At 46.5% G+C, this 57,671-nt stretch carries 55 protein-coding genes, 1 tRNA gene and 1 pseudogene (2 of these 57 cut by a window edge); 33 read left to right on the top strand and 24 right to left on the bottom strand.

Features of this window, described 5'->3' with window-relative positions; all coding sequences use genetic code 11:
- On the top strand, window positions 1–671 hold the 3' portion of the coding sequence (locus KEF85_RS13800; RefSeq protein WP_215581522.1) for a YebC/PmpR family DNA-binding transcriptional regulator. Its footprint begins 55 nt before the window's first position; the window shows 671 of its 726 coding nt (coding positions 56–726); its start codon lies off the left edge, out of view; the stop codon is at window positions 669–671.
- Here KEF85_RS13800 and KEF85_RS13795 read toward each other — a convergent pair.
- Entirely contained in the window at window positions 668–3,751 is a 3,084-nt protein-coding gene (locus KEF85_RS13795; RefSeq protein WP_215581521.1) for an efflux RND transporter permease subunit, read from the bottom strand. The two genes, KEF85_RS13800 and KEF85_RS13795, sit on opposite strands and share 4 nt — an antisense overlap.
- A 194-nt stretch (window positions 3,752–3,945) precedes the next feature.
- On the opposite strand from KEF85_RS13795, the gene KEF85_RS13790 reads away from it, so the two are divergent.
- The 4 genes from KEF85_RS13790 (at window position 3,946) to KEF85_RS13775 (ending at window position 7,653) form a co-directional block, all read left to right on the top strand.
- Window positions 3,946–4,587: a uracil-DNA glycosylase gene (locus KEF85_RS13790; protein ID WP_215581520.1), complete on the top strand. Its 642-nt coding sequence runs from the start codon at window positions 3,946–3,948 to the stop codon at window positions 4,585–4,587.
- Window positions 4,588–4,589: 2 nt separating this feature from the next.
- On the top strand, window positions 4,590–6,428 hold the full coding sequence (uvrC, locus tag KEF85_RS13785) for an excinuclease ABC subunit UvrC (RefSeq protein WP_215581519.1): 1,839 nt from the start codon (window positions 4,590–4,592) through the stop codon (window positions 6,426–6,428).
- Window positions 6,418–6,978, top strand: coding sequence for a CDP-diacylglycerol--glycerol-3-phosphate 3-phosphatidyltransferase (pgsA, locus tag KEF85_RS13780; RefSeq protein ID WP_215581511.1), 561 nt, complete (start codon window positions 6,418–6,420; stop codon window positions 6,976–6,978). The genes uvrC and pgsA overlap by 11 nt, the downstream gene beginning before the upstream one ends.
- 75 nt (window positions 6,979–7,053) lie before the next feature.
- Entirely contained in the window at window positions 7,054–7,653 is a 600-nt protein-coding gene (locus KEF85_RS13775) for a TetR/AcrR family transcriptional regulator (protein WP_215581510.1), read from the top strand.
- 37 nt (window positions 7,654–7,690) lie between these two features.
- On the opposite strand, the gene KEF85_RS13770 is transcribed toward KEF85_RS13775, so the two are convergent.
- The 4 genes from KEF85_RS13770 to ygfZ all read right to left on the bottom strand — a co-directional run bounded on the left by KEF85_RS13770 (window position 7,691) and on the right by ygfZ (window position 12,997).
- On the bottom strand, window positions 7,691–8,536 hold the full coding sequence (locus KEF85_RS13770) for a CvfB family protein (protein ID WP_215581506.1): 846 nt from the start codon (window positions 8,534–8,536) through the stop codon (window positions 7,691–7,693).
- Window positions 8,537–9,234: 698 nt separating this feature from the next.
- Complete coding sequence (locus KEF85_RS13765; RefSeq protein WP_215581504.1) at window positions 9,235–10,968, bottom strand: DEAD/DEAH box helicase; 1,734 nt, start codon at window positions 10,966–10,968, stop codon at window positions 9,235–9,237.
- Window positions 10,969–11,090: 122 nt separating this feature from the next.
- A complete protein-coding gene (locus KEF85_RS13760) occupies window positions 11,091–12,065 on the bottom strand; it encodes a COX15/CtaA family protein (protein ID WP_215581502.1) in 975 nt (324 codons plus the stop codon).
- Window positions 12,066–12,106: 41 nt separating this feature from the next.
- Complete coding sequence (gene ygfZ / locus KEF85_RS13755; RefSeq protein WP_215581500.1) at window positions 12,107–12,997, bottom strand: CAF17-like 4Fe-4S cluster assembly/insertion protein YgfZ; 891 nt, start codon at window positions 12,995–12,997, stop codon at window positions 12,107–12,109.
- Between the two features lie 130 nt (window positions 12,998–13,127).
- Here ygfZ and KEF85_RS13750 point away from each other — a divergent pair, with 130 nt between their 5' ends.
- The 3 genes from KEF85_RS13750 (at window position 13,128) to KEF85_RS13740 (ending at window position 14,991) form a co-directional block, all read left to right on the top strand.
- Window positions 13,128–13,568 carry a protein YgfX gene (locus tag KEF85_RS13750; RefSeq protein WP_215581499.1) on the top strand — a complete coding sequence of 147 codons (441 nt, stop codon included), beginning with the start codon at window positions 13,128–13,130 and terminating at the stop codon, window positions 13,566–13,568.
- A gap of 201 nt (window positions 13,569–13,769) precedes the next feature.
- Window positions 13,770–14,861, top strand: a complete 1,092-nt coding sequence (ychF, locus tag KEF85_RS13745; protein ID WP_215581497.1) for a redox-regulated ATPase YchF — start codon at window positions 13,770–13,772, stop codon at window positions 14,859–14,861.
- A gap of 53 nt (window positions 14,862–14,914) precedes the next feature.
- Window positions 14,915–14,991, top strand: a tRNA-Met gene (locus KEF85_RS13740).
- 341 nt (window positions 14,992–15,332) lie between these two features.
- Here KEF85_RS13740 and KEF85_RS13735 read toward each other — a convergent pair.
- Window positions 15,333–15,713 (bottom strand): annotated as a pseudogene (locus tag KEF85_RS13735) (molybdopterin dinucleotide binding domain-containing protein); the annotation flags it as partial.
- Between the two features lie 87 nt (window positions 15,714–15,800).
- Here KEF85_RS13735 and KEF85_RS13730 point away from each other — a divergent pair.
- Together KEF85_RS13730 and KEF85_RS17010 are read left to right on the top strand one after the other, a co-directional pair.
- Window positions 15,801–16,043: an antitoxin gene (locus KEF85_RS13730; protein ID WP_215581495.1), complete on the top strand. Its 243-nt coding sequence runs from the start codon at window positions 15,801–15,803 to the stop codon at window positions 16,041–16,043.
- 151 nt (window positions 16,044–16,194) lie between these two features.
- Window positions 16,195–16,368 (top strand): PIN domain-containing protein, encoded by a 174-nt coding sequence (locus KEF85_RS17010; protein ID WP_343222199.1) that lies wholly within the window; start codon window positions 16,195–16,197, stop codon window positions 16,366–16,368.
- A gap of 97 nt (window positions 16,369–16,465) precedes the next feature.
- Here KEF85_RS17010 and KEF85_RS13725 read toward each other — a convergent pair whose 3' ends face one another.
- Window positions 16,466–17,251 carry a dienelactone hydrolase family protein gene (locus KEF85_RS13725; protein ID WP_215581493.1) on the bottom strand — a complete coding sequence of 262 codons (786 nt, stop codon included), beginning with the start codon at window positions 17,249–17,251 and terminating at the stop codon, window positions 16,466–16,468.
- A gap of 397 nt (window positions 17,252–17,648) precedes the next feature.
- Here KEF85_RS13725 and KEF85_RS13720 point away from each other — a divergent pair, with 397 nt between their 5' ends.
- Entirely contained in the window at window positions 17,649–17,918 is a 270-nt protein-coding gene (locus KEF85_RS13720) for a hypothetical protein (RefSeq protein WP_215581491.1), read from the top strand.
- Window positions 17,905–18,231, top strand: a complete 327-nt coding sequence (locus tag KEF85_RS13715; protein WP_215581489.1) for a hypothetical protein — start codon at window positions 17,905–17,907, stop codon at window positions 18,229–18,231. The genes KEF85_RS13720 and KEF85_RS13715 overlap by 14 nt, the downstream gene beginning before the upstream one ends.
- A gap of 84 nt (window positions 18,232–18,315) precedes the next feature.
- Here KEF85_RS13715 and KEF85_RS13710 read toward each other — a convergent pair whose 3' ends face one another.
- The gene (locus KEF85_RS13710; RefSeq protein WP_215581487.1) at window positions 18,316–18,654 is read right to left on the bottom strand and encodes a helix-turn-helix domain-containing protein; all 339 of its coding nucleotides are present in this window, start codon (window positions 18,652–18,654) and stop codon (window positions 18,316–18,318) included.
- A gap of 442 nt (window positions 18,655–19,096) precedes the next feature.
- On the opposite strand from KEF85_RS13710, the gene KEF85_RS13705 reads away from it, so the two are divergent.
- A complete protein-coding gene (locus tag KEF85_RS13705; protein WP_215581485.1) occupies window positions 19,097–19,528 on the top strand; it encodes a hypothetical protein in 432 nt (143 codons plus the stop codon).
- 232 nt (window positions 19,529–19,760) lie between these two features.
- On the opposite strand, the gene KEF85_RS13700 is transcribed toward KEF85_RS13705, so the two are convergent.
- On the bottom strand, window positions 19,761–21,125 hold the full coding sequence (locus KEF85_RS13700) for an IS1380 family transposase (protein WP_215580104.1): 1,365 nt from the start codon (window positions 21,123–21,125) through the stop codon (window positions 19,761–19,763).
- Window positions 21,126–21,223: 98 nt separating this feature from the next.
- Between KEF85_RS13700 and KEF85_RS13695 the strand changes: the two genes are divergently transcribed.
- From KEF85_RS13695 to KEF85_RS13680, 4 genes are all read left to right on the top strand, one after another.
- Window positions 21,224–21,829, top strand: coding sequence for a hypothetical protein (locus KEF85_RS13695; protein ID WP_215581483.1), 606 nt, complete (start codon window positions 21,224–21,226; stop codon window positions 21,827–21,829).
- A gap of 3 nt (window positions 21,830–21,832) precedes the next feature.
- Window positions 21,833–22,681, top strand: coding sequence for a hypothetical protein (locus tag KEF85_RS13690; protein ID WP_215581480.1), 849 nt, complete (start codon window positions 21,833–21,835; stop codon window positions 22,679–22,681).
- Between the two features lie 195 nt (window positions 22,682–22,876).
- The gene (locus KEF85_RS13685; protein WP_215581478.1) at window positions 22,877–23,998 is read left to right on the top strand and encodes an IS4 family transposase; all 1,122 of its coding nucleotides are present in this window, start codon (window positions 22,877–22,879) and stop codon (window positions 23,996–23,998) included.
- A 267-nt stretch (window positions 23,999–24,265) separates the two neighbouring features.
- The gene (locus KEF85_RS13680) at window positions 24,266–25,585 is read left to right on the top strand and encodes an IS110 family RNA-guided transposase (protein ID WP_215579915.1); all 1,320 of its coding nucleotides are present in this window, start codon (window positions 24,266–24,268) and stop codon (window positions 25,583–25,585) included.
- Between the two features lie 206 nt (window positions 25,586–25,791).
- On the opposite strand, the gene KEF85_RS13675 is transcribed toward KEF85_RS13680, so the two are convergent.
- Window positions 25,792–26,574, bottom strand: a complete 783-nt coding sequence (locus KEF85_RS13675) for an enoyl-ACP reductase FabI (protein ID WP_215581476.1) — start codon at window positions 26,572–26,574, stop codon at window positions 25,792–25,794.
- 238 nt (window positions 26,575–26,812) lie between these two features.
- Between KEF85_RS13675 and KEF85_RS13670 the strand changes: the two genes are divergently transcribed.
- From KEF85_RS13670 to KEF85_RS13655, 4 genes are all read left to right on the top strand, one after another.
- On the top strand, window positions 26,813–28,663 hold the full coding sequence (locus KEF85_RS13670; protein WP_215581474.1) for a peptide-binding protein: 1,851 nt from the start codon (window positions 26,813–26,815) through the stop codon (window positions 28,661–28,663).
- Between the two features lie 175 nt (window positions 28,664–28,838).
- Window positions 28,839–29,915, top strand: coding sequence for an ABC transporter permease (locus KEF85_RS13665; protein WP_215581472.1), 1,077 nt, complete (start codon window positions 28,839–28,841; stop codon window positions 29,913–29,915).
- The gene (locus tag KEF85_RS13660) at window positions 29,908–31,089 is read left to right on the top strand and encodes an ABC transporter permease (RefSeq protein ID WP_215581470.1); all 1,182 of its coding nucleotides are present in this window, start codon (window positions 29,908–29,910) and stop codon (window positions 31,087–31,089) included. Before KEF85_RS13665 ends, KEF85_RS13660 begins: the two co-directional genes overlap by 8 nt.
- Entirely contained in the window at window positions 31,086–32,735 is a 1,650-nt protein-coding gene (locus tag KEF85_RS13655; protein WP_215581467.1) for an ABC transporter ATP-binding protein, read from the top strand. The genes KEF85_RS13660 and KEF85_RS13655 overlap by 4 nt, the downstream gene beginning before the upstream one ends.
- 62 nt (window positions 32,736–32,797) lie before the next feature.
- On the opposite strand, the gene KEF85_RS13650 is transcribed toward KEF85_RS13655, so the two are convergent.
- On the bottom strand, window positions 32,798–34,324 hold the full coding sequence (locus KEF85_RS13650; protein ID WP_343222100.1) for a LysM peptidoglycan-binding domain-containing protein: 1,527 nt from the start codon (window positions 34,322–34,324) through the stop codon (window positions 32,798–32,800).
- A 151-nt stretch (window positions 34,325–34,475) separates the two neighbouring features.
- On the opposite strand from KEF85_RS13650, the gene KEF85_RS13645 reads away from it, so the two are divergent.
- From KEF85_RS13645 to KEF85_RS13635, 3 genes are all read left to right on the top strand, one after another.
- Window positions 34,476–35,198 carry a class I SAM-dependent methyltransferase gene (locus KEF85_RS13645; RefSeq protein WP_215581462.1) on the top strand — a complete coding sequence of 241 codons (723 nt, stop codon included), beginning with the start codon at window positions 34,476–34,478 and terminating at the stop codon, window positions 35,196–35,198.
- The gene (gene rnhA, locus KEF85_RS13640) at window positions 35,191–35,637 is read left to right on the top strand and encodes a ribonuclease HI (RefSeq protein WP_215581460.1); all 447 of its coding nucleotides are present in this window, start codon (window positions 35,191–35,193) and stop codon (window positions 35,635–35,637) included. Before KEF85_RS13645 ends, rnhA begins: the two co-directional genes overlap by 8 nt.
- A gap of 338 nt (window positions 35,638–35,975) precedes the next feature.
- Window positions 35,976–36,269 (top strand): GIY-YIG nuclease family protein, encoded by a 294-nt coding sequence (locus KEF85_RS13635; RefSeq protein WP_215581458.1) that lies wholly within the window; start codon window positions 35,976–35,978, stop codon window positions 36,267–36,269.
- Between the two features lie 19 nt (window positions 36,270–36,288).
- On the opposite strand, the gene KEF85_RS13630 is transcribed toward KEF85_RS13635, so the two are convergent.
- Together KEF85_RS13630 and KEF85_RS13625 are read right to left on the bottom strand one after the other, a co-directional pair.
- Window positions 36,289–38,709 (bottom strand): ABC transporter permease, encoded by a 2,421-nt coding sequence (locus KEF85_RS13630; RefSeq protein WP_215581456.1) that lies wholly within the window; start codon window positions 38,707–38,709, stop codon window positions 36,289–36,291.
- Complete coding sequence (locus KEF85_RS13625) at window positions 38,706–39,416, bottom strand: ABC transporter ATP-binding protein (protein WP_215581454.1); 711 nt, start codon at window positions 39,414–39,416, stop codon at window positions 38,706–38,708. Before KEF85_RS13625 ends, KEF85_RS13630 begins: the two co-directional genes overlap by 4 nt.
- Window positions 39,417–39,789: 373 nt before the next feature.
- Here KEF85_RS13625 and KEF85_RS13620 point away from each other — a divergent pair, with 373 nt between their 5' ends.
- The 4 genes from KEF85_RS13620 to KEF85_RS13605 are packed head-to-tail and all read left to right on the top strand — an operon-like array spanning window position 39,790 to window position 44,609.
- Window positions 39,790–40,728, top strand: coding sequence for an ABC transporter ATP-binding protein (locus KEF85_RS13620; RefSeq protein ID WP_215581452.1), 939 nt, complete (start codon window positions 39,790–39,792; stop codon window positions 40,726–40,728).
- Window positions 40,725–41,459, top strand: coding sequence for an ABC transporter permease subunit (locus KEF85_RS13615; protein WP_215581450.1), 735 nt, complete (start codon window positions 40,725–40,727; stop codon window positions 41,457–41,459). Before KEF85_RS13620 ends, KEF85_RS13615 begins: the two co-directional genes overlap by 4 nt.
- A 9-nt stretch (window positions 41,460–41,468) precedes the next feature.
- Complete coding sequence (locus KEF85_RS13610) at window positions 41,469–43,289, top strand: GldG family protein (RefSeq protein ID WP_246534954.1); 1,821 nt, start codon at window positions 41,469–41,471, stop codon at window positions 43,287–43,289.
- Between the two features lie 18 nt (window positions 43,290–43,307).
- Window positions 43,308–44,609, top strand: coding sequence for a DUF4340 domain-containing protein (locus tag KEF85_RS13605; RefSeq protein WP_215581448.1), 1,302 nt, complete (start codon window positions 43,308–43,310; stop codon window positions 44,607–44,609).
- Window positions 44,610–44,763: 154 nt separating this feature from the next.
- Here KEF85_RS13605 and KEF85_RS13600 read toward each other — a convergent pair whose 3' ends face one another.
- Genes KEF85_RS13600 through nrdR form a run of 8 tightly spaced genes read right to left on the bottom strand, consistent with a single transcriptional unit; the run spans window position 44,764 to window position 50,471 of the window.
- Window positions 44,764–45,261 (bottom strand): phosphatidylglycerophosphatase A family protein, encoded by a 498-nt coding sequence (locus tag KEF85_RS13600; RefSeq protein ID WP_215581446.1) that lies wholly within the window; start codon window positions 45,259–45,261, stop codon window positions 44,764–44,766.
- Window positions 45,245–46,180 (bottom strand): thiamine-phosphate kinase, encoded by a 936-nt coding sequence (gene thiL, locus KEF85_RS13595; RefSeq protein ID WP_215581444.1) that lies wholly within the window; start codon window positions 46,178–46,180, stop codon window positions 45,245–45,247. The genes KEF85_RS13600 and thiL overlap by 17 nt, the downstream gene beginning before the upstream one ends.
- Window positions 46,180–46,623, bottom strand: coding sequence for a transcription antitermination factor NusB (gene nusB, locus KEF85_RS13590; protein ID WP_215581442.1), 444 nt, complete (start codon window positions 46,621–46,623; stop codon window positions 46,180–46,182). Before nusB ends, thiL begins: the two co-directional genes overlap by 1 nt.
- Window positions 46,623–47,099 (bottom strand): 6,7-dimethyl-8-ribityllumazine synthase, encoded by a 477-nt coding sequence (gene ribH / locus KEF85_RS13585; protein WP_215581440.1) that lies wholly within the window; start codon window positions 47,097–47,099, stop codon window positions 46,623–46,625. Before ribH ends, nusB begins: the two co-directional genes overlap by 1 nt.
- A 52-nt stretch (window positions 47,100–47,151) precedes the next feature.
- Window positions 47,152–48,270: a bifunctional 3,4-dihydroxy-2-butanone-4-phosphate synthase/GTP cyclohydrolase II gene (ribBA, locus tag KEF85_RS13580; protein ID WP_215581437.1), complete on the bottom strand. Its 1,119-nt coding sequence runs from the start codon at window positions 48,268–48,270 to the stop codon at window positions 47,152–47,154.
- Window positions 48,267–48,923, bottom strand: a complete 657-nt coding sequence (locus KEF85_RS13575) for a riboflavin synthase (RefSeq protein ID WP_215581435.1) — start codon at window positions 48,921–48,923, stop codon at window positions 48,267–48,269. The genes ribBA and KEF85_RS13575 overlap by 4 nt, the downstream gene beginning before the upstream one ends.
- A gap of 5 nt (window positions 48,924–48,928) precedes the next feature.
- Window positions 48,929–50,023, bottom strand: a complete 1,095-nt coding sequence (gene ribD / locus KEF85_RS13570; RefSeq protein WP_215581433.1) for a bifunctional diaminohydroxyphosphoribosylaminopyrimidine deaminase/5-amino-6-(5-phosphoribosylamino)uracil reductase RibD — start codon at window positions 50,021–50,023, stop codon at window positions 48,929–48,931.
- The gene (gene nrdR, locus KEF85_RS13565) at window positions 50,013–50,471 is read right to left on the bottom strand and encodes a transcriptional regulator NrdR (protein ID WP_215585175.1); all 459 of its coding nucleotides are present in this window, start codon (window positions 50,469–50,471) and stop codon (window positions 50,013–50,015) included. Before nrdR ends, ribD begins: the two co-directional genes overlap by 11 nt.
- A 482-nt stretch (window positions 50,472–50,953) precedes the next feature.
- Here nrdR and KEF85_RS13560 point away from each other — a divergent pair, with 482 nt between their 5' ends.
- Window positions 50,954–51,151, top strand: coding sequence for a hypothetical protein (locus KEF85_RS13560; protein ID WP_215581431.1), 198 nt, complete (start codon window positions 50,954–50,956; stop codon window positions 51,149–51,151).
- Between the two features lie 211 nt (window positions 51,152–51,362).
- The gene (locus KEF85_RS13555; protein WP_215581429.1) at window positions 51,363–53,639 is read left to right on the top strand and encodes a Tex family protein; all 2,277 of its coding nucleotides are present in this window, start codon (window positions 51,363–51,365) and stop codon (window positions 53,637–53,639) included.
- A 96-nt stretch (window positions 53,640–53,735) separates the two neighbouring features.
- Here the strand turns inward: KEF85_RS13555 and KEF85_RS13550 are convergent, their stop codons facing one another.
- On the bottom strand, window positions 53,736–54,440 hold the full coding sequence (locus KEF85_RS13550; protein ID WP_215581427.1) for a hypothetical protein: 705 nt from the start codon (window positions 54,438–54,440) through the stop codon (window positions 53,736–53,738).
- 317 nt (window positions 54,441–54,757) lie between these two features.
- Here KEF85_RS13550 and lexA point away from each other — a divergent pair, with 317 nt between their 5' ends.
- From lexA to KEF85_RS13535, 3 genes are read left to right on the top strand one after another with little or no spacing between them, the layout of a single operon-like run.
- Window positions 54,758–55,384 (top strand): transcriptional repressor LexA, encoded by a 627-nt coding sequence (gene lexA, locus KEF85_RS13545; RefSeq protein ID WP_215581425.1) that lies wholly within the window; start codon window positions 54,758–54,760, stop codon window positions 55,382–55,384.
- Between the two features lie 12 nt (window positions 55,385–55,396).
- Complete coding sequence (locus tag KEF85_RS13540; RefSeq protein WP_215585236.1) at window positions 55,397–55,549, top strand: hypothetical protein; 153 nt, start codon at window positions 55,397–55,399, stop codon at window positions 55,547–55,549.
- A 30-nt stretch (window positions 55,550–55,579) separates the two neighbouring features.
- Window positions 55,580–55,903 (top strand): YqfO family protein, encoded by a 324-nt coding sequence (locus KEF85_RS13535; protein ID WP_215581423.1) that lies wholly within the window; start codon window positions 55,580–55,582, stop codon window positions 55,901–55,903.
- Window positions 55,904–56,023: 120 nt separating this feature from the next.
- Here KEF85_RS13535 and KEF85_RS13530 read toward each other — a convergent pair whose 3' ends face one another.
- Together KEF85_RS13530 and edd are read right to left on the bottom strand one after the other, a co-directional pair.
- Complete coding sequence (locus KEF85_RS13530; RefSeq protein WP_215581421.1) at window positions 56,024–56,653, bottom strand: bifunctional 4-hydroxy-2-oxoglutarate aldolase/2-dehydro-3-deoxy-phosphogluconate aldolase; 630 nt, start codon at window positions 56,651–56,653, stop codon at window positions 56,024–56,026.
- Window positions 56,654–56,671: 18 nt separating this feature from the next.
- On the bottom strand, window positions 56,672–57,671 hold the 3' portion of the coding sequence (edd, locus tag KEF85_RS13525) for a phosphogluconate dehydratase (RefSeq protein WP_215581419.1). Its footprint extends 821 nt past the window's final position; the window shows 1,000 of its 1,821 coding nt (coding positions 822–1,821); the start codon falls outside the window, past its right edge; the stop codon is at window positions 56,672–56,674.

Below are 57,671 nucleotides of genomic sequence, written 5' to 3'. Positions count from 1 at the left end.
AGGCAAAAGTCTACAGCAAATATGGCCGTGAACTCTATGTCTGCGCCAAATCCGGTGGTACTGATCCTTCCGGCAATCTGGCCTTGCGTGGTTTGATCGAACGCGCCAAAAAGGATCAGGTGCCTTCCCATGTCATCGAAAAAGCCATAGATAAAGCCAAGGGCGGGGCAGGTGAGGATTTCGCACCGGCTCGCTATGAGGGTTATGGTCCTGGCGGCAGCATGGTGATTGTCGACTGCCTCACCGACAACCCCAATCGTACCTTTGGTGATGTGCGCTTGTGTTTCACCAAAACCAAATGCAAAATCGGCACCCAGGGCGCGGTCAGTCACATGTTTGACCATTCCGCCATCCTGGCGTTTAAACATGATAACGAAGATGCCGTACTGGAAGCCTTATTGACTGCTGATGTTGATGTCAGCGATGTCGAAAGCGATGCCGGTATCATTACCGTGTTTACCCCGCATACCGACTATTTCAAAGCCCGGCAGGCTCTGGCCGAAGCTTTTGGCGAAATCGATTTTGAAGTCGATGAAATCCAGTTTATTCCCAAAAGCGCCACCGTCATCAGTAATGAGGATGATATAGCCCTATTTGAAAAATTTCTGGATTTGCTCAATGATCTGGATGATGTGCAAAATGTGTTTCATGACGCAGAGCTAGTGGCCTAACTGCGTTCAAAACGGCCAAACTTCAACAAAATCGTTGGTAATAACAACAGATTCAATGCTGTCGAGGAAGCCAGCCCGCCAATAATAATGGCAGCCATTGGCCCCATGATTTCCCGGCCGGGGTTGTCACTGTCAAAGGCTATCGGCAGCATGGCCAGCGCAGTGACCAGAGCCGTCATTAAAATTGACGGCAAACGTTCCTGGGCACCCTGCACTGCGGTGTCCAGAGTCCAGGGCAGGCCATCCTGCTCTACCAGATGCCGGTAGTGAGAAATCAGCATGATACAGTTGCGCACCGTAATGCCAAACAAAGTGATAAAACCCACTACCGAACCCACTGACAAAGTACCGTCAGTTGCTAGTACTGCTGTCACACCGCCCAGCAGGGCAAACGGCAGATTGACCAGCGTTAAAGCCACATGTCTGATACTGCCCAACGCAATATAAATTAATAACAGCACCCCGCTACCCGCCAGCAGCGCATGGATGATCAGGGCTTCACGGGCTTTGGCCTGTTCCAGTGCCGCACCGATAAAGTCCGGATAACTGCCTTGCCGCCAGTCCACCTCTTGTAATACCCGCTGCTTTAATTCGTGCATAAAATCATCCATGTCACGTTCGTCTATATTGCAACTGACCGTCTGTACCCGCTGTGCGCCCTGATGCAAAATATTGTAACGGCCTTCGCTGTGACGAATGTCAGCAACTTGCCCCAGCAGCACCCGCTCACCATCGGCGTTTTTTAACGGCAGCAGCTGCAAAAACTCGGTTTGGTTGCGTAAATCTGCCGGTAAGGTCACGGCCACATTATAAATCCGGTTGCCCTGAATATTTTTGCCGACTATCTTGCCCTCATAAGCGGTTTGCAGTGCCGCCATCACCTGAGCCGGACTAATCCCCCGAAAACGTAATTGTTCCTGGTCCAGTTGTACCTGCAGCATGGAAGTAAGTGGTGGTGAGCGCACCTGAATATCATTTGCGCCGTCGGTTTCCCGCATAATATTGGCCACTGCCTGAGCTTTGCTGTCCAGGGTTGCCAGATCATTGCCATAAATATTAACCACGACCGCCGCCGTATAGCCGGAAATGGTTTCGTCCACTCGCTCGGTAAGAAAAGTATTAGCTTCATAATTAATACCCGGAAAAGTGTCCAGAATCGCGCGCAAATTATCCAATACCCGTTGCTGTTCTGCTCCGGATAAAGTCTGCAAACGCACTTCATATTCACTGTAATGACTGCCGTAAGTATCTGCGCCGCGTTCGGCCCGTCCGGCCCATTGCGACACCGATTCCACCCCGGCTATATTCATAAATGCAGCGGTAAGCTGGCTGCCTACTCTTATCGATTCCTTTAAAGAAGTTCCCGGTACACTTGCGGTGTGGATAATAAAATGGCCTTCCCGCAGTTCCGGTAAAAACTTATGTTCCAGACTGGCAAATCCACCAATACCGATTACGCACAGCAGCACACAGATACCCGCAATTACCTTGAAATGCCGCATCACCCAGGTCAGCAACCGAGTATAAACCGGTTTTAAGCGTCTGACCAAGGGCGGGTCAAGCGCTTCGGCCAGATTACGGCTTAATAATAAATGACACAAAGCCGGGGTCAGGGTTAATGCCACCAGCAAAGACATCAGTATCGCCAGAATATATGAATAACCCAGTGGAGCAAATAAACGGCCAGCCACGCCATCCAGCGTTAACAAGGGCACAAACACCAGTGCCACGATAAAACTGGCGTATACCACCGAACCACGCACTTCCATGGATGCCCGATAAATAACGCTGGCCAGACTATCCGGTTGCCCCAGCAGCTGATTTTCCCGCAAGCGCCGATAAATATTTTCGGTATCAATAATTGCATCATCCACCACTTCGCCCAAGGCAATGGCCAGACCGCCCAGTACCATAATATTCAGATTGGCGCCCCGCTCCAATAACACGATGACCGCCGTCATCAGTGATAGCGGAATCGCCAATGCCGCGATAAAAGCACTACGGAAATTGAATAAAAACACATACAGAATCAGCACGACAAAAAAGCCGCCTATCAGTAAATGACTGGACAAATTTCCTACCGACGTTTCAATATAATCGGCCGGGCGGAACAGATGCGGGTAAAAGTCTATATTCTGGCGTTCGAACAAGGCGGCAAACTCTGTCAACACAGTTTCCACCTGTTTGGATACCGATAATGTGTTCGCGCCATACTGGCCGATCACCATCATCACGATACCGGGTTTACCCATGATTTGCGCGGCACCGATGGGCGGCTCAGGTGCGTAAGCTACATCAGCCACATCGCCCAACAGAATATTGCTGCCGTTATGGCGTTTTACCAATACCTGACGAAACTGGTCAGGATTGACCGGTTGACCGCTTAATTGCAGGGTGAAGCGTTGATTGGTGTTTTCAATAAAACCGGAGCCGCTCAATTCTGCCGCAGCTGCGGTTGCTGAAACAATTTCGTCGATAGCCAGATTAAACCGCTGTAAGGCATCCGGCCTGATTTGCACCTGCAATTGCTGAATTTCACCGCCAAACACATTCACATCCGCCACGCCCGGTATAGCCAGCAAACGTGGTGCCAGCGTCCAGTCCACCAGACTGCGCAATTCCAGCAGATTTTTGCTATTGGAACTCATGCCTATCGTCAATACTGTGGCCGAGGACGAGGAGAGAGGGATCATTACCGGCATGGCGACCCCGGCCGGTAAACGCTGATTGATTCCGGTCAGGCGTTCACTGATCAATTGCCTATTGCGGTAAATATCGCTGTTTTCTGCAAAAACAGCCGTGACTATCGATAAACCCTGGATAGACTGGGAACGTAAATTCTTCAGGCCGATCAAACCGCTGATAGCCGTTTCAATTTGCTGACTTACCAGTACCTCCACCTGTTCGGCTGCCAGTCCGGGAGCTTCGGTCTGAATAATCACTTGTTTAGGTGCAAATTCAGGAAAAATATCCAGACCGGCATCGGCAAAACGATAAGCACCGTAAACCAGCAGCAATAAAGCCAGCATCACGACAATGCCGGAATAACGTATGGAAAATCGAACGAAAATGGAGAGCATTAAATAAGGAATAACCGGATTTATAAAGTATAAAGTAATACCGATTCAAAGCCGGTAAAGCCTATTAAGATACCATAAGCTAATTATTCATCAGAATTTTGCCGTAAATCCAGTCTGGTGACCAATTTTTCCCCGGCTCGGCTCAAATTCTGCAAAAATGCCCATCCCAATCCGCAAATGATCAGATAACCAATATGCCTGTATCAGCCTATTTTAATCTCGCCTGTCGGCAGTGTCCGCGATTGGCCAATTTTTTGGACGAGGTTAAACAGAAATACCCCAGTTACCATGCTTTACCCGTAGCGCCGTTTGGGGATATTAACGCCAGGTTACTCGTCGTAGGATTGGCACCGGGCATGCACGGTGCCAATGCCAGTGGCCGGCCATTTACCGGTGATTATGCCGGTATCCTGTTGTATCAAGCCTTATTTGATTTTGGTTTCAGCAATCAGTTGGAGTCCAATAATCTGGCCGATGGTTTAACGTTAACCGATTGCCGGATTACCAACGCGGTTAAATGCTTGCCGCCGCAAAACAAACCCACGGGGGATGAAATTAAGCAATGTAATCATTATCTGGCAGCAGAGCTGGACACATTGCCGGAAAAATCGGTGATCTTGGTATTAGGCAATATTGCTCATCAAGCCGTATTGCGTGCCTATGGCATCAAGACGGCAGCCATGCCGTTTGGTCATCATCGTGTCTATCCACTGGCCAATGGGCATACTCTGGTCAGTTCCTATCATTGCAGCCGTTATAATGTGCAAACCAGACGCCTGAGTATGGAGATGCTCAGTCAGGTTTTTGCCACTATTCGGAATATTCTCGACCACTAGCTGTGAACGACCAGATTGTCAGTCCAGGCTTTGATGTCAAAGCCTTTTTAAAGACCCTTACCCAGCGTCCCGGTATCTATAAGATGCTGGACGACAAAGCGGAAATCATCTATATAGGTAAAGCCAAAAATCTGAAAAACCGGGTTTCCAGTTATTTCAGAAGCCAGGCCGTCTCACCCAAGCAGCAGGCCATGGTCAGCAAGGTGCAGGCGATAGAAGTCACGATTACCCATACTGAGGGTGAGGCATTATTGCTGGAAAGCCAGCTGATCAAGCGTCATAAGCCCCGCTATAACATCAGCCTGCGCGACGACAAATCCTACCCCTATGTTTTTATTTCCGGTCACGAATTTCCCCAGCTAACGTTTCATCGCGGAGCCAAAAAACGTCCCGGCAAGTATTTTGGCCCCTATCCCAGCGCTAGCGCTGTCAAGGAAACCCTGAGGCTGTTGCAAAAAATCTTCCCGGTGCGGCAATGTGAAGACTCGTATTACAACGCCCGTTCCCGGCCCTGTCTGCAACATCAAATAGAGCGTTGCACTGGGCCCTGTGTTGGTTTGATTAATCAGGCCCAATATCAGATTGATGTCGATAATACCATTTTGTTTTTGGAAGGTCAGGGTGGTTTATTGATAGACCGCCTGGTAGGTAAAATGGAAGCTGCAGCAGCCATACTGGATTTTGAAACCGCGGCGGCATACCGCGATCAGATCCAGCGCCTGCGGGCAGTACTGGAAAAACATTTTGTCCAAGGCGAAAAAGGCAATGTCGATATTATTGCTTGTGCCGCCAGTGGTGGAGTTGCCAGTGTTCAAGTTTTCTTCATCCGTAATGGCCAAAATTTGGGGAGTCGTCAGTTTTTTCCAAAAATGGTCGAAGCCAACGATATCGCAACTGTGTTACAGGCCTTTATTGGTCAATATTATCTGGATAAAACCGTGCCGCACGAACTGATAGTCAATCATGCTTTGCCCGAAACCAAGCTCTTGAGCGAAGTCTTGAGTGAGCAGGCCAAGCATGGGGTCAGCATCAGTTGTAATGTGCGGGGTGAGCGGCAAAAATGGTTGCAAATGGCAGTCACCAATGCCGAAAACAGCTTACTGACCAAGTTGGCCGACAAACAAAATCAGCTGGCCCGTTTTGTCAGTCTGCAACAGGAATTGGGTTGTACTGAATTGCCGAAACGCCTGGAATGTTTTGATATCAGTCATACCCAAGGTGAATATACCGTGGCATCATGTGTGGTATTTGACCATGAAGGCCCGGTCAAATCTGCTTATCGGCGGTTTAATATCCAAGGTATTACCGGGGGGGACGATTATGCCGCCATGCATCAGGCCATTCTGCGTCGGTATAAGCGCTTGAAACAGGGCGAACATCAGGCTCCCGATATTTTATTGATCGATGGTGGTAAAGGTCAGGTTGGTGCAGCAAAAAAGGCTTTGACTGAATTACAGATAAACAATGTTATGATAGTCGGAGTTTCCAAAGGCCCTGATCGTAAAGCGGGTATGGAAAAAATTATCCTGCCTGATCAGGATCAGCCCTTGAATGTCATGCCTGGCGCCAGTGCATTGTTGTTGATCCAGCATATTCGGGACGAAGCGCACCGATTTGCCATTACCGGACACCGGCAACGCCGGGCTAAACAAAAAAACCAGTCGGTATTGGAACAGATAAGCGGATTGGGGCAGAAAAGACGGCAAAGTTTATTAAAACAGTTCGGTGGCTTGCAAGGCGTAGCCAATGCTGGTGTGGATGCGTTAGCCAGTATTGATGGCATTAGCAGGCAATTGGCACAACGTATTTACGATATATTCCACAATCAAGATGGCAGTTAAATTTAATCTCCCAACCTATCTGACCTTATTGCGGATTGCATTGATCCCACTATTGACGATAGTGTTTTATATGCCGTGGGAATATTCAAATCTGGTTTGTACGCTGATATTTTTGTTTGCAGCATTTACCGACTGGCTGGATGGCTATCTGGCTCGTAAACTTGGCTTGGAAACTGCGTTTGGTGCATTTCTTGACCCGGTGGCAGATAAACTGATGGTGGCGTTTGTCTTGGTGCTGGTGGTGCAAGCCGAAGCCAGTCCCTATCTTGCCATTCCGGCGGCGATTATCATTAGCCGGGAAATCACCATTGCCTCATTAAGAGAGTGGATGGCGGAAATCGGCCAGCGTGCCAAAGTAAAGGTCTCCCAATTGGGGAAATGGAAAACCACCGCACAAATGACCTCAGTCAGTATGTTGCTGTACCGAGACGATTTGTTTGGTTTACCCATCAACAACATCGGTTACTGGCTGTTATACTTGTCCGCCATATTAACCCTGTGGTCAATGATCAACTATCTGGTTGCCGCGCTTTCAACCTTTAGAGAATAACAATGACCACAGTTTATTTCAGACTGTGGGTTTCTACAGCTATTAGCAGGTAAAGCTGAAAAAAATAATAACAAAATGGAACAAGAAATAGAAAACACCCCGAACAAAATCGTTAATCAGGATGAAATCTTACAGGCAGCATTAAAACTGTTTGCCGAAAAAGGCTATTTCAACACTTCTTTAGCGGATATTAAAGAGGCGGCTGGACTTAAATCCATTAGCGTCATATACCAGTTTTTCAAAACCAAACAGGCTATCGCTATTGCCTTGCGGGAGAACATACTGGACAGTTTCAGCATATCAATAGACGATATTCGCCGGCGTAACCGTAAAGCGGCCGATCAGCTGCGGGAAATCGTCGATTTATTGTTCAGATTGACCGATGAAGCTCCGGAAATTATCCAGTTTATGCTTTTTATAAAAACCAGTGATTTTTTGCCTGAGCAAACTGCCTTATTCGAAACAGCGGCCTTCAATAAAATCAGAAAAATCCTGCAGGCTGGTATTAAGGATGGCGAAATCCGTGCATTGGAACCCGCTTTGGCTTACAGTTATTTTTTTGGTATTGTCCTGCAAGTCCTGGCTATGGTGCTCAATAAAGATTTGCCTAAAACCGCAGACAGCTATCAGACCCAAGTCTGGATGGCAGCTTGGGGCAGCATCGTTAAAAAATAAGCCAATGTGGTCAAGTTTAGCTTGAAGGATTGCAGGGTTAGTTATCCTGTGGGGTGGCGCGCAACCCCTTGTCTTCAATAACAATCTTACGCTGTTTATATAAACCGCCTATAGCCTGCTTGAACACTTTTTTACTTACCCCAAAGGTATCATAAATCATTTCCGGCGGGCTTTTGTCGGTTAAAGCAATATAGCCACCATGTTTTTGCAGGGTGCGCAGAATCATCTCTGACGTACTATCCACTTTTTCAGCATATTTGTCCTGATTCAAAGCCAGATCAATTTTATTATCTTCACGGATTTTCTTGATATAGCCGGTTAAGTGCTGACCGAACGGTAAGGTTTGGAAAATCTCATTCTTGTATAAAAGTCCCCAGTATTGATGATTAATAATTGCTTTAAATCCCAAGTCGGTGGCTTCGGCAATAATTAAATCAACAGCCTGGCCTTCTTTAAAATAAAACGCCTGCTCTTTAATAAAGTCATCCAGCAGCGTGGAGGCGGCAATTCGATTGCTTTCGTCCAAAAACAGGCGCACCAGATAGGAGCGACCTTCTATCATTTTGGTTTTCTGCTCACTAAACGGAACCAGCAAATCCTTGCTTAAGCCCCAGTCCATAAAAGCTCCAGCGTGACTTAGTGATACAACTTTTAACCAGGCAACCTCGTCTACCTGGGCTTTGGGAGCCTTAAGTGTGGCTAGAGCCTGATTATGGCCGTCGATAAACGCAAAAGCCTCTAGCACATCACCCACTTGATAGTGGGTAGGCAGATCCTTATCCAGCAACAAAATTTCGCCGCATTCTTCGCCGCCATCCAGATACACTGCGCTGTCTGTTGTTCGGCATACAGTTAAACTATTAAATTTGCCTAAATTAATCATGATGTCTCATTTTTAAAGATATTCAGCCACATTATAACCGACCACGCGTCCGTAGCCTGGATGCTGCGTTAGCGGCATCCAGGGTTCTAGGCCATACCAGCCGGTATAAATTAAATTGGATAATACAGACTAGAGCGGTCATGCCCTAGGTTTTCAAGTTGCTTTATTTAAGGCCGAAACGGCCTTGTTGATGCATGCTGTTAGCCCATATTGGTGCAAATGTAACTATCTTGCGATGCAACGGTGCGCATGTCTGGCGTAAAGCTAAATAGGTGTTTTTGTAACTTATTGAATAAGTTGTTAAAATAAAATGGCACTTAAATTGCTTTAATATTTTCGGGTCTTCAAGTGTATTGAACTTACCTCGTCATTGTAACTGTCAGTGTTGACAAGGCGTAGTGTTTCCGGTTAGGAATTGCCGTAAACACTACGCCTTTTTTTTGTTCTAAAGATACATAAAAGGTGCTGCAATCACTGTAAAGAGTGCGCGATTGGTAGTCTACAGGTTTGCTTTCCCATTACGGCATTGAAGCTACGCTGAATGCTTTCAAGTTGCGCTTACTCCAAACCAATGTCGTCATTCCCGACGGCTGCCAGATTTTTGATTGGAAATAACTATAATCGTAGCTGATGCTTAACCAAGGCAGGGTGAGCACGCTGTTGTGCCCACCCCCGGATATAGCGCAAGTTTTTAGACTTTACTCTTGGCCTTTGCCGCGTTTAGACGGTGAGCCTACGCGTTTTTTACTCTTGGCTTTCTTGACCAGATCAGGGTCCAGTCGGGAAATATTCAAAGTTTTGCCGCCGACCCGGACTTTTTTCAAAGCCTGTAACAGATCTTTAGGCATTCCAGCCGGCAATTCCACTGTGCTGTAATTTTCTTCAATTTTAATTCTGGCAATATGATCGCCATCAATGCCGGTTTCGTTGGCGATAGCACCAACAATATTACCGGGCTTAATGCCATCGCTACGACCTACTTCCAGACGGAACAGCTCCATTTCCACTTGTGCAGAACGGCCTCTTTCCCGTTTTGGACCGCGATCCCGATCCCGGTCAAAATCGCCGGATTTTCTGTCATCATCTTTGCGCGGTTTTTTGCTGGGCTCTTTCAGTAATAACGGGGTATCACCCTGTAATAATTTAGCCAGTGCCGCTGCAATATCTGCGGCAGGTACGTCATGTTCAACCTGATACTGGTTAATCAGCTGGCTGTAAAAACTTAATTCCTCGGCGGCCAGGGTGTCGGTAATGCGCTGTTTAAACCGGGTGATACGGGTGTTATTGATGAACTCTGTTGAAGGTAATTGCATTTCTTCAACTTTTTGTTTGGTTGCCTGTTCAATATTGGCCAGCAAACGTTTTTCCCGTGGCGAAACAAACAGAATGGCGTCACCCGTTCTACCGGCACGGCCAGTCCGGCCAATCCGGTGAATATAGGATTCGGTATCATAAGGGATATCGTAGTTCACCACATGGGTAATCCTGTCCACATCCAGACCACGAGCGGCAACATCGGTGGCAATTAAAATATCCAGCTTGCCGCTTTTCAGGTTTTCAATGGCACGTTCTCGCAGTGCCTGTGACATATCGCCATTGATGGCCGAAGCCGAGAAGCCGCGGGCTTCCAGCTTTTCCGCAACCTCAATTGTGGCGGTTTTGGTTCTAACGAAAATAATCATGCCATCAAAATTTTCCGCTTCCAGAATCCGGGTAAGCGCATCCATTTTGTGTATGCCGCTGACAAACCAGTAGCGTTGGCGAATATTAGCAGCGGTAGCGGTTTTTACCTTAATGGTAACCTGTTCCGGATTGTTCAGATATTTCTGAGCAATTTTGCGGATTTCAGTAGGCATGGTTGCCGAGAACAGCGCGGTTTGGCGTGACGCTGGGGTCTGTTCGAGTATCCATTCCACATCGTCGATAAAGCCCATGCGCAACATCTCATCGGCTTCATCCAGAATCAGGGTTTTCAGAAATTCCAGTTTCAAGGTGCCACGGCGCATATGATCCATTACCCGGCCAGGGGTGCCGACAATCACATGGGCGCCGCGATTCAACTGGCGCAACTGGGTAGTGTAATCCTGGCCACCGTAAATGGGCAGTACATGAAAGCCTTTGATATGGGAAGCATAACGCTGAAAAGCTTCAGCAACCTGAATCGCCAGTTCGCGAGTAGGGGCCAAAACCAAAACTTGTGGATCTTTTTGATTCACATCCAGCCGGGATAAAACCGGCAGAGCAAACGCAGCAGTTTTGCCGGTACCGGTTTGGGCTTGGCCCAATACATCGCGGCCAGCCATGACAAAAGGAATAATTTCGGCTTGAATCGGGGAGGGGGTTTCGTAGCCAACGCTTTCTAATGCTTTTAAAAGTGATTCGGATAAACCCAAATCTTTAAAAGAAGGCGTAGTGGCAGAAGGGTCGGACATGAGTAATACCTGTAGAAAATGAAAGAGAAGGGCTTATAACTGATCAAGCAATAACCGCCATTGTACCGCACTGGTGAAAAATTGCTTAACTTATTGATAAATCCAGAAAAGTTTTGTTAAAATCAAAAAGATTTGCGACTTGAATATTGACAACTAATATAAATAAAAAACTGAGCGCCAAAAATAAGGTTGGCCATCAACAAATGTATTGGTTGAGCAATTGCTGGAAAGCCCAGCCTATCCAGGCTAACGCCCGCCAATATGGCTATTACAATTAAACCAATCAAGCTGTAAGCCATTCTGGTCAGCAAGCGATGTTGTCCAGGCTGCCGAAAAATTTGCCAGGCCAGCCATAGATTGGTAAATAGAATCAGCGACGAAAATGAACGGTGAATGTAAAAAATAATCGGAAAACTTTCTCGCCAGTATTGGCGCTCAATCTGGCTGTCCTGGTGGGCAATAAAGTCCACGGCTTCCCGCACCTGAGTGCCCATGCCTACTTGCAGCAAGGTCATCAGCATGGCAATTTTTAACACCAAACCAAAACGGGCGCTGATCCAACTGCCGTCCAGGGTTGCCAGCAGCGGTTTTTGGGATCGGGCAATGACATAGATCAGCAAGGCCACAATAAATAGCGCCAGCAACATATGCATGGTAATCATTAGTGGTTTAAGATTGCTGGCAACCACAGCTGAGCCTAACCAGCCCTGAAACCCCACCAAAGCCGCTACCGACAGCGAAAGATAAAAAATGCCTTTATCCGATTTTAAATAAATCCGTGATGCCCAGGCCGTCAACAAAACCAGCAAACCGGTGCTGGCACCAATCAGCCGGTTGCTATATTCCGTCCAGGTCTTCAGCGGGTTGAACAGAGTGTTTTCATAACCCCGTGCAGCATAAACCTCATGATAATTAGCCGGTAATTCCGCTTCATGCAGTGGCGGCACCCATAATCCAAAGCAGGTCGGCCAGTCTGGACAGCCCATGCCGGCCCCCGATGCCCGGACGATTCCGCCGGCCAGAATCACCAGATACACGGCAAAAATGGTTAAACTGCCTAAACGGCGAAAACGGGCGGCTGCCAAAGTATCAGTCATAGCTGGGTGCAAGAATTATAAAGGGCATTAACAAGTTGATTTTAGGCTGGTGATACTATAGTTATAGCTGTGTTTTGCGAATCGTCAAGTAACAGCTGGTCAGAATGTGTACCGTCTTTCTGCAGTACCAGCAACAGACGGCTTAATCCGGCACTGGTGCCTACGCTTAACACATTGCCGACAGCTTGGCGGGTTGCCGCTTCTACCACCGTCATGCCCGCTGCGGCGGTGTCATTAAATGGAGATTCAGCAATAAACAAACTGCGTTTGGGTTTGCCCAGATAATGGGTTCTGGCCACGATTTCCTGGCCGGTATAACAACCTTTGCTAAAGCTGATGCCACCTAAGCCATCAATATTCAACATTTGCGGGGTATACAGTTCGGATTGGGAAATATCAAACCAGGGCATGCCGACAGAAATATCCAAGCCGGCCCAGACTACGGAGTCGCTCAATGTATTTTCGGTTAATTCGGAAATATCGGCCTGCCGATCAACCAGACACCAACTGCGTAAGGCCGTGGCCGGATGTTTGATAAAAATCGCCGTATCGCCCATTTGTTGACGGAATGGGTCGTCAGGAGCCGGAAAAGGAAAGTTCAAGCCCAATAAATGCAGATTTTCGTGGTTAGCGCTTATTTTTACCGCCGAGCGCAACACATACATCTGTAATTTATTAATCACTTTATCGAGCAGATTTTTCGGTAAAATCAATAAAAAAGCGGTTGGCGTGGCAACTACCAGCAGTGTGGTAATCACCCGTCCTTTGGCGTTGCAAAAAGCCGCCAAACTGGCACTATTTGCATTTAGCTGATAAATATCACAGGTCAATTGGCCCTGTAAAAACTTGGCACTGTCTGTACCGCTAACGCTAATAACAGCCAAATGCGCTAGGCTGAAAATTTTTTGATCAGAATGAGTATGTTTTTCCAAAATTTAAACCAGTGGAGTCAAATGTGATTGATCCGGCTCCGATAATACTTGCAGGTAGGGCTATAGCATTGTTGGAGCATAATCAATAATTATAGCCGTATCGTTACACTCTATACATCTAAACCTGATAATGGTGTCAAAAAATCTGCAAGCATCGGTCAGTTTTGTCATCAGTCGCTCACCAAAACTGTTGTGGGCCATCCATCTATTACATGGTCTGGCCATTTTGGCCTGTTGGCTAAATGCACTGGAGACTATCGGCCAAATTATGCTCAGCGCTGTGTTGTTGGCTTCCTGGGGTTGGCAATATAAACAACTTCGCAACAGGCGGGCTATTCAGTTACGTTACTCACCCAGTGATGGATGGGCGATTAGTACTGCTGGTCAGGAATACCAGGCTATCACCCTTAAACCGACATCCGTTATCAATAAGCTTTTGATTGTGTTGCACTACACCGATATCAATAGGCACTTTAAAACCCTGTTGATAGTTAATGATTCCATGTCTGATCAGGATTATCGCCGCCTGCTGGTCTTATTAAAAATTAGTGGTCTTGCCAAAAAAGTTTGAACCAGCCATTCCAGATCAGGATCTTGTGTTTGTAATGTGCGTGCTGAATTATGCCCCCGAACAACGGCTGGTAAAATCAGTCTTAATGCCTCCCGTAACATCAGCCGTTTGAATTTTTTGCATTGAAAGATATAATCAAAAGGTTTTGTCCGTTGTCACTTCGCGGACTTATCCTTAAAACTTTCAGCTTAAATAGAATCTATGGCTCTTTATTGCGGAATCGTTGGTTTGCCCAACGTGGGCAAATCAACACTGTTCAATGCACTCACCAAGGCGGCCATCGCTGCCGAAAACTATCCATTCTGCACCATTGACCCCAATGTCGGCGTGGTGCCGGTACCCGATCCCAGAATGGATAAACTGGCCGAAATCGTCAAGCCGGAGCGGGTATTACCCACCACTATAGAATTTGTTGATATCGCCGGACTGGTGGCGGGAGCCTCAAAAGGCGAAGGCCTGGGCAACCAGTTTCTCGGTAACATCCGTGAAACCGATGCCGTTGTTCATGTCGTGCGCTGCTTCGATGATGATAACGTCATCCATGTGGCCGGAAAAGTCGATCCACTTAATGATATCGAAGTCATCAATACCGAATTGGCTTTGGCTGATATGGCTTCTGTGGAAAAAGCCCTGCAAAAAGCCGCCAAGATTGCTAAATCCGGCAATAAAGAAGAGCTGGCCCGTAAGCAAGTGCTGGAACGAGTATTGGAACATCTTAATGCCGGTTTGCCGGTGCGCACCCTGGGCTTGGACGAAGATGAACAAAAATCAATCAAGGAACTGTGCCTGATTACCATCAAGCCTACTTTGTATGTGGCCAATATTCAGGACGATGGTTTCGACAACAACCTGTTATTGGATAAAGTCAGAGCATTTGCCGAACAGGAAGGCTCCAGTGTCGTGCCGGTCTGTGCAGCAATAGAAGCCGAAATTGTCCAGCTGGACGAAGCCGAAAAACAGGAGTTTCTGGATGATCTGGGTCTGGAAGAGCCTGGCCTCAACCGGGTAGTGCGGGCTGCATATGCTTTGCTGAATTTGTCTACCTACTTTACCGCCGGGGTTAAAGAGGTCAGAGCCTGGACAATTCCGGTTAATGCCACTGCACCGCAAGCCGCCGGCGTGATACATTCTGATTTTGAAAAAGGCTTTATTCGTGCGGAAGTCATAGCTTATCAGGATTTCATCGCCTACAACGGCGAACAAGGCGCCAAAGATGCCGGAAAATGGCGTTTAGAGGGCAAGGAATACAAGGTTCAGGATGGCGATGTGATGCACTTTAGGTTTAATGTTTGACATAAAAATGACCACGGTTATAATAGTCTGATTAACAGAGTTACAGTTTAAGTGGCGACATAGCTCAATCGGTTAGAGCGCGGGATTCATAACCCCGAGGTTCCAGGTTCAATTCCCGGTGTCGCCACCATTTGAATTTTCTGCATTACGAAAAAAACCTAAGTTCTTTATTTTAAAAGACTTGGGTTTTTTTATGTCTGAACAAAAAAGCTAAAGTAGCCTCGATGCAGCAGCGCGGAATCGAGGATTTAGGCTGCCTAATAAACCCTGTGACGCCAGCGATACTTGGGTTAATGGTTCATCTATTTCTTAAATAAAAATAGCCGACTTGCCTGCTGCATAGTGTTTCCTTAAAACAGTTTGGCGCCATAAAATTTTGGCAAATGTTCAAAAAGCCCCAATGAAACGTGGGGCTATAGCTAGATAAGTATGTTATTTATATTCCCAGGTCACTGAAACAGTGAAATTATTTCAGCTCTCGACAGCAGTTTTGGGTTTCTTAAGGAAGTTATCTTGCATTTCTTTAAACGTCAGGTAACGTTTTTGCCATTCCGAAGGTAGAGCTGCTTTTACCACCTGAACTGCTGTTACCTTATATTCTGGACAGTTAGTTGCTCAATCCGAGTTGTCAGTAGTAATAACATTTGCACCAGAAAATGGATGGTGTAATGTGGTGTAGACGACACCAGTCTGCATTCGGGTGGAAACCTTGGCATGTAATACCGTTTCTCCGACCCTGCTCTGGATACCTACCCAGTCGCCATCGATAATACCCCGTGCTTCAGCATCATGCGGGTGAATTTCCAGGAAATCTTCAGGATGCCAAGCTGTGTTTTTGGTACGTCTGGTTTGTCCGCACCGTTGCCAAAAATTGCTAGCCATCATGAATGTTGATGTATAGATTAAGGATGTACATTTTAGCTAACAGTGGAGGGTGCTATGCAAGCCGCGCGTATTTTTACTAACGGCAACAGCCAAGCTGTGCGATTACCGAAGGATTTTCGGTTTGATAAAGATGAAGTCATCATCAAAAAACTCGGCGACATTGTCGTGCTCTTACCCAAACGCTACCGAGCAGAAAGCATATTAGCCATGCTTCAAGAAGTTAGCCCTCTGGACATTGAGCGTCAACAGCCATGCGAACTTCAGGAACGGGACTTTGATGAGTCTTTACCTGCTTGATACCAATATCTGCATCTTTCTGCTTAATCAGCGCGGCGGAACTAGAATTTGGTATCGCGGCCAGTTAAAAACAAAATGATAACGCCAAACGGCTGGAACGATTTTTACTCGATTTTGAAGTGATCGATTTTAACCGAAAGTCGGCTTCAGCATACGGCCCCCGCTCAGATCAACCTTACACTCACAAGGCACGCCAATTGGGCCGATGGATTTTTTAATTGCGGCCCATGCCTTGGCATTGAACGCGATTCTAGTTACCAACAATACCCGCGAATTTGCGCGAGTTGCTGCTCTCCATCTGGAAGACTGGACGCAACCCAGATAACTCGTCAAAAAAGAACCACACCGTGAACTGGATTGGCATCAGCAACGAAAACCAGTTTTACAGCCTGCAACGCCCCAAACCTAGCCCAAAAAATGCCTTATTGTTTAAAAACCCCATCAAACAACGCCAGCATTGCCGCCCAGGATTGTTTATCCGCCTCAGCATTGTAGGCTATCGGTAAATGATTGGCTTTGCCCAGTCGATCTGCATCGGGATTGGTAAAACCATGCACTGCCCCCGGATAGTTAACAAAGCGATATTTCGCGCCAGCCAGTGTCATTTCCCGTTCAAAGTTGGTGATACTCTCGGCTGTGACGAAGCCATCATCAGCACCGTTCAAAACTAAAATTTGCGCCTTAACTTTACCCGGTTCGGCTGGGGTTTTAGTCACCAAATTACCGTGAAAACTCGCCACTGCCGCCAAATCCACACCCATCCGGGCCATGTTTAACACCGTGGCCCCGCCAAAACAGTACCCAATCGCGGCAATCTTACCGGCATCAACCCCAGGTTGTTGTTCCAGCAAGGTCTTTGCGGCCAGAAAACGCTGGGTTGCCAGTCCGGCATGTTCAACAACACTATTCATAAACCCGGCCGCATCGCTGGCATGTTCACTGGATTTGCCGTCGCCATACATATCAACCGCCAGCGCGGTATAACCCAATTCCGCCAGCATCCGCGCCCGCTGCCGGGCATAATCGTTTAGCCCCCACCATTCATGCACCACCAACACCCCAGGCTGTTTATCGCCTTTGGCATCATCCCAGACCAGATAACCTTTCAGAGTGGTATCGCCGGCTTGGTAATCCACATTTTCTTCGTGTAATGCCGCCTGTAAAGAAGGACTAAATATTAAAGCCAGTAGTAATAAGCCAAGTTTCATGGACAGTTCCCGATATTTAAGTGGGGTGAAATGGACAACAAATAAGATCGCTTAACCATTAAAAATAATGCATGGGCGTAGTCTTTAATCAAGCATCATTCCCGGCAGCCAGAGAAGAACAATCAATTTTTTAAACCTATACCACAGTTTCGCCTAAATTATAGCTGTTTTCTGGTTGTCACCAATTTTGGGTCATTTAGTTGTGCGTAAAGAGCCTGCATTTTGCTAAAGCCTTCTAACCCATAGCCTACTCGCCTACCAATTGATAATATTTAACTCAACGATGCGCATCTAACAAATGTAATAACGGCTCTTGTAATAGAGTAGCCATAAGCAGAAATGAAACAAATAACATTTCGTGCTATAGTGCCATACTAAAATATTAACAGGGGGCTCTATGAGCATTCAATACAGTTTTAAGGTTATCGGTGCCAATGGCCAAATATCGTTAGGCAAACAATTTGCTGGTCGCCAAGTACTGGTAGAAGAACAGGAACCCGGTGTGTGGTTGGTTAGAACCGCTACTGTCATTCCAGATAACGAACGTTGGCTACATCTTCCACAAACTGCCGCCGACCTGGACAAAGCCTTGGCTTGGGCGCAGGCTCATCCAGCTAATGACACAGATACTGACTTATTGCTCGATAAGCTCCATGACCAGGCTTGATCAAAATAGCCGAGTCAGACTAGATCTAAACAACCCCTTGTTTCAGGAAAATCTGTTGAGCTTGCCAAAACCTGAGCGGCACAGTGCTTTGGAGACGCTGAAGAAATTGCGGCAAATCACTTGGCAGCAGCTATATCAGGATAATGGTCTTAAATGGGAAAAAATCGTCAGCATCAAGCCGCCAATTGGAATAGATGCCATTTATACATTACGCATTACTCAGTCGCGACGTGCAACGGCTTATAGGGATGGGGAATTTATTCGCTTGCTGACCATTGCCGCTGATCACGACATTACTTACGGCAAAAAATAACCACAATACAGATGTTCTTGTTTAGATGAGTTACCGGCTTGCCAGATCGGTCTGTCGTTCTTCCTTCCCATCGAACGCTTTTTGCTAAATTTTACCGTCCGCTCTTAACGCATCAATCGCAGCTTCTGGCGCTTTATCCAACATTTTCAGAAAAACTTTGGCTGCGCCAGTTGGATAACACTTACCTTGATCCCAATTACGAATAGTTTCCAATGAAACATCAATACGTCGAGAAAACTCAGTCTGATTTAGTCCTAAGCGTTTGCGTAGCCGCCGCGCAAATTTAGCCGCATCCAGCATGACCAGGGCCTCATCTTTAACAATTTGAAGTGCGGTATCTCTTTTAGAGGTGGCATCCACTCGCATTGGATCAATACGCCCACCGCTTGATTGATCATTAATTGTTACTCGTGCTGTTTTCATAGTGATTAATCTCGCGTTGGTTGGCTTTTCGGGCCAAAATTATGCGGATAATTTGTTTAAAAAATCACATGCATGTAAAGCAGCTTGTATAGCTTTTTAGAATCCCAGGGAAAGAGTGGTTATAAGTTTGATTCTGATAAAGTTTGTTGTGGGTTGAGAAATGAAATTGCCAAAAGTCAATAATAGTTTGCAATTTTAGGTGGGGTTGAATGATAATTGGCTCCAGCAGAGAAGAGGTTGTTAAATTGAATAAATTGCTGCCAGTTCTGTTTTAAATAGGATTATTTTTCCAAGCGTATGGCGTTATCTACGTTATATCAATGAAGTCTAGTAACTAAAGTTGAAAAAAAGATTTAACTTAGTTGTAAGCTACAATAAAGGATCTACAGTAATTTTACCAAGTTAAATGGATAGTTAACTCCTCAAATAGAGTAAAAATTTAATGAAACAGCATTTACACTTCCATACATTAGATATAGACAGAGTGATTGATGGTTATGTTGTAACCGCGAATACAAATTATCGAATTGCTCTGAAGTATTTTTGTCCTTTGATTGGTCGACTGGATTTACAGCGTGATGCTCTAAAAACGAAGTTTTATACACGATTGGAGGAAGATATCATTCGTGGATGTGTAATGCCTCCAATCACTATTGCATTGATACATCCGTTTGAGCAACAGGCAGATAATGTTAATGAATCTGATATTTACAGTTACATTGAGGAGCACATTGATAACGGGTTTGTTTTGGATGGTATTCAGAGATTAACTACTTTACAAAGAGCAGCTTCACAGCAGAATTTCGATGAAGATAGACCAATTCATGTCAATTTTATATTAGCACTTTCAAGGGATCGTTTGCTTTATACCTGAATCCGTGTTCCTTTCGGTTTAAGTGAGGGCAGTCGCGTTTCAGACGCGTTTTTTAAAAAAATCTACCACCAATCGAAATTTAACTGCCGTTCATCAAGCCCTCAGTCGCAAAAATCAATCGTTTCCATGGTATTGCCGGCATCGCCAGATGAAAAACCTGACGCCAAGACAAGCAATCTTCTTCTCTACCCGGAGAATCAGCTCGTAACCAGCATCTCAGCTTTCGCGCCGCTTATCCTGATGCAAAGCCAGGCTGCACCACCAATCGCTCTTGTAAATAAGCGAATACTTTTGCCACGGGTGAGGCGCACCCTAAGTCCAGCCACCATTGCCGGGCTTTGTGGATCACCTGGGCTGCTCGATACATGACTTCTTGCAGCACCGTTCGTAACCGCCGTCGTTTTGCCGGATGACGTATTGGCGCCAAGTCGCCAGTCAAGCCCAGTTGACCAATCAGTCGCAAGCAATTATAGGCAAACATACCCATTCTCAATAGACAGTCGTTGGTCTCAAACTTTCCAGATGGTAAGCGTTCCATATCCAGGTCAGTTTTGAATTCCGAATGAAATTGTTCATGGGTGCCGTGGTCGCGGTAGCGTTCAATGACGGTTTCTTCGGGTTCCTCCAGACTCGTCCACCAGCCTTCCAGTTGAATGTCCGGCAGTAATAGCATCTGGCCGTGCTTATTGCTCGTGCGTTCAATGATCCGCACGACCAGTCTGAAGGGGCGAGTCTGTTTTTTCCAAGCACGTTCCACCGTCAGTGTCATTAACGCTTCCCGTTTACCGGGGCGTTTTTCAACAAAGGCGCCGGCCGCTTCCGCTTTTTCTAACCAGGATGTCTTATCTTGCCGTCTTGGATTCCACTTGATCAAGTATTCAAAGCGCCTGTTCATGGCTGCCCAGCGTTCTTTCTCAGCCGCAACCGTAAATAACAGTTTGGCGCTATCAAACCCTGAGTCTTTGCGTAATAACAACGGCAAACCCGGTGCAACCAAGCGCTCAACTCGAGGAAACAGCCTTTCTAGAAAATAATCAATCTCCAGCGATGAATGCCAGCGGCCTGGACGCAGTTCCAATCCTATACACCAGCCTTCATTGCCCAAATAAGCCGCGACAGGCGTATAGCCATCCACTCCCTGATAGGTTCGACTCACCTCTTCCTTCTTGGTACCGCTCTGATCCATGACGAAGGTGTCCATGTCCAGACAGACGTAGCCTTTATGCGGCGTAATTGGGGCTTCTGTTCGTTCGATGAGTCGTATCGATAGATCATCCACCGGCTCCAGCAGGCTGCCGCTGACACGATCAAGACGTTGCCGCAGCCACACGCTGCCGGGAACCTTACGTACATCCAATGCCTTCTTGAAAAAACGATCTTCACGAAACGGCTCAACAGCCTCGAAGTCGCTTTTGCCTATACTTAAAAGGCCAACAGTGGTTTTGACTAAATCCGAGGTTTTGATACCCTGTGAAACAGGTATTCTACCGTCCACCATCACTTCGACATTGACCGCTTCCAGGCACTGGCCGATCAAGGATAGTCCGGCATAGGAGGTAAGTTCCTTTTTGGATTCTTTAAGCTTAAAACGTGCCATAATCAAAACGGGTGACTATAGAAAAACTATATTATACCTTTTTTATCATTGACTTATGACTATTTATAAAAAAAACGAACACGGATTCAGGTTATAGAATGATCACGCTCAATAATGGACAAAGACCAATGTCTGCAAGGCATCAGATTGATGTGCTTGCAGATGCATTCTTCGACTTTGAGCCACTCAACATTAACTTATTGGCTGAGAAAGGCAATAGCCGTGTTAGATCTCCAGATGCGTTTAAGAAAGCAGATTTTGTAAAGGGATATGTTGCCTATCTAAGTAATTCAGTTAGCATTGATAATCAAAAAATCATTGAAGAGAAGATGGACGAATTGATTGCGAGTAGAATCATTGACTCAGACATACCTACATCGAAAATAGAGTTTTCTGATGTTGTTGAGCTAATTAATAAGATTAGTAAAGACACTAAACTTCGGGATTGGATACGAGTTCAGAATAATTTTATTGGATTTTGTGTTGGCATAAGGAAGTCAATAGTATCGATTCAGGTTGAAGATATTAATCAAATTGCAGGGGCTATTGAAAACTTTGAGCGTGCTTTTGCATCAATTAATGTCAGTAAAGTAAATATTGGAAAAATTCGTAGGGAGTCTGTGTCGAGATTCATTGGCGAATTTCCTCAAGTTAAAGGTCTAGATGAATATAGCTTATTAGATAAAATATCAGATTGGATTTAGTTAGTGCGTATAGATCTCAATAATGTGGGTTATATTTTTAATGGTAGTCTTCCAATAAATAGTGATAAGTCATTTCAGTTTGTTTTGGTAAGATTACTAATAGGGCCAGTAAATATAGTCTATAATCAAAATAGGTTCAGGCAGAACATAAATTACTCGAAAATTCCATCAATTCTACAACAAAACTTACGTGGTTCAACAGCATTTAAGCAGTTTTCTACTAATTACGGAATAGGTTTAACATCTACGCAATTTGTTAGAAAAACAATTAGCGAAAATCGCAATTTTTATCAAGATGTGCTTAGTGAGTTTTCGCATTATTTTATCCAAACGGAACGAAAAGCACATCTTTCTGCTTTTGTTTTTCTTTATAGGTTGTTGGAAAGGATTTCATACAGTATGCCACTTCTTTATAGTAAAAAGTCACACGACTTTATGGGCACATTTAATCAATTAAAGTCATTGTTCACAAATGACAACCCTGGAGAGAATGGTTTTTTTTTAAATTTTCTAAAATCAGGGCAATTTATTGATCATAATGTGTTAGATGCTACATACAATATTAATTTTTCAGCTTATTCCGATGGTGTTAAGTACTTTGATCAAATTGCAAGAGTTTTTAATGATTTTGATTCGTCAGATAGGAGCTCACTTAGTTTTGAAATTAAATTTAAGGATGTGCCTTCGCTACTAATAATTATCAGAAACCGTTTTTTTCATTTACAAACTGGCGCCAATCTGAGAAATATTAGTACTAAAGATTTAGGTAGTCCCGATGAGTTATTTTCAGAACTGAATAAGGTTATTTGTAGTTGTTTAGCCGCTATTGTCTTGCAGATCATTGCAAGTTGATAATTTATTGTAAAGTGGGAATCGTAGAAATTACCCTGTAACATCAGAGAAAACTAATTTTTTGCTGACTCTATGGTCTAGCTCTCCGTACACGACAAAACCTAAAAACCGGCTAAAGAAGATGATCTAAGCTTATGACTTGAAAGCCCATCGCAAATCTGTTTCACTCTCTAATGACTAAAAAAGGGGGTGAACATGGACTTAAACGATGGGCTTAGAGCGATTTTAAAAGACCATGTGTCTTGGAGCAAGCGCCGTTTAGATTGTTTTATCGGTCTGTTACTGGCGTTAATCCAATCCAGGCACATGAATTTAACGCAATTAGCGGTGAATTTTGGTGGACAGGCGACCTTAAAGTCCCGGTACAGGCGGCTTCAGCGTTTTTTTCAAACCGTTGTTTTTGATTATGACGCCGTGGCGCATCTGATCATGCAGTTGTTTGATTTTAAGGGCCAGTCGTATTATTTGACTCTGGATCGCACTAACTGGAAATGGGGAAAGGCCAATCTGAATATCCTCACCCTGGCGATTGCTTATAAAGGCATGGCGGTGCCGGTGTACTGGTTGGTGTTGAATAAGCAGGGTAACTCCAATCAGCGTGAACGAATCGCCTTATTGCAACGCTTCATCCGGCAGTTTGGTCGGCATGGCATTCAAGGCGTATTGGCTGACCGGGAGTTTATTGGCGATCAGTGGTGGCAATGGTTAACAGACCATACCATTCCGTATTTGATTCGGATGAAAGACAATCAGTTACTGACCAATCGCCGCCACGCCGGAAAGCCCGTTCAAGCCCTATTCCGGGATTTAAAGGCGGGCGAGCAGCGCGTACTGAGGAAAAGACAGCGCATTGGCGATCAGTGGGTTTGGTTGAACGCCTTAAAATTAGAGACCAACGAGCTATTAGTGTTGGCCAGTAACCGGCGCTTGGCTCAGGCGATTCAAGTTTACGGCCAGCGCTGGCAAATTGAAAACCTGTTCCAATGCTTGAAAGGGCGCGGCTTCCATTTAGAAGATACCCGGCTGACCCGGTATTATCGGATTAAGAAAGTCATGGCGCTCCAAGCCATTGCTTTTTGCTGGGCCCATAAAGTCGGGGAATGGAAACATCGAGCCGTCAAGTCGTTAACCATCAAGCAACATGGCCGCCCGGAATCTAGTCTGTTTCGTTATGGGCTAGACGAGCTGAATAACTTTTTGTTGAAAACGGTTAAATCGGCTGATGAGATGCTTCGATTCTGGATTTTGTTTTTATGTCCGCCGACTATGATCGATTATGACCGAAGTCGGTCTGGGAAAATAACCCTCAGAATTTAAGTGGCGCGTTTTGTCGTGTACAGAGTGCCATAACCACCCTTCGTTGGAATGCGTGAATAAGAAACATGGAGCTTTTTGCGGTAAAGTAGGTTACCCGCACCGCAGAAGACCGATTGATCAATGGTGTGTTCGCACCCGAAACAGAGTGTGGTTCTGGGTAACGTCGGCGAAATTGGTGAGCCTTAAGGTATCCCGTTTGAGAGAATGATTTTTGACGATGTTCCCAAAGCGGTGTGGGTTTACTATTTCTGATGATGGAGTAAAGTCATGGCTACTGGCAAGTCTGCTCATTTTCAACTGACTCATCCCAATGCGGCGGGTATCGATATTGGTTCAGGAAGCCATTTTGTGGCAGTATCGCCCGACCGAGATAATCCCTCCGTACGTGAATTTCCAAGTTTCACCGAGGACTTAGAACATTTGGCGGATTGGTTGACGGAATGCGGTATTGATACGGTGGCGATGGAGTCTACGGGGGTTTATTGGATTCCATTGTTTGAGATGCTTGAAGTTCGTGGCTTCACAGTCTTTTTGGTGAACGCTCGTCACGTCAAATCCGTGCCTGGACGTAAATCAGATGTATTGGATTGCCAGTGGTTGCAGCAATTAATGAGCTTTGGTCTGTTGCGAGGAGCATTTCGTCCACAGGGCGATATTTGCGCACTGCGCAGTGTGGCGCGGCAACGAGCTATGCTATTACGCTACCAAGCACGGCATGTTCAACACATGCAAAAAGCGCTCACACAGATGAACCTACAATTAACCCAAGTTATTTCTGATGTGGTTGGCGTCACTGGGCAAAAAATTATCAGAGCTATTTTGGTCGGCGAACGTGATGGAGTTACTTTAGCGAAGCTTCGTCATGGTCGTATTCATGCAAGTGAAAAGGAGATCGCTAAATCTTTACAGGGTAATTGGCGTGAAGAACATTTGTTTGCGCTTAAACAAGCGGTTGACTTGTATGACAATTATACTGAAAAATTAGAGGAGTGCGACCTGAAATTGGAAGAAATGCTCCAAGAATTGGCTAAATATTCCCATGAGCCGCAAGCCATAACGCGTCGCAGTCGAAACAAAAATGCGCCGCAATTTGATTTGCGTCTTCACCTGTTTAGATTATGTGGCGTCGATCTAACACGGATTGATGGCATTGACGTCACTACCGCGTTTACGGTACTTTCCGAAGTCGGGGCTGACATGTCGCGATTTAAAAATGTTAAACATTTTACATCCTGGTTGGGTTTATGTCCGGGTACTAAAATATCAGGCGGCAAAGTATTGTCTGGCAAGTCCAAGCGCACGGCTAACCGTGCTGCTCAAGCCTTAAGGTTGGCGGCGGTTAACTTACGCGCCAGTCAATCTGCGTTGGGAGCCTATTACCGTAGACTCTGTGCTCGTATGGATAAACCACGCGCGATCACCGCCTGCGCCCATAAGTTGGCGCGCTTAATTTATGCGCTATTGACTAAGGGGGAAGAATTCGTGGACAAAGGTCAACAATATTATGAAGAACGCTATCGTCAACGGGTGGTGAATTCGCTGAATAAACGCGCCGAACAATTGGGCATGAAACTGGTTTCCGCATAATAAAAAAAATAACACAACATAATCAATTGGTTGTGATTTGTTTCTTGAGAGGGTCTAGCTAATAGTTTTTATTCGGTATAAGTTGTAACGAAAAAATTAAAAAATCAGGTTTTACTTGTACATACTAAAAAAGGGGCTTTATTTAGGCCCCTTTGGTTTAACACAAACTCGGCAGTTAGCGACCAGCTAAAATAATCACCCAGTATTTAACCAGCCGCCAATCCCGCAATATTGTAACCACAATCCACAAACGTAATTTCCCCGGTAATACCGGAGGCCAGATCAGAGCACAAAAACGCCGCCACATTGCCTACTTCATCAATGGTCACATTGCGTTTTAACGGCGCTGTGTCAGCCGCTTTGCTCAGCATGGATTTAAAATTGTTAATGCCCGAAGCCGCCAGGGTGCGGATAGGTCCGGCAGAAACCGCATTGACGCGGGTGCCTTCCGGCCCCAAAGCGGCTGCCATATAACGCACATTGGCATCCAGACTAGCTTTGGCTACACCCATCACATTGTAATTGGGGATCGCCCGTTCCGACCCAAGATAGCTCAAGGTCAGCAGTGCGCCGTTCCGGCCGCTCATCAATTTCCGGCCGGCTTTGGCTAAAGCGGTAAAGCTGTAGGAACTGATGTCATGGGCGATGGCAAAATTTTCCCTGGTGGTGGCTTCCACGTAATCGCCGTCCAGGGCTTCGCGCGGCGCAAACGCCACGGAATGGACGATGCCATCCAGGCCATCCCAATGTTTGGCCAGTTCTACAAATACATTTTCAATATGCCCGTCGTTGGCAACATCCAGCTCGATAGTGATGTTAGAGTCGCATTCGGCGGCCATTTCCTCAACCCGGCTTTGCAATTTTTCGTTCTGGTAACTAAAAGCCAGTTCCGCACCTTCTCTATGCATGGCTTTGGCGATGCCCCAGGCGATAGAGCGATTACTGGCCAGACCGACGATCAAAATACGTTTACCCTGCAAAAAACCCATTGATGTTTACCTCATTATTATTGTAATGGCAGATTAATAAATAGTGGGCAAGTATCTATGACCAGTCTGTCTATGTCCAGTATTTTGTCTGGTTCGGGGTTTAAACTGGCTGGCGTATATGGTAAATTTTTAGGTTGTGCATGGGATAACGGCTTTGCGCACATTTGGAAAAGCCTGCGCGCCTCTGGCCTCAGGTTATATACTGGTTGGACACCACAGAGAAAATTAGATCACCATCATGCAAAATCAAACCACATCCCATACCTGGCTGCCTTATGTGCTGTATACCGTCTTGATATTATTGATCGTGCTGACCATGTATCAAATCGATCGACAGTGGTTAAAATTAACCGAGATGCAAGCCGTGATGACTGAACAGGCCAATGTGATCCGCGAGCTACGCAGCAGTCTCAGTAACGGGGTGTTAGCCGTCAATAATCAGTCAGCAGCCAAAAACCAGCCGGTTGCTCAAGTATTCAAACGTGCTCAAGCTGCCACCCAGTTACCCGATTATGCCGCCGGCGACTGGAATGTTGAAGCTTTCGGCACCAATATCAAAACCATTACACCGCTGATTTCCGCTGATGCCTATGCAGCCAATGTGCAGGCTTATGTGCTGGAAAGTTTAATTTCCCGTAACCCGGATACTTTAGAGTGGGAAGGCCTGCTGGCTAAATCCTGGCAAGTCAGTGCCGATGGTTTGGTGATCAGTTTTCAATTACGCGAAGACATCAGTTTTTCCGATGGCGTGCCTTTAACCGCAGCAGATGTGGCTTTTACCTATCATTTTATTATGACCGATGCCATCCAGGCCCCACGCGAACGCGCTTATCTGGATAAAATTCAGGCCGTCAACGTCAAAAACCCTTATGAAATTGAGTTTGTGTTTAAAGAACCCTATTTCGAAGCACTGTCTCTGGCCGGCAGCTTGGCGGTTCTACCCAAACATTTCTACGAGCCATATCTGCAACAACCGCAAACCTTTAACGAATCCAAAGGCCTGTTGTTGGGCAGTGGGCCATACAAGCTTAATAACCCCAGTACCTGGACGCCGGATCAGGGTAATGTGGAACTAGTGCGTAACGAAAGATACTGGGGCGATGTGCCGCCGGCCTTCAACCGTATTTTGTGGAAAATCATTCAAAACGATAGTGCCAGACTCACCACTTACCGCAATGGTGATATCGACGCCTATTCGGCGCGGCCTGTGGAATATCAGGGGTTGAAAAACGACCAGCAAATCATGGCTAAAAGCCAAAACTTTGAATACATGCCGCCGGTGGCCGGCTATAGCTATATCGGCTGGAATGAAGATCGCGGCGGCAAGCCCACCCGCTTTGCGGATAAACGCATTCGTCAGGCCATGACTTATCTGACGGATGTTAATCGAATTATCAAAGATGTGTTTTTAGGTTACGCGGAACCGGCCATCAGTCCGTTCAGCAACAGCAGCAAACAGCACGACAAAAATCTCAGTCCTTATCAATACGATCTGGACAAAGCCAAGGCCCTGCTCAAAGAGGCTGGTTATGCCGACCGTAACGGTGACGGGGTGGTGGAAGATCAGGCCGGTCAGCCGTTTGAATTCAAACTGACTTATTTTGAAGCCAACGAAGACACCAAACGCATGGTGTTGTTGCTCAAGGATTTATATGCCAGGGCCGGGGTTAAAATGGTTCCTTTCCCGCAGGAATGGCCAGTGATGCTGGAAAATCTGCAAAAAAAGGATTTTGATGCCATTACCCTGGGTTGGACCAGCGGTATCGAAACCGATTTATTCCAAAACTTTCACAGCAGCCAGGCTTTGAGTAAAGGCGATAATTTTATTGCGTATAAAAATCCGCAACTGGATGGTTTAATCGATAACGCCCGGCGCACCGTAGACGAAACCAAACGTATGCCTTTATGGCAGCAGGCCGAACAGATTTTGTATCAGGATCAGCCTTATACGTTTTTGATGCGCCGCAAAAGCCTGTTGTTTGTGGATAAGCGTGTCCATAATGTGCAAATGAGTAAGCTCGGCCTGAACCTGGGCTCCTTACCTATGGAAAATTATGTGCCTGCCGCGCAGCAAAAATACACCCAATAAAATAATAACGTAGCCTCGATGCAGCAACGCGGAATCGAGGGAACAGGCCGCCACCGCAAAAAACAAAGCCAATAAATGGCAAGAGCGAGATACCCATGCAATCAGAAATTGACTGGTTAAACATCAACATCGACCGCATTGCCGGCAAGCGCCCTGGCCGGGCCGGGACACCGCCATGTTAACCTATCTACTGCGACGCATATTGCTGATGATTCCAACCTTGCTCGGCATTACCGTGGTGGTGTTCACCGTGATGGCAATGTCGCCGGGCGGTATCAGCGCCCAGACATTGGTGGGCGGCATGGATATGAAACCCGAAGAAAGACAAGCCTTATTCAATTATTACAACAAGCGTTACGGCTTGGACAAGCCGCCGGTTTTGCAATACTTGCGTTGGCTGAACAATGTTTCGCCGCTGGGTTTTAAATCCGATGAACAAGGCCAGTACACCGAATTTTCCTTCAGCAAAGGCATGGATTTGGGCACCAGCTTTCAGTACGGCAGGCCGGTAGCCGATATTCTGGCCGAACGGCTGCCTATTACCCTGTTGCTGAATCTGGTTACCTTGCCCATTACTTATCTGGTTGCCATCAAGGTGGGCATGTTGGCCGCCACCAAGCGCGGCAGTGCATTTGATGTGGGCACCGGGGTATCAATGCTGGCCTTATGGTCCATCCCCACCATGCTGGCCGGGGTATTGTTACTGGGGTTTTTTGCCAATATCCAGCATTTGCAATGGTTTCCTACTGCCGGTATCGGTAGTCGTGAGGCTCAGGACATGCCGTTTCTACCTTATTTTAGCGAAACCGGATTTGTACGCGGTTTTCTGCTGGACAGAATCTGGCATCTGGTATTGCCGGTGATTTGTCTATCTTATGGCGGGTTTGCGGCGTTGGCCAAACTGACCCGCACCTCTATCCTGGAAAATCTCAATGCCGACTATGCCCGTACCGCTCGTGCCAAGGGTCTGTCGGAAAACGATGTGCTGTGGCGGCACGTGTTCCGCAACAGCCTGTTGCCCCTGATTACTATATCAGCAGGGCTATTGCCCAGTTTGCTGGCCGGTTCTTTGATTGTGGAAAATATATTCAGCATCAATGGCATGGGCCAGTTGGCGGTAGAAGCCGTCAAAGGTCGGGATAGAGAGTTGGTGTTATCCATTACCTGGATCAGCGGCTTCCTGACCTTGGTGGGTTATTTGCTGGCTGACTTCTGTTATACCTTGGCCGATCCGCGTGTGACTTATGACTAAGCCGATTATCAGCCGCGAGTCCTATGCCGCCAGAATCTGGCGCAAAACCCGGCAAGGGCCGGGCGTGAGCTTTGCTTTTGCCTGGGTGGGTTTATTAATATTTGCCGCCGTGTTTGCGCCGTTTTTAGCCAATTCCATGCCTTTGCTGATGAGTAAAAATGGTGTCATCAGCTCGCCGGTGCTGCAATATTTAAGCGTGGAAGATGTTTGGATACTACTGAGTTTTATGCTGGTCATACTGTTATACCGGCTGCCGTTTAGTCCCGGTCAGCGCATCCTGCTATTTTTGCTGTGTTCTGCTGTGATTGGTGCGCTGGCCTATCTGTACGTCAAGCCACCGGTCTTGGTGATATACGACGATTTTCGTAGTTCTGCCTATCAGGAAGTGGACTGGCGGCTAATGCCACCCGCGCCCTATGCGCCTATCGACTATTTGCGGGACTTGGGCAGCAAAGGTCTGGAGGCGCCGTTCGCCAGCGCCGGACATCTGCATTTGATGGGCACCGAAGAAAACGGTGCTGATGTATTAAGCCGGATGATACATGCCTGCCGGATTTCCCTGAGCATCGGTTTAATTGCCTCGGGTATCGCCTTGGCAATCGGTATCGTGGTGGGTGGTTTGATGGGCTATTTTTCCGGTATGGTCGATATGTTGGGCATGCGATTGGTGGAAATATTTGAAGATATTCCCACCCTGTTTCTGCTGCTGACTTTTGTAGCCTTCTTTGGCCGTAGTCTGTACATGATGATGGTCATTATTGGCGTTACCAGCTGGTCGGGTTACGCCCGTTATGTACGTACCGAATTTCTCAAGTTACGCAAACAGGATTATGTGCAGGCTGCGGTAGCCGGGGGCTTACCCTTAAGCTCCATTCTGTTCCGGCACATGCTGCCTAATGGGGTGGCTCCTTTGCTGGTGGCGGTCAGTTTTGGCGTGGCCGGGGCCATTCTGGCCGAAGCCACCCTGAGTTTTTTAGGGCTGGGGGTGGTGGATGCACCATCCTGGGGACAAATGCTCGATCAGGCTGTTAAATCTTCATCCTTCAATTGGTGGATGGCGGTATTTCCGGGGGGAGCGATTTTTATGACGGTGTTTGCCTACAATTTGATCGGCGAAGCTTTTCGTGATGCCATCGACCCCAAATTGCTGGATAAAGCCGAGGATCAGGCATGAGTCAGGGTTTGCTGGAAGTCCGCAATTTATCCACTTATCTGCGTTCCGGTCAGCGTCAGGTCAAGGCAGTGGAACAGATCAGTTTTAGCATTCCCGCCGGGGAAACCTTTTGTCTGGTCGGTGAGTCTGGCAGTGGTAAGTCGGTCAGCGCCTTGTCGGTAATGCGCTTGTTGCCGCCTGATCTGGCCTCCCACCCCAGCGGCGAAATTCTGTTCAATGGCCAGGATTTGCTCAAGCTGGATGATCCCGGTATTCGCCAGATTCGCGGCGGTCAAATCGCCATGATTTTTCAGGAGCCGATGACTTCTTTGAATCCGGTGCTGAACATTGGTGAGCAGATCTCGGAAACCCTGTTGTTGCATCATCCCGAAATGAGTCTAGCCGAAGCCGAGCAGCGCACTATTATGGCGCTGGAGCAGGTACAGATTCCTCAGGCTGCCAGCCGGATGCGCGATTATCCGCATCAATTGTCCGGTGGTCAGCGTCAGCGGGTGATGATCGCCATGGCGCTGGCCTGTCAGCCGCAATTACTGATCGCCGACGAGCCTACTACCGCACTGGATGTTACGGTACAAGCCGAAATTCTGCGCCTGATGCGAGAATTGCAGGATCAGATCGGCATGAGCATGTTGTTTATTACTCATGATTTTGGTGTGGTCGCTGAAATGGCCCACACCGTTGGGGTCATGCAGCATGGCCGCTTACTGGAAACCGGTAATACTGCTCAGGTGTTACGCAACCCACAACATCCTTATACCCAAAAACTGCTGGCAGCCCTACCGGAAAATTTGACCAAGCCTTGCTCTGCCGGGCCATTAGCGCTCTCCGTTCAAGAATCTGGTGTGGCGCAACCGGTGCCTTTATTGCAAATCCGTGATCTGAAAGTCTGGTTTCCGGTCAAAAAAGGCCTGTTTCGCAGTACCGTCGATTATGTGCGTGCGGTCGACGATGTCTCGTTGGATATCGGCCAAGGCCAGATCGTGGCGCTGGTTGGAGAATCAGGTTGCGGCAAAACCACCTTGGGCCGCGCCGTGCTGCAACTGGAACAGCCTACTTCAGGTAGCATTCAGATTCAGGGGCAAGAGTTGGTTGGCCTTTCCGGACGCGAATTACGGCCCTTGCGCCGCAAAATGCAGATAGCCTTTCAGGACCCGCAGTCCTCGCTTAATCCGCGTCTGCTGGTCGAAACCGCGCTAACCGAACCCATGAAAGTGCATGGTATCGGCGAAAACCAGGAACAGCGTTTAGAATTAGCGGCGCAAATTCTGGAAAGCGTGCAATTGCAACGCGAGTTTTTATGGCGTTATCCGCATGAGTTTTCGGGTGGTCAGCGTCAGCGTATCGGTCTGGCTCGCGCCTTGAGTGTCAATCCGGAGTTTATTGTTTGCGACGAAATTACCAGCGCTCTTGATGTTTCGGTACAGGCGGAAATTTTGCAATTGCTGTTAAGCATCCGCGAACAGCGCAATTTGACCCTGTTATTTATTTCCCACAATATCGGGGTGGTGGAATATCTCAGCGATCAAACTGTGGTGATGTATAAAGGCAAAATAGTGGAGCAGGGTGAAACTGAGCGGATTTGTCGGCAGCCTGAGCATCCTTATACTCAAAAATTACTGGCTGCAGTGCCTAAAATAAGGTTTTAGGCTTAGTCGCTTTGCTTAACCGGCCAAAGCGATATTTGACAAAATCTAGTTGTTTTTGAGGATCAGCTGGCTGGGTGGCTGGTTTCAACGATCAACTTTAATCTCACACCAGGCTTAATCTCTGCGCTGTTTTTGGGCACATTATTCCATTTGCGTAGATCAGCAACATCGACATTAAATTTTTTGGAAAGCTGGCCTAAAGTGTCGCCGGATTTAACTGTGTAACTGATTTCCTTAAAAGCCGGTGCAGAGGAGGCCACGGTAATATCACCACTCTTTTTCAACACCAGTTTTTGGCCAACCATGAGTTTGCCTTTACCCGATAATTTATTCCAATTCAGCAAATCATCCTGCTCTACGCCGTTGCGCAAGGCTACACTGTACAAAGTATCACCTTTTTTGGTAGTGTAAATCTGTTTGGCCGGCGCTGAATTTTGAGTTTGGTTGTGGTTGCTATTGGTTGCAGTATTGGTGGCTGCTTCGCCTTTTAAGGCCTGATAAGAGATGGGAATCAGTAATACGCTACCCTGACCCAACATATTACTGTCCAAATGGTTAACTTCGGCAATTTCATCCATAGAGCTGTTATGCTTTTTGGCGATGGATTTCAGGTTTTCGTGTTTGCCGACAGTGTGATGCACCCACTTGATTCTTTCATGATGAGGTAATTCCGCCAGCTTTTCTTTGAAGGAATCGGCTTTGCCCACCGGAATTAACAGGCGATGAGGGCCGGCAGGATCAGTACTCCAGCGGTTAAAGCCCGGATTGAGTTTGAAGAAATGCTCTATTGGTGTTTGAGCCATTTCTGCCGCTTTGCCTAGATCAATTTGTGATTGAATATCCACCAGTTCAAAATAAGGCTCGTTGGGAAATTGATGCAGATTCAGATTGTACTTTTCAGGATTGGCAAAAATTTTGGCAATGGCCAGCAAGCGCGGCACATAAGCTGAGGTTTCGTTATTCAGATCCAGTGACCAGTAATCGGTTGGCAAGCCGCGATCATTGTTGCGATCTATCGCATTTTTAATATTGCCTTTACCGGCGTTATAAGAAGCCAGTGCCAGTAACCAGTCATTATTAAATACTTCGCTAAGTTCTTTCAGGAAAGTGGTGGCTGCCTGAGTGGATTCTACAACATCACGGCGACCATCGTACCAGCTGTTCTGTTTCAGGCCGTACAGGCGACCAGTGGGCGGTATAAATTGCCAAAGTCCGGATGCTTGAGCAGGTGACTCGGCTTCAGGCCGGAAAGCGCTCTCAACCACTGGTAACAAAGCCAGCTCGCCAGGAATTTTCTTGGCTTCAATTTCGTTAAGAATAAAATATAAATAAGGTTCAGCCCGTTCCTGTATGCGTGACAGATATTCCGGATTACGTAAGTACCAGTTGATCTCGCGATCTATACGGGCGTTATCAATTTCCGGTAAGGCATACATAGACAGCATTCTGTCCCAGATGGTGGCATGTTCCTTGGCATCATCGGCTTTATTGCGGAGTTTGCCGGTTCCGCCACGGGTAAATACCGAAAATTTGTTGTTGGATAAATCGGACAGTTGTTCCTTTTTAGAAATTTCACTACAACCTGTCACGAGTAAAATAGGTAGTAGAATGGACAGATGTCGAGCCGATTTTCTGGAAATTAAGCGGGGCATTGTCTGTTCTCGCTAAAATAAAAAAATCTGATGCTAACATGACTTTAACAAAATTGCCATAAAACCAGACCTTTTTGGGCACAACCTGATGAAAAGAGACTTTCTATTTGCTTTGTACCAAACTCCGCGTGGCAAGCTGTTGCAAGCCATGGAAGCCAAGTATTTAAAGCGTTCCATTACCAGCAGTTGCAAACAGCAGCAATTGCAGATAGGCGGTCTGGGCTGGGAAAACGATTTTATTGATTGTTCGCTTTATGACAACTATACCATATTGGATGGCAAGGCCATGGGTAATCCGGGGGCACTCAAGATTGCCGCCAAAGCATATAGCCTGCCGATTCAAACCGAGTCCATAGATCTAGTGATATTGCCGCATTTATTAGAGTTTGATGCCCGGCGTTTCCAGACCATGCGTGAGGTTAATCGGGTGTTAAAAGCGGGTGGAGAATTAATCATTCTGAACATCAATCCCATGAATTTGTCGGTGCGCTGCCAGTTTCTCTGGGATAGAAAGCTGGCCGACTCCTGGCGCGCTCATTTTATTCCGCGCGCCCGGATATTGGACTGGTTAAAGCTGATGAATTTTGAAGTGTTGGCCACCGCTGAATTTGGTCTGGATAGCTTTAAAATTAATCATGGCGGCTTTAAATTCAGTACTACCGCATTTTTTTCGATGGCCTATGGTGTCAAGGCCGTGAAGAGGCAATATTCATTAATTCCACTGACGCCGGTAAGTCAGACCGATAAAAACATGGTCACTGCTGGTGTGGGTCTGGAAACGCGTTCGCATAAGGTAAATCAAAATGACTAATACGGTAAGCATCTACACTGACGGTGCCTGTAAAGGTAATCCGGGGCCGGGGGGGTGGGGAGTCTATTTGCGCTATAAGGATATAGAAAAGGCTTTCTGCGGTGGCGAACCTGCTACTACCAATAATCGCATGGAACTGATGGCAGCTATTCAGGCACTTGAAGTGTTAAACCAATCCTGTCAGATCAGGCTGCATACTGACTCAAAATATGTTTTGCAGGGTATCACCGAGTGGATGGCTAACTGGAAAAAACGCAGTTGGAAAACAGCAGCCAATCAACCGCTGAAGAACGTGGAACTCTGGCAGCGTTTGGATCAGGCCATCCAGCGCCACAATATCGAATGGATTTGGATAAAAGGTCATTCCGGTGAGCCGGGAAATGAACGCGCGGATCAACTGGCTAATCAGGGCATTGACCAGTTAAGAACTAGGGCTTGACTTCATAAATCCATCATACTTATTCGCACAAGTCATAACTGATGCTTTTTGGGTAACCTAAGGGTTAACCCCGGTTTTTCAGACAAATAGCGTATGCTTGGCTGATATAAGTAGCTGTATTGCTGATTAAATCATCATAAAGGTTGCTAAGTACAGCGAAAGCTATTCTAATACCCGGGTGTAGGCGTGGATTTATTCGACCTCTCAGTAAGCTTGGGTGAACTGCCGTTTTCCATGAGAATAAATTTACGCCTACTCACCAGGATTCCTAGCATTGACGATCTTCTCTCTCTGAGAAGCTTAGTATTAGTTTATTAGCGGTATTGCCCATATCCTCTATGCAATGGCTGGTTTACATTATCCACTGCAGTGATAACAGTTTATATACTGGTATCAGTACAAATGTAGCTAAACGCTTTCAACAACACGCCAGCCAGAAAGGTGCAAAATATTTTCGTAGTTGTCACCCATTACAACTGGTTTACCTGGAAGCCGGCCATAGCCGCAGCAGTGCCAGTCGCCGCGAAGCAGCCATTAAAAAACTGAATCGTCAGCAAAAACAACAGTTAATAGCAACTTATAAGTCGCTTGATGAGATAACCTTAGGTGATCAGATCGACGAAATAGGCTAATAAAAGTGCTTGCGCAACTTCAATGATGATCAAAACAGCCTGCAACTGTCAGCTTGGCCGCTTTGCGGGCCGGCCAATAGGCCGCCGCACTGACCAATACCATCAGAATTAATAGCCACAAGCCTACTGCTGGCCAGGCAAAGCAGTAATCCAGTTTGATGCCGAGCATGGTTTTACCTAATGCGGCGGCTATCGGCGCGGCGCTGAAATAGGCTAACGGTATACTGAGTAACCAGGCAGTGACACCGTGGAATAAACCTTCCAGCAAAAACAAGCGGAATATTGCTTGCGATGGAGCGCCTATGCTGCGCAATACTCCGATTTCCCGGGTGCGTTGCATTACGCTGGTAGTCAATGTGCCAGATAGGCCGATGCCTCCAACTGTAGCGATCATTGCTGCCAGTCCAAACAATGTTCCCAGCACTGGTCGGAACTGGTTGCCGGCGAATTGGCGCTGCTCCAGTTTGGCATTGGTGGCGTAGACGTCCAGATCAATAGCTTTTGCTCGGAATTCAGTTTTTAATTTTTGCAGGTAAGCAGTTTCATCGCTAAGTTTGTTTAGTGCCGGGCCTATTAGGGCAAAAGAAACGCTATCCCTATTCCCATTCTGTATTTGTAAGGTTTCCAGAGGTGCGTAAACTGGCTCGACGCTGAAATTATTACCCGCCAGCCAGCGGTAAGTACCAATGACTTGCCAAACTTCTTTGACGGTGCTCAGCTGGATATTTAAGCTATCACCGGTCTGAATGCTGTTTAATTCAGCACTTTCTGCGCTTAGCACCAGCACTCGCTGACCTGCATCATCGCTTCTCAGCCAGCGGCCTGACTCAATCAAAGGTTGATACATGACGCCGGCTGCCGGGAGGGCCAGCATTTGTAAGCCCAGGCTGCCTTTTTGACATAAGGGTTTGCCCTGATAATCCGCAATTTCCACCGGTAAACGTTGCCAGGTTTCCAACTCAGCATGGTTGTCGATAGCGTCCAGGGTCTCCATTACGCTGTGTCGGGTTTGATCACGGCTGAAGCCCAGCCTCACGGCATAGTGGCTGCGCGCCATTTCCTGGTCCAGGGTCAGATTTAACGAAGCAATCAAACTCATGAGTACCAAAAACGTCACGCCGGCTACCAGCAAAACCGCCTGGGTTAGTAATAATTCGGTTTTGCGCCGGATCAAATTTCCCAGTGCTGCAGCATATATGGTCGGTAGGTGGCTGGTAGTGCCTTTTTCCATCCATAAATCAAATCGGTTACGGCCAAAATCGGCGCCTAAGCCATAGCTGGAAATAGCTTCACGTACTGACATGGCCGCGCCGCGCAGAATTGGGCCTGCGGCCGCCAGCAGCGGAATTAGCAGGCCTCCGCCCAGCATGAAATAGATAGCACGGGGCGCATAATCAAAGCCATCGCAGGCTATATTAAACAAACTCAGCAATTGGCAGGAACTGAGATAAGCACCAGTCAATCCTAGGGGGACAGCCACGATTAGCGCTGCCATTGCTGTGAACAAAATTTCTGCGCCATAGATTTTGCTGATGGTGAAAGTGCTGCCCCCCAACGCTTTCATAATGCCGATCTGATATGTTTGCTGGTCTATATTGGCTGATACTGTGTTAAAAATCTGCACGCTGCACAGCAACAGTGCTGCAAGGGCCATGATTTGCAGAACCAAATTGACACCGGCAAAGAATGGCCGTCCCCAGTGTTTTTGCGGATCTTGTAATAGTGTGACATTAACGGCTATATGCCGGGCTAGAAACAGGCTGCGAATGGTTTGGGCTATTTTGCGAGCTTTATCTGTGCTATAGGGCGGGGTGATCTGCACCAATAATTGCCGAAAACTGCCGGCAGGGATGCCAAAAACCCGGGCAAGTTGAGTATCGCCAAAGAAATGCATTTGTCCACCGAAATTGGGTGGTTTCACAAAAGGATGCCGAAGTACGCCGCTGATAGTGGTAGTCAGTACCGTATTATCTGTTTCAAAATCTATGGTGTCACCAACACCTAAACCGCTGAATGAGGCTGATAGATTTTCAATGCCGATTTGCCGGTCTGTAGGCCATTTACCATTCTGCAACAGGGTTTTATCAAATTGCTGTTCGGTATAATCGGGCCGGATAATCAATGTGGCCATTTGCCAATGATTGCTGCCGGCCGAGCTATAACGCACCGTCAATGGTGTCATGGGATCAATGCCTGCCACTCCATCGAGAGCTGCTATTTGCTTGAGAAGATCATGGTCGGCATCGCTGCGTAAAATCAAGCTGATGTGCGAAGGTTGAGATTTTAAATGGGCGGCATCCATTTTCGCCAGCTCCAGGTCGATCATGCCGAATAACACACCCACGCAACTGACACCCGCACTGATGCTTAGTATCGCCATCAGGGTACGCACTTTGTAAGCCCATAATTCGGCCCAAACTTTGTGCCAAAGTGTATTCAAAGTAAATCCCCGCCATAGCGGTTTAGTAATATATCGGCATGAATACGCCCTGATCTTATTTCTAGTTTGCGGCTCGCCGCCGCAGCCAGTTCTTCATTATGTGTGACCATCACCAGCGTTTTACCTTGATCCCGCAGATGTGCAAACAAATTAAAAACCACTTCCGCAGTTGCAGCATCCAGATTGCCGGTGGGCTCATCAGCCACAATCAGTGCCGGGTCGTTGGCCAGGGCCCGGGCGATAGCGGCACGCTGTTGCTGGCCGCCGGAAATCTGACTGGGTAAGCGCTTTGATTCTGGGCTTAGTCCAACCAGTTCCAGCAAATGCTCGGCTCGTTCTTTGCGTTGGATTTTGCTTAAATGACCTAGAAAATCCATGGGCAACAAAATATTTTGCAACAGATTCAAGGTAGGCAAAAGTTGAAAAAACTGAAACACAATGCCGACATTAGCGCCGCGCCAACGTGTGAGTTGTTCGTTGCTGAGACGCTGGAGTCTGGTGCCGTTAACAAGCACTTCACCGCTGGTGGGATAATCGATACCGGTAATCAGGTTCAGCAATGTCGATTTGCCGTTGCCCGAAGGGCCAACTATCGCCAGAAACTCGCCGGGAAAAACCTCAAGATTAATATCGTGTAATACACTTTGCGGACTGCCTGCTTGAGCGTAATCTTTAAAAACCTGTTTCAGTTCGATAATTTTTTCCATACGCGGCAGCAAAATAAATGCAGTGTGAGGTCGCTGTATTTTAACCTATTGAGTCGCCGGCCATAACTGTTTGAAAGCTTTAATCTCGACACTGAGCCGAGTTGTGATCACTTATCCAAGAAGGACGTGACCGGAAATCATTGGTCTGGCGTATGATACGGCTAAGTTTGTATACTTATTTGAATGTAAACTAAGATACACTTTGAGTTTTGATGAGGCTTTACCTCATTTCTCTATTGTTAGTTTGAGGTAAAAAGGCTTGATGAACCCGCTATGTCGGTAGGGCTTAGTTATCAGTTAATTTGTTTGACACATAGAAGGAGCTAGCTTAGATGTTTACCGGTTTGATAAGACGTTGTGCGAGGTATGCTTTATGATTGAAACCCTGGAACTAACCAAATGTTATGGTGGGTTCACCGCTGTTGATCATGTCAGCTTTCGGGTGGAACCTGGTGAAGTTTTGGGCTTTCTGGGGCCTAATGGCGCTGGAAAATCGACTACCATGAAAATGCTGACTGGATTTCTAACGCCCAGTTCCGGTTCTGCTTCAGTTTGTGGTTTTGATGTGCAAAAACAAGCTTTGCAAGTAAAACAGGTGGTAGGCTATTTACCGGAAGGTGCACCGAGCTATGGTGAAATGACCCCCAGGCAGTTTTTAGAGTTTATCGCGGCTATAAGAGGACTGAGCGGGGCTTACCGTAAACGCCGGCTTAATGATGTGATTGGTCGCTTGGAGTTGGAAGCCGTACTAGATCAAAGTATCGATACATTGTCCAAAGGCTTTAAACGCAGGGTGGGCCTAGCTCAGGCTATATTACACGACCCCGAAGTCCTGATATTGGATGAACCCACTGATGGTCTTGATCCCAATCAAAAACATCAAGTGCGTGGGCTGATCAATGCCATGGCTCGGAATAAAGTCATTGTGATTTCAACCCATATCCTTGAGGAAGTCAGCGCCGTCTGTAAGCGCAGTATTATCATAGCCGGGGGGAAATTATTAGCTGATGCCACGCCTGCTGAGTTGGCAGCTCGATCTCGTTATCATATGGCTGTTTCTTTAACTGCAGAGGACACCGCCAGTGCCAGACAGGCACTAAGCGAGATCTCGGGTGTCGCCAGTATTGAAGTTGATCCTCAGGATAGTCGGCTTACGGTATTTCCGTTGCCTAATGTGGAAATTTTGCCGGCTGTCAGTGCTGTAATAGACCGTAAAAATTTGAAAGTCAGCGAACTACAATTGGAATCTGGTCGTCTGGATGAGGTATTCCGTAGTATTACTGCTCCCTACCAAAAAGAGGTGCTGCTATGAATCCGGCATGGGTACTCTTTAAGCGCGAATTTCGCAGTTATTTTGCAACACCGATTGCATTTGTATTTATCGTCATTTTTCTGCTGTTGTCTGGTGCGTTAACTTTCTATTTGGGAGATTTTCTTGAACGTGGACAAGCTGATTTGGAGCCATTTTTTCGATTTCATCCCTGGCTATACTTATTTTTAGTACCTGCAGTTGCCATGCGGCTCTGGGCAGATGAACGTAAGAGCGGCACAATAGAATTATTATTAACTTTACCCATCAGCATTTGGCAAGCGGTATTGGCAAAATTTGCTGCCGCATGGTGTTTTATCGGTATAGCCCTATCCTTAACTTTTCCTATCTGGGTAACCGTCAATATTTTGGGTAAGCCCGATAATGGCGTTATTTTTGCTGCTTACTTGGGGAGTTTATTGATGGCAGGTGCTTTCTTGGCCATAGGAACCTGTTTGTCGGCATTAACCCGTAGTCAGGCGGTTGCTTTTATCTTAAGTGTGGTGGTGTGTTTTGTGTTGTTACTGGCCGGTTCACCTATGGTATTGGATGTCTTTAGAGCTATAGCTCCGCAAATCCTGGTAGATGCTATCGCTGATATTAGCTTTTTGACTCATTTCAATACCATTAGCAAAGGCGTCATTGATGTGCGTGATCTCATTTATTTTCTGCTCAGTATCAGCTTTTGGCTATATGCCAACACTCTCGTGATTGATCTGAAGAAGGCTGACTAAGGAGATGAAATGATGATAGCCAATCGTAAAATTTTGACCGGTAGCGCCTTGCTGCTACTGGGGGCGTTGTTTGTTAGCTTGGTATTGCTTAGCGATAATCTGTTGCGTGGCTTGAGACTCGATTTGACTAATCAGTCACTCTATACCTTGTCTAACGGTACGCAAAATATTTTGAAATCTCTGGATGAGCCAGTACATTTGACTTTGTATTTTTCCGATAAAGTTACGGCTGACAGTAATAATCATGAAATTCGCAATCTGCGTTTATATTATGAGAGAGTCAGAGAATTACTTGAAGAAATGAGTAGCCTGACAAATGGCCGTATCGTTTTGGAATTTATTGATCCTATTGCTTACTCAGATGCCGAAGATCAGGCCTTAGCCTCTGGAGTGCGGGGGGTGGCAATGGGACAGACCGGTGAGAAAATATTTTTTGGTTTGGTTGGTAGTAATTCCACCGATGGACAAGCTGTGATTCCATTTTTTGATCCCGGTAAAGAGGCCTTTTTGGAATACGAAACAGCCAAATTGATGCAGGATCTGACCATAAGCCGAAAAAGCAGTGTTGGCTTAATCACTGGATTGAAGCTGAATGCTAGTATTGAGCAGCAATTATCGCAGCAGTTCGACCTGAAAACCTTAGATGCAAGTTCTTTAAAAACTATAGCGCAAAATATCAATGTGTTAATTGTTGTGCATCCTAAACAACTTAGTGAAGATGCTCTGTTTGCTATTGATCAGTTTGTACTGCGGGGTGGGCGATTAATGGTGTTTGTTGATCCTGTCGCCGATGCGGACATTAATGGTAGTGGCGTGAATAATTCTGGTATAGGTAAGGCTTCGGATTTATCCGCTTTATTTAAAGCCTGGGGAGTGGAGTATTACCCTGAGCAGGTTGTGTTGGATCTTGGTCATGCCATGCCGATTACTGGAACGGATGCTCAATCTTTCCGTGATCCGGCCGTTTTGAAGTTTGGCAAGGCTGATTTGGCACAGGATAATATTATCACTTCCAGTCTCGATAGTTTGGTTCTGGCTACGCCAGGTTATTTTAAAATAGATGCGAAAAGCCCCTATACGCTGTTACCTTTATTGCGAACCGGTAATAAGGCCATGTTAGTATCAGCGCAAAGTCTTGGTTCCGGGTATGATGCCAAACAACTATGGGCTAATTTTAAAGCCAGCGGAGAGCGTTATGTCTTGATTGCGCGGCTGCAAGGTAAATTTAAAACTGCGTTCTTGCAACATAAAGCCCCTGATCGCCTGTATATGGCTGAAGCCGACAATGAAGTTTTGTTGGTGGCTGATACTGATATCCTGACTAATCGCTTATGGGCTGGCACTAATGGCTCCCCTAGTCAAAAACTATTGACCAGTATGTCCAACAACGGTGACTGGTTTATCAATAGCGTGGATAACTTGAGCGGTTCGCCGGATTTGATCACCATACGAGGTCGTGGTATTTCTAATCGCCCCTTCACTTTAATAGAAGAGCTGAAAAAAACCGCTGATGAACGTTATCGGAGTAAAGAGCTGGAATTGCAAAATGAGTTGAACGATACCGAACGCAAACGCTTAGCCTTGCAAAATGCTAATGTTCAAGATCAAAAATTGGGTTATAGTCAAGCGCAGCAACAGGAGTTGGATAGGTTTGTAACGCGTAAAGCGCAAATTCGCAAAGAATTGCGTGAAGTGAGGCGTCAGTTGAATGCTGATATAGATGCCTTGGAAGCTTGGCTTAAATTTATCAATATTGCCTTGCTACCTATCCTGATTAGCTTGGGAAGTCTGTTTTATCTGTTTTGGCAGGCCAAACGTAAATCCGTATAAACAAGGAGAGTACTGCTTATGTATGAACTTAATGCCAAGGTGCTGAAAACGTTGGCTATAGTCACGCTATTAATAGCCACAGTTGCAGTGTCTGTCAGTTATATTCGCCAATCTTCGAGTAATAATGAACAGATTGGGGCTAATGTATTGTCGGGACTTGGCGAACATGTCAATGATGTTAACGCCGTGATTATCTTAGGAGCAAATGAGCAAGTTTTAATCAGTCTGGAAAATACGCCGCAACAAGGTTGGGTTGTGCGGGAAAAAGCTGCATACCCGGCTAATGTCAGTAAATTGCGTGAATTGTTGTTAGAGCTGGCTAATGCCCGAATTTTGGAACCCAAAACCACGAGTGAATCGCGTTATGCCGAATTAGGGGTGGAAGATATCAAAGCAGCAAACGCGCAAGGGATATTGGTTAAGCTGGTAGGTTTGGAGCAGCCGACGGAATTGCTGATTGGTCATATTAGCGCACATTCCAATGGCACTTTTGTGCGTCGCCCTGACGCACGGCAAAGCTGGTTGGTGCAAGGTCAAATTTCTGTTGAGCGGGATCCTTGGCAATGGCTGGATAGCAGTCTGATTGATTTTGGCGGTGAACGTATTTATGAAGTAGTGTTAAGTAAAGCTGGAGCAAAAAGCATAAGGCTGTACAAACAACAAACAGGTGATGTCAACTTCCAGTTAGCTGATGTGCCGCCAAGTAGGGTGGCACTTGGCTCAGAATCGCTAAACGCTTTAGCCGCTAGGCTGTCCAATCTGATATTTGCGGATGTGTTATCTCGTACCGGATCGATACACCCGGATGTTTCGCACTTAATGACAGCGCATTATCTAACCGTTGATGGCTTGGTGGTGGATGTAGGAGCGTGGCAGCAGAACGGTAAATATTACGCGCAATTGCAGGCCAAATTGGACACTGAAAAGGCAGAACAAAGCATTCGTGTTGAACTCAGTCGGGCCAAAGCTAATTTTATCGATGGTAACACCAGTAAAATTCAGGCTGGCGCTGCCAGGCAGTCGACTGGGGATGTAACCGAAATTCTGGATGCAGTTGCCGATCCTGAACAATATCGTTTGCATCGCTTGGAGACGTTGAACACAGAAGTTACAAACCTGAATAAGCGTTTTGATAGCTGGTATTTCCAGATTGCGCCTGTTATATACAGTATTATGGATAGAACTATTGATGATCTGCTACAACCACAATCTGCGCCTAAAGCGTATATCGGCCAACAGTCAGGCCGTAGTCGATCAAGTGGAACTGCAAATTTGTCGGTAAATAAAACGGTACCGGAAAGTTCTGCCGGCAAAGAGTGACGGGTAGATTCTATGAAAGAGAATGATCTCCAGTTATTTCTTTGTTAATCGGTTTTTGATAAGGGGGTAGGTGATTTAGCGCTGGTAGTAAATACCCTGCTCCCTTTTAAAAATCAGCTATGACCAAATTAACCCTATTGTAATTAATCCTTTGCTAGAACCAAATTCGTAACAGCCCAGCTGCAAGCAATCCTGCAACCACATCATCCAGCATGATGCCCAGCCCACCATTGATGTTCTTATCCAGCCAACTAATAGGCCAAGGTTTAAAGATGTCTAACAGTCTGAACAAACAAAATCCGCTCAGCAGCATTTGCCAGGAATAAGGTAGGCCAGTCAATGTAATTAAAAGTCCGGCGATTTCATCCCAGACGATGCCACCAAAATCATGTACCTGAAGTTTTCTGGCAGCTTGTTCGCAGATATAAATGCCGCCAAGCACACTGCAGATAGTAACTAGCAGGTATACCCGACTATCCGTATACTGGAGTGCCAGATACAGCGGGATGGCGGCAATGGTGCCGAAAGTGCCGGGCATATACCTGCTTAAACCGGAGCCGAAGCCAAATGCCAGAAATAACATCGGATTTTTCAGGATTTGCCAAGCAGTGAGTCGGCTTTTTCCGTAATAGTCTCTAAGTAAAGTGTTCATAACCTTTCACCTGAAAAAGTGTCTGGTGGCCATCGCGCAACAGACGTAGACCGGGTTGGGTTTGAATTTCACCGATGCAGACGCAGGTGTTATCTAATTGGGATTTAAGCTGGCGCGGCACGGTAAAGCAGAGTTCATAGTCATCACCCGCAGTCAACGGCATCTGCCAGTCACCGGTATCGTAAATATATTGGCGCACTTCTGCGGATAGACGTAGTTTATCCCACTCTAAAATGGCGCCCACAGCACTTTTTTGGAGTATATGGCCTAAATCCGCGGCCAACCCGTCAGAAATATCAATACAACTGCTGGCGATATTACGCAGTGCTTGTCCCAACGCTATGCGTGGTTGTGGGGTATGGAGGCTGTATAACGGCTGTTCAGGATTTGCGCAAACATAACCTTGCTGGATTTTTAGGCCTAAACCAGCGTTGCCGATGTTGCCACTTAAGTAAATCAGATCACCGATTTTGGCTGTGCTCCGCAATAGGGCTTGGCCCGATGGGATCAGGCCCAAGGCTTGTACTGTCAGAGTCAATGGCCCGGCTGTGGTATCCCCGCCGATCAAATCCAGATGATATTGGCGGGCAAGATTCTTAAATCCTGTGGAAAATGACGCCAGCCATTGTTCATCAACACGCGGTAAACTCATGGCTAGCGTCACTGCAATGGGTTCTGCTCCCATAGCTGCCAGATCGCTTAAATTGACCGCCAGCAATTTATGACCTAATTGCTGAGGGTCGACATCGGCAAAGAAATGTACGTGTTCCACCATGGTGTCGGTGGTCACAGCCAACTGATAACCGTTGGGGATGTTTAACAGGGCGCAGTCATCACCTATGCCGAGCTGAGTACAAGCGTGCCGAATGGCCGGTACTTCAAAATAGCGTTTGATTAAATCGAATTCGCCTATAGCCATTAAGGAGCAGATGGGGCCTGTTTACTAGCGATTTCCACAGCGCGTTGTTTCTGTGATACCTTGTCAAGGATGCCGTTAATATATTTATGACTACCTTCCGCACCAAAAAACTTGGCCAGATTAACGCCTTCATTGATGATGACTTTATAGGGTGTTTCCAGCCGGTTAATCAGTTCATAAACACCTACCCGCAAGATAGCACGCTCCACTGGATCGATTTTTTCCACTGGCCGGTCTACAAATTCAGCTAGTGCAGCATCTATCACATCAAGCTGAGCTGGAACACCGTGAAATATTTCATTAAAATAATTTTTTTGGGCACCTTTCAGGTGATCTTCTTCCTGAAAATAAATTTCAATACGGCTCAAGCTCTCGCCGCTCATCTGCCATTGATAGAGTGCCTGAACCGCGCACTTTCTTGCATTAGTTTTTGCCTGACTCATTAAACGCCCAGATTTCTAAATAAGCTAACCATTTCTATGGCCGATAGTGCGGCTTCTGCACCTTTATTACCTGCTTTAGTGCCTGCCCGCTCTATGGCTTGTTCGATACTGTCTACGGTCAATACCCCAAAACTAACTGGGATGTCGTATTGTAAAGCAATCTGAGCGATACCTTTTACGCATTCGCCGGCCACATATTCAAAATGTGGAGTGCCACCACGGATGACAGCACCTAACGCAATAATCGCGTCATATTTTTTAGTCGCAGCAATTCGTTGTACGACACTAGGTAATTCGAAAGCCCCAGGGGCTTTGACGAGGGTAATGGTGTTTCGGTCTGCCCCGTGACGTACCAATGCATCAATGGCACCGGCTTCCAATTGCTCGACGATGAAGCTGTTGAAACGTGAAGAAACAATGCAAAATTTGCCGCCTAGCGCAGATAGATTGCCTTCCAGAATAGTGACAGTTGCCATATTTTTACCTTAATTTAATGATTAGTGTGATACGGTGTAGTTAAGTGCAGCTTTACAGCTTAAATGATCCCTCGACATGCTCGACCACTTCCAGGTCAAAGCCCGACAGACCAATATATTTTTTTTGGGTACCCATTACTTTTAAGCGTCTGACGCCCAGATCGGCCAGAATTCTCGACCCGGTGCCTGTGGTACGCCAGTCCGGCCCCTCGTAGGCGGATTGACCGTCCCTAATGCCGTTATCCTGCATTTGGTAATGATGTATCAGTTCTACCAGCGCTTTATTATTTTCATTACTACGAACAATAACCAATACTCCGCGTCCGGCCTCGGCAATTTTGCACAGTGCTTCACGGATCGGCACCATGCAATCGCTACGTAACGAGAAAAACAAGTCATCAATCAAGTTTCGGGCATGTACCCGGACTAAAACCGGGTCGTCGCCGGCCACATCTCCCATTACCAAGGCCAGATGTACATTATCGTCATTCCGGTCTTGATAGGCATATAGTTTAAATAAGCCGAACTCGGTGGGATAGTGGCACTCACTAATACGTTCCAGGGTGTTTTCGTGACGGATGCGGTAATGAATCAGATCGGCAATAGTGCCTATTTTTAAATCGTGTTGTGCCGCAAATAGCTCCAAATCGGGCCGGCGTGCCATGCTGCCGTCGTCATTCAGAATCTCGACTATCACTGCCGCTGGTTCCACTCCGGCCAGTCGTGCCAAATCGCAACCCGCTTCAGTATGGCCGGCCCGATTTAACACGCCGCCGGGTTGGGCCATCAATGGAAAAATATGGCCAGGCTGCACCAGATCACTGGGTTGAGCATTTTTTGATACTGCAGATTGGATGGTTAACGCCCGGTCGGCAGCGGAAATTCCTGTTGTCACTCCCTGTGCCGCTTCAATTGAAACGGTAAAATTGGTGGTATAAGGCGTTTGATTGTCGCTAACCATCAAAGGTAAACGTAATTGTTGACAACGCTCGCGGGTCAAGGTTAGACAAATCAAGCCTCGACCGTATTTGGCCATAAAGTTGACATCTTCAGGACGGGTGAAAGTCGCGGCCATCAACAGATCACCTTCATTTTCGCGGCTCTCGTCATCCATTATGATGACCATTTTGCCCTGACGTAGATCGGTAATGATTTCTTCTATGCTATTCATTTGATAAAGCCACTGTTTTGTAAAAAGGTCTCGGTAATGGAGCCCTGATATTTTGCTGCTGTGTCACCCTGCATTAAACGCTCCAGATAACGGGCCAACAAATCGACTTCCAGATTGACCTCTGTCCCGACATTGGTCGTTCCCAATGTGGTTTCTAATAAGGTATGCGGCACAATGTTGACGCTAAAGTAAGCGCCTTCCACTTGATTGACAGTTAAGCTGATGCCGTCTATGCAAATCGAACCTTTTTCAGCTATGTATTTGGCTAAATTATCTGGTGCTTTAAATTTAAACCGGATTGAACGACCATCTGCCTGTTTTTCCAAGACTTTACCAATGCCGTCCACATGGCCGCTGACAATATGACCACCCAGTCGGCTGCTAGGGGTTAAAGCCAGTTCCAGATTCACAGCTCTGCCGATGCTGGCGGTTGCCAGCGTCGTTCGTGTCAGTGTTTCATTTGAAATATCGGCGCAAAAATGGTGGTCGCCCAGTTCTACGGCAGTCAAACATACACCGTTAACAGCAATGCTGTCACCTAAGCCGGCTTCGGCAAGGGATAGTTTGCCTGTGGAGATTTTTAGACGATAATCCCCGCCGCGAGCCTGCACGGCGGCAATAGTGCCGACTGAGAGAATAATGCCTGTAAACATAATGATTATGTAGGTGTCTGCGAAGTAAATGTCAAACGTAAATCCGGACCAATCTGGCGGATATTCAGTAAATTCAGTTGTTTCTTCTGTGTCATGGTTTGTATGCCCGGCAGATGGAATAAGCCGCGACCTTGATCACCCAGAATGCAAGTGGCCATATAGATCAGCCATTCATCAACCAGATTGCTTTCCAGCAGCGCACCATTAAGGGTTGCCCCCGCTTCCACCCAGGCCGTATTGATTTGCTGGGCGGCTAACAATTTAAAGACTTCATGTAAGTTCGGGCGCTGGTTAACGGCAGTTACCTGCCAGATTTTACAGCCTGCATCTTGCAATTGGCGCTGCTTGAGCAAGTTGTCGCTACAGGTAAATAACCAGGTTTCGCTTCGATTTTGCAGCATTTTTGCAGTTAGGGGCATGCGTAAATGCGTATCCAGTACAACTGTTACCGGTTCCACCAGATCAAAATCAACGCGGGCGTTCAGTTGTGGATCATCATGAAGTACAGTACCTATCCCCGTGATAATTGCACTGCTGGCGGCGCGCCAACGCTGCACATCCTGACGGGATTGTGCCGAGGTAATCCAACGGCTTTCACCGGAGGCTAGGGCAGTACGGCCATCCATACTCATTGCCAGTTTGCTGGTAATCCACGGCAGTCCCTGCTGCATACGTTTAAAAAAACCACGATTCAATTGCATTGCTTCCTGCTGCAATAAGCCTTGTTCCACGCTGATACCGGCGGCGCGTAATTTCTGTAAACCTTGACCAGAGACTAGTGGATTAGGGTCTGACATGGCCACCACTACCCGACCGATACCGGCGTCTATTAGTGCGTCACAGCATGGCCCGGTTCGGCCATAATGGCTGCATGGTTCCAGAGTAACGTAAGCGGTCGCACCGCGTGCATCATGAGTTTTATTCAAAGCATGGATTTCGGCATGGGCTTGGCCGGCACGTTGGGTCCAGCCTTCAGCAATAATAACGCCCTTTTTTACCAACACACAGCCCACATGAGGGTTCGGGTCAGTGGTGTATTGGCCTTGAGTTGCCAGATTTAGCGCTCGAGCCATGAAGCCGGCGTCATCACTATTCGTCATGCTTTTGCAAGTTTTCGATCATTTCGGTAAATTCACTGACATCCTGAAAACTGCGATAGACTGAAGCAAACCGTACAAAAGCCACATGATCTAGGGCGCGTAATTCTTTCATAACCAGTTCACCCAATTCCAGCGCCGGAATTTCCCTGTCACCTTTGACTTGCAAAGTTTTCTTGATACGGCTGAGTGCAGCTTCTACAGCATCGGCCTGGACCGGGCGTTTTTCTAGGGCGCGTTGCATTCCAGCCCGCAGTTTGTTTTCATCAAAGCTCTGACGGTCGCCGTTGCGTTTAATAATGCGCGGCAAGCTTAATTCCACAGTTTCAAAGGTAGTGAAACGCTCTTTGCAGGCTGAGCATTCCCGGCGACGTTTGACTTGGTCGCCTTCGTCGGCCAAGCGGGTGTCTATGACCCTGGTATCTTGTGCAGAGCAAAACGGACAACGCATGGTAATCGTTAAACCTGAGTTCAAAGGTCACGTATTCTATTACAGATTAGTGTTTATTGAAATTGTACCGGTGGTCGTTGACTAAGCCTCAGCAGGCTGAAAACAGGTTTAATTACGGAGCTCCGAGAGAATTCAACAGAAAATTTGCTCTAAGGCAGATCAGGATAAGCATCGGAAATGCGTAAATTCAACCGATTTTTGGTTTTTGATGACAGTCTGAATCGGGGGGTTTTGGTTAATGCTGAAAAATGGACAATCTCAATAAAAACTTAATTTTATCATATAATTGGAGGTGAAAGTGTTTTTACTGAGCAGTGTAAAAATGGGGGGTCAATTTTTTTTTTAAATAAAGTTTTGACACAAAACAAATTTAGGTGTAAAAAATACCCCGTCGACTTAAAAATAATTCTAAATTTCGACATACAACTCGAGTTGCCCCTTAGTAAAGGGCTATTACAACAATCTTTAGAGAGGATTTAAAAATGGCTGAACAAGAAAAAGATAATACCTGGGCTGTCGTTATTGGCGTTACAGTAGTCGCCATTGCTGGTGTATTGTGGCTGAAAGCTGATGAAACCAAGCATTTGAAATACAGTGCACAAACCGACATCTCTAGCGAAGCTCAAACCTTGGCTAAACACAAAGACTTCAATAATGATGTATTAAGCCAAGCAAAATAAATTTTTGCAATAAGAATAATAATAAATTTATCCAATATTAGCCATCGTCTGTTAACACAGACGATGGCTTTTTTATTTGTGGCGTAGCGGTTTCCCGTTACATCGCATATCAATCCAGTATCATTACTGTCAATTGCATTTGATTTTGCCTGCTGTCTTTTATGTTGGTACTGGTAAAATGCACGTTTTCAACTCAGTAGCACAGCAAACAATGGATGTCATTCTACGTATTGCCGAAGAACTTTCTGTCAGACCTCAACAAGTTACTGCCGCAGTGGCTTTGCTTGATGAAGGTGCAACCGTGCCGTTTATTGCGCGTTACCGCAAAGAAGTGACCGGAGGTTTAGATGATACCCAGTTGCGTAACCTGGAACAGCGTCTGGGGTATTTAAGAGAGCTGAATCAGCGCCGCGAGAGTATTCTTGACAGTATACGCGAACAGGGCAAGCTCTCCGCTGAACTAGAACAAAGCCTGCTTGCTGCAGATACCAAAACTCTGCTGGAGGATTTGTACTTACCTTATAAGCCTAAGCGCCGTACCAAAGCCCAAATTGCCCGGGAAGCAGGATTGGAGCCATTGGCGGATGCCTTATTGGAAAATCGAAGTTTGATACCAGAACAAGCTGCGTTGGCTTATATTGATGCAGATAAAGGCGTGGTCGATGTGCTTGCCGCCTTGGATGGCGCTCGTCAGATAATTATGGAACGAGTAAGTGAAGCTGCAGAATTGTTGAGCGAGTTGCGAGAACGAATCTGGAGCAAAGGCATACTCCATGCCACGGTAATCAGCGGCAAAACCGCTGAGGCAGCCAAGTTCACAGATTATTTTGATTACAGTGAAGCAATCAGCAAGATTCCGTCTCATCGTGCCTTAGCTTTGTTTCGAGGGCGTAATGAAGATTTGCTGACTTTGACTTTAAAAGCGGGCGAACAAGATCAGGAAGAACAACAAATTTGTACCCAATTTGTGGCTCGCTATTTGAATGTTGCTGATATTAATCGGCCAGCCGATGCCTGGCTGGCCGAGACAGCCCGATTTGCCTGGAAAATAAAATTATTTACCCGCATTGATTTGGATTTAAAGCTACGGTTACGTGAGGCGGCTGAACAGGAAGCTATCAGAGTGTTTGCCGGCAATTTACGCGATTTATTACTGGCGGCTCCGGCGGGTCCAAAAACCACGATGGGGTTGGATCCCGGTATCCGTACTGGCGTAAAAGTGGCTATAGTTGATGCTACCGGCAAAGTATTGGCAACCGATACCATTTATCCTCATCCACCAAAAAATCAGTGGCAGCAATCGATTACCGTGTTGGTTGGATTGATAAAACAGCATCGCGTGGATTTAGTCAGTATAGGTAATGGCACCGGTTCTCGTGAGACCGATCAATTGATTGGTGATTTGATGAAGCTGCATACTGATTTAGCAATTCATAAGGTCACCGTATCTGAAGCTGGGGCTTCGGTTTACTCGGCATCGGAACTGGCGGCCAAAGAGTTTCCTGAACTGGATGTTTCCTTGCGCGGAGCGGTTTCGATTGCTCGGCGCTTGCAGGATCCTTTGGCTGAATTAGTAAAAATTGAGCCTAAAGCCATTGGGGTTGGTCAATATCAACATGATGTCAATCAACTGCAATTGGCCCGGATGCTGGATACCGTGGTTGAGGATTGTGTAAATGCTATTGGGGTCGATGTCAACACAGCTTCTGCAGCCCTGCTAAAACAAGTGTCGGGTTTGTCCGGCAGTATCAGTGAAAATATTGTGGCTTACCGGAATGTAAATGGTCCATTTCTGAATCGCAAGCAGTTGAAAAAGGTGCCGCGTTTTGGCGAAAAAGCTTATGAGCAGGCCGCTGGTTTTTTGCGCATCATGGTTGGTGATAATCCGCTGGATGCTTCGGCTGTTCATCCGGAGGCCTATCCGGTCGTGAATGCTATTTTGGATGATACCGGCAAATCTATTCAGGAATTAATTGGTCAGAGCCACTTCTTGCGCAGTCTAAAACCAGCAAACTACATTAACAGTGAATTCGGTTTGCCAACGGTTGTCGATATATTGCAGGAACTGGAAAAACCGGGGCGGGATCCGCGTCCTGAGTTTAAGAGCGTGCAATTCAAAGCCGGCATAGAAAAAATCACCGATTTACAGCCGGGTATGTTGCTGGAAGGGGTGGTGACCAACGTAGCCAATTTTGGGGCTTTCGTTGATATTGGAGTACATCAGGATGGTTTGGTACATATTTCGCATCTGGCTGATGATTTTGTCAAGGATCCGCGCGTAGTGGTCAAAACCGGTGATATGGTCAAAGTACGAGTGTTGGAGATTGATGTTGCCCGGCAGCGAATTTCTTTGAGCATGAAGAAAAATCTTGATGGCAGTGAAATTGTGCGCAGTGAAAAACCGGCAAAAAACGTGCAGAAAGTTAAGTCACAGCCGCAATTGGATAATACTTTGCGGAATGCTTTTGCCAAGGCATTAGGCAAATAACAGTCGTCGGCAAGGATTGCTGAAAAAGACCAGTAAAACCTAATGGTTTGTGTCCCCCTTTGAAAAGGGGGATTGCTAATTTATTTTGCGATATCGTTATTGTTGCAGATATTCGGCCAGTTTAGCTTGAACTAGCGCATCGTAATGACGTTTGAGCGTGGCGTCACTAGGCTTTGGTGGTAACTGAGCGCTAATGCTGGCTTGCAACTGAGTTAGAAAGTGCCGTTTCAAGGTAGAGTCTTCCGGGATAGTGGCTTTTAAGCTTGGAATTGGGCTGGAGGTTGTGGATGTTTCGGGTTCAGCGGATATTGATATGCTAGACAAAGGTTCAGCAGCTATTTCTGCTGTCTCCGACTCAATTTGGATGGTGCTGGCTGTAGTGTGCAGGCCGATTTCAGCGGTATCGTCTAAAGCAGCGATCTGGTTTGCAGGTGTTACTTGGGGTAATTGACTGGCTAACTGACTTTCATAATGCCGACGTAAACTGGCATCTGTCGGGTAAGGGTTGGTGATGGCGAGTTTTTCTGCGGCACGGTTGCTCAAGTAATGCCGTTTTAGAGCCGAGTCTTCAGGTATCCAGTCAGGATTAGCTGTGAACGTTGATTCCAGTTGAGTCTTAGTGCTGGGAATGGATTCAAGCAAGTCAGTCTGCAGCGTTGTTGCTTTTGTCGGTATTTCTGGATCAATAGCCGGGGCAGGACTGATAGTTTGCTGGCCTTTAGTTTTGGCCGATTTATGTTTGATTTGATAAAACAATGCGGCAATTATAATTAATACCACTAATATCTCTATAAAGTTCATTTTACGCCTCCTCTTAATTCTTATAATTTGGCTACATCTAGTGTAGCTTTCGTTTCAATATGCAATAAACGGTAGCAATCCAGTGCGGCGCTTGCATTGTCCATTGTGGCGCATATTGTACTGGAATCACGGAGTTTTGATGCACCTATCGAATTCGGCAAGTTAAACAGTTTTGATTTCAGTTGCTGGTTGAGGTTGTCGGCTAAGCTGAAGTTCAAGTTTTTGGGGCTCACAAACTGGCCTTGATTTTTTTTGATCTACATTTGTTCTTATTGCGTTCTTGTGGTATTCTTTTAAAGAACAAATTGGAAACAAAAATGCATACATTGACGCGTAAACAAAAAGAAATTCTGGATTTTCTGTTGAATAGTCAGGATGATTTTCTGCATCCACCTACCCTAGACGAATTATGTGCAGCGATGGGCTTGAAATCACGTGGTTCTATGCACCACCAAATTAAGGCCTTGATCGACGCGGAATATATTGAGCCATCTGAGCGCAAACAGCGGGGTATTCGTTTAACCGCCCGGGCAAAATCCTTGATTATTCCTGCCGATACAAACGCTCTGCCTTTTGTTGGAGTCATTGCTGCCGGTATGCCTATTGAAGCGATTGAAAATATCACTTACATGACAATTCCTGAACAAATTAAAACCGAAAATCCCTGTTACGTGCTTAAAGTCAAAGGTGACTCTATGGTCGAAGAAGGTATTTTTGACGGCGATTGGGTAATTATTGAACAACGCAGCCACGCTCGTAACGGCGAAATTGTGGTGGCCTTGGTGGATAAGGCCGAAGCCACATTGAAATTTATCGAGCAATATCCGCATGAAACCTTACTGATTCCTGCTAATTCCAAAATGGAAGCCATGCGCTACAAGCCACAGCAAGTGGAAATTCAGGGTGTATTAGTCGGACAAATGCGCAGTTATATCCATCATTAGAGGAGTAGTACCATGATATACAATACCGTTCATATGCGCGATCAAAAAGCTAATCAACTGGCCAGAATTAGTCGAACCAATAAACAGGCGATGCTTAATTTGGTCGAAGAAATTATCCTGGTTGTCGTGTTGTGGGGAATGTTTTTTCTGACTATATTGTCGTGATTCTATGTTTAGCAAGCCATCAGATCATTAATGTACAAATTGATATTTTTTGTGCCGGCCAGTCATCTTGAACAAGTCAAGTCTGCCTTGTTCGATGCTGGTGCGGGTCAATACCAGGGTTATGATCAATGCTGCTGGCAGGTCTTGGGTACCGGTCAGTTTCGGCCTTTACCCGGCAGCACTCCATTTTTGGGCAGTGTCAGCCGTTTGGAAACAATCAGTGAATACAAGGTCGAGCTGATTTGCGCCGAGCATTTAATAAAAAATGTTTTGCAGGTTTTATTAAATGTTCATCCTTACGAACAGCCCGCTTATGAGGTTTACCAAATACTGAGTAGTGGGGATTTTGGCTAGTTGGGGCAGCCATTGATTTCCCTACCCCTTGAAAAATTGGGGTAGGGCTTGGGTTTTGAAAGCCAAGTCAATCAGTTGTTAGTGGGGGTGTTATTACATATGGATAACTGCTGTATGACTTTATGGTTTTAAGGCGGTTGCTTCGGCTGCCCGGCGCGTAATTTCTGCCCAATCGCCAGCATCAACCAGACTGGCCGGTGCCATCCAGGAGCCGCCAACACATGCCACATTGCTTAGTGACAAATATTCATGGGCATTTTTAGGGTTAATCCCGCCGGTTGGGCAAAAAGTGACTTGCGGCAACGGACCACCTATGGATTTCAGCATGGGAATACCACCAGCTGCGTCAGCAGGAAAAAATTTCATGGCGGTAACGCCGCGATCCAATAAACGCATCACTTCGCTAGGGGTAACTACCCCAGGTAGAATAGGTACTCCAGAGTTAAGCGCTGCAGTCAGTAAACTGTCAGTGACACCAGGGCTGACCAGGAATTCTGAACCTGCTTCCAGTGCGGCATCTAGGGTTTGCAGATTGATTATAGTACCGGCTCCTACAATTGCGCCAGGTACTTCAGCCTTAATTTGGCGTATTGCTTCCAGGGCTGCCGGGGTGCGTAAGGTGATTTCCAGAACTTTCAGGCCTCCGGCGACAAGTGCCCGCGCCAAAGGAACAGCCTGATCCAGCTGATTGATGACCATTACCGGAATGACTGGTGAGGTGGTCATGACTTCTTGAATGGATACCGTCATGTTAAATTCCTAGCTGAGTTAGTCGTTAAAAAAAAGGTTGCATGCGCCTGTTTCGGCTGATGAAGCGTGAGCTCTGAAGCTGCCGAATAATTCTCGGCCCATACCGAAATGGTGGCCAGTACTATGGTTAGCGACCGGGATGCGCGCAGCAAATTCTGCAGCATCGACCAGTGCGTTTACTTCACCGGTTTGAGTGTTTAGTGAAATGATGTCACCGTCCTGAACCTTTGCCAGCGGGCCGCCATCGAGACATTCCGGGCACATGTGTATGGCTGAGGGCACTTTGCCGGAAGCTCCGGACATGCGACCATCAGTAATTAGAGCTACTTTGAAACCTTTATCTTGTAAAACGCCCAGCGGAGGTGTCAATTTATGCAGTTCAGGCATGCCATTGGCTTTTGGCCCTTGAAAACGTAATACAACGATACAGTCTTTTTCAAGTTCTCCGCGTTTGAAAGCGGCTACCACGTCATCCTGGTCGTCAAAAACCACCGCAGGGGCCGTTACCACTTGATGTTGTTCGGCAACGGCAGAAATTTTTGAAACACCACGCCCCAAATTGCCGTGCATTACATGTAAACCTCCGCCGGCAGCAAAGGGTTGCTTGACACTGCTGATAATACCTGGGTCCTGAGAACCATCCGGACCGGGATGCCATTGCAGTTCACCGTCCAGCAGTTTTGGTTCTTGGCTATATTGGGCCAAGCCACGCTGATCACCTATGGTTAACACATCCCCATGCAACAGACCGTTGTCCAACAATTCAGCAATCAAAACACTCATGCCGCCTGCGGCTTGAAACTGATTGATATCAGCTGAACCGTTAGGGTAAATTTTTGTCAACAACGGGATGATTTTTGAGAGTTTGTGGAAATCGTCCCAGTTGATGATGACTCCCGCAGCTCTGGCAATCGCAATTAAATGTAAAGTGTGGTTGGTGGAGCCACCAGTGGCCAATAAGCCGATCACGGCATTCAGTATGGCTTTTTCATCTATCACATGGCCTATGGGACGGAAG

It is taken from the genome of Methylomonas paludis (assembly GCF_018734325.1).
GTDB lineage: Bacteria > Pseudomonadota > Gammaproteobacteria > Methylococcales > Methylomonadaceae > Methylomonas > Methylomonas paludis.
Note: the sequence above shows the minus strand (reverse complement) of the source record. Positions and strands in the feature narration are given on the sequence as shown.

Coding starts and splice junctions, on each gene's coding strand:
- KEF85_RS13795 (WP_215581521.1), bottom strand. CDS start 3,751: ATGCTCTCCATTTTCGTTCGATTTTCCATACGTTATTCCGGCATTGTC.
- KEF85_RS13790 (WP_215581520.1), top strand. CDS start 3,946: ATGCCTGTATCAGCCTATTTTAATCTCGCCTGTCGGCAGTGTCCGCGA.
- pgsA (WP_215581511.1), top strand. CDS start 6,418: ATGGCAGTTAAATTTAATCTCCCAACCTATCTGACCTTATTGCGGATT.
- KEF85_RS13775 (WP_215581510.1), top strand. CDS start 7,054: ATGGAACAAGAAATAGAAAACACCCCGAACAAAATCGTTAATCAGGAT.
- KEF85_RS13770 (WP_215581506.1), bottom strand. CDS start 8,536: ATGATTAATTTAGGCAAATTTAATAGTTTAACTGTATGCCGAACAACA.
- KEF85_RS13765 (WP_215581504.1), bottom strand. CDS start 10,968: ATGTCCGACCCTTCTGCCACTACGCCTTCTTTTAAAGATTTGGGTTTA.
- KEF85_RS13760 (WP_215581502.1), bottom strand. CDS start 12,065: ATGACTGATACTTTGGCAGCCGCCCGTTTTCGCCGTTTAGGCAGTTTA.
- KEF85_RS13750 (WP_215581499.1), top strand. CDS start 13,128: ATGGTGTCAAAAAATCTGCAAGCATCGGTCAGTTTTGTCATCAGTCGC.
- ychF (WP_215581497.1), top strand. CDS start 13,770: ATGGCTCTTTATTGCGGAATCGTTGGTTTGCCCAACGTGGGCAAATCA.
- KEF85_RS13730 (WP_215581495.1), top strand. CDS start 15,801: ATGCAAGCCGCGCGTATTTTTACTAACGGCAACAGCCAAGCTGTGCGA.
- KEF85_RS13725 (WP_215581493.1), bottom strand. CDS start 17,251: ATGAAACTTGGCTTATTACTACTGGCTTTAATATTTAGTCCTTCTTTA.
- KEF85_RS13720 (WP_215581491.1), top strand. CDS start 17,649: ATGAGCATTCAATACAGTTTTAAGGTTATCGGTGCCAATGGCCAAATA.
- KEF85_RS13715 (WP_215581489.1), top strand. CDS start 17,905: ATGACCAGGCTTGATCAAAATAGCCGAGTCAGACTAGATCTAAACAAC.
- KEF85_RS13710 (WP_215581487.1), bottom strand. CDS start 18,654: ATGAAAACAGCACGAGTAACAATTAATGATCAATCAAGCGGTGGGCGT.
- KEF85_RS13705 (WP_215581485.1), top strand. CDS start 19,097: ATGAAACAGCATTTACACTTCCATACATTAGATATAGACAGAGTGATT.
- KEF85_RS13700 (WP_215580104.1), bottom strand. CDS start 21,125: ATGGCACGTTTTAAGCTTAAAGAATCCAAAAAGGAACTTACCTCCTAT.
- KEF85_RS13695 (WP_215581483.1), top strand. CDS start 21,224: ATGATCACGCTCAATAATGGACAAAGACCAATGTCTGCAAGGCATCAG.
- KEF85_RS13685 (WP_215581478.1), top strand. CDS start 22,877: ATGGACTTAAACGATGGGCTTAGAGCGATTTTAAAAGACCATGTGTCT.
- KEF85_RS13680 (WP_215579915.1), top strand. CDS start 24,266: ATGGCTACTGGCAAGTCTGCTCATTTTCAACTGACTCATCCCAATGCG.
- KEF85_RS13675 (WP_215581476.1), bottom strand. CDS start 26,574: ATGGGTTTTTTGCAGGGTAAACGTATTTTGATCGTCGGTCTGGCCAGT.
- KEF85_RS13670 (WP_215581474.1), top strand. CDS start 26,813: ATGCAAAATCAAACCACATCCCATACCTGGCTGCCTTATGTGCTGTAT.
- KEF85_RS13665 (WP_215581472.1), top strand. CDS start 28,839: ATGTTAACCTATCTACTGCGACGCATATTGCTGATGATTCCAACCTTG.
- KEF85_RS13660 (WP_215581470.1), top strand. CDS start 29,908: ATGACTAAGCCGATTATCAGCCGCGAGTCCTATGCCGCCAGAATCTGG.
- KEF85_RS13655 (WP_215581467.1), top strand. CDS start 31,086: ATGAGTCAGGGTTTGCTGGAAGTCCGCAATTTATCCACTTATCTGCGT.
- KEF85_RS13645 (WP_215581462.1), top strand. CDS start 34,476: ATGAAAAGAGACTTTCTATTTGCTTTGTACCAAACTCCGCGTGGCAAG.
- rnhA (WP_215581460.1), top strand. CDS start 35,191: ATGACTAATACGGTAAGCATCTACACTGACGGTGCCTGTAAAGGTAAT.
- KEF85_RS13635 (WP_215581458.1), top strand. CDS start 35,976: ATGCAATGGCTGGTTTACATTATCCACTGCAGTGATAACAGTTTATAT.
- KEF85_RS13625 (WP_215581454.1), bottom strand. CDS start 39,416: ATGGAAAAAATTATCGAACTGAAACAGGTTTTTAAAGATTACGCTCAA.
- KEF85_RS13620 (WP_215581452.1), top strand. CDS start 39,790: ATGATTGAAACCCTGGAACTAACCAAATGTTATGGTGGGTTCACCGCT.
- KEF85_RS13615 (WP_215581450.1), top strand. CDS start 40,725: ATGAATCCGGCATGGGTACTCTTTAAGCGCGAATTTCGCAGTTATTTT.
- KEF85_RS13610 (WP_246534954.1), top strand. CDS start 41,469: ATGATGATAGCCAATCGTAAAATTTTGACCGGTAGCGCCTTGCTGCTA.
- KEF85_RS13605 (WP_215581448.1), top strand. CDS start 43,308: ATGTATGAACTTAATGCCAAGGTGCTGAAAACGTTGGCTATAGTCACG.
- KEF85_RS13600 (WP_215581446.1), bottom strand. CDS start 45,261: ATGAACACTTTACTTAGAGACTATTACGGAAAAAGCCGACTCACTGCT.
- thiL (WP_215581444.1), bottom strand. CDS start 46,180: ATGGCTATAGGCGAATTCGATTTAATCAAACGCTATTTTGAAGTACCG.
- nusB (WP_215581442.1), bottom strand. CDS start 46,623: ATGAGTCAGGCAAAAACTAATGCAAGAAAGTGCGCGGTTCAGGCACTC.
- ribH (WP_215581440.1), bottom strand. CDS start 47,099: ATGGCAACTGTCACTATTCTGGAAGGCAATCTATCTGCGCTAGGCGGC.
- ribBA (WP_215581437.1), bottom strand. CDS start 48,270: ATGAATAGCATAGAAGAAATCATTACCGATCTACGTCAGGGCAAAATG.
- KEF85_RS13575 (WP_215581435.1), bottom strand. CDS start 48,923: ATGTTTACAGGCATTATTCTCTCAGTCGGCACTATTGCCGCCGTGCAG.
- ribD (WP_215581433.1), bottom strand. CDS start 50,023: ATGACGAATAGTGATGACGCCGGCTTCATGGCTCGAGCGCTAAATCTG.
- nrdR (WP_215585175.1), bottom strand. CDS start 50,471: ATGCGTTGTCCGTTTTGCTCTGCACAAGATACCAGGGTCATAGACACC.
- KEF85_RS13560 (WP_215581431.1), top strand. CDS start 50,954: ATGGCTGAACAAGAAAAAGATAATACCTGGGCTGTCGTTATTGGCGTT.
- KEF85_RS13555 (WP_215581429.1), top strand. CDS start 51,363: ATGGATGTCATTCTACGTATTGCCGAAGAACTTTCTGTCAGACCTCAA.
- KEF85_RS13550 (WP_215581427.1), bottom strand. CDS start 54,440: ATGAACTTTATAGAGATATTAGTGGTATTAATTATAATTGCCGCATTG.
- lexA (WP_215581425.1), top strand. CDS start 54,758: ATGCATACATTGACGCGTAAACAAAAAGAAATTCTGGATTTTCTGTTG.
- KEF85_RS13540 (WP_215585236.1), top strand. CDS start 55,397: ATGATATACAATACCGTTCATATGCGCGATCAAAAAGCTAATCAACTG.
- KEF85_RS13535 (WP_215581423.1), top strand. CDS start 55,580: ATGTACAAATTGATATTTTTTGTGCCGGCCAGTCATCTTGAACAAGTC.
- KEF85_RS13530 (WP_215581421.1), bottom strand. CDS start 56,653: ATGACGGTATCCATTCAAGAAGTCATGACCACCTCACCAGTCATTCCG.